The 45,591-nt window shown below is 70.9% G+C and carries 40 protein-coding genes (1 of these 40 cut by a window edge); 31 read left to right on the top strand and 9 right to left on the bottom strand.

Annotation, left to right across the window (positions count from 1 at the left end):
• The 6 genes from ACFYR3_RS34725 to ACFYR3_RS34750 form a co-directional block, all read left to right on the top strand.
• On the top strand, nucleotides 1-67 hold the final stretch of the coding sequence (locus ACFYR3_RS34725; protein ID WP_389285885.1) for an ABC transporter substrate-binding protein. The gene continues 1,706 nt to the left of window position 1, outside the view; 67 of the gene's 1,773 nt are visible here — the last part of the coding sequence; the start codon falls outside the window, past its left edge; its stop codon occupies nucleotides 65-67.
• Between the two features lie 72 nt (nucleotides 68-139).
• The gene (locus ACFYR3_RS34730; protein ID WP_355852351.1) at nucleotides 140-1,147 is read left to right on the top strand and encodes an ABC transporter permease; all 1,008 of its coding nucleotides are present in this window, start codon (nucleotides 140-142) and stop codon (nucleotides 1,145-1,147) included.
• The gene (locus tag ACFYR3_RS34735; RefSeq protein ID WP_355852348.1) at nucleotides 1,144-2,241 is read left to right on the top strand and encodes an ABC transporter ATP-binding protein; all 1,098 of its coding nucleotides are present in this window, start codon (nucleotides 1,144-1,146) and stop codon (nucleotides 2,239-2,241) included. The genes ACFYR3_RS34730 and ACFYR3_RS34735 overlap by 4 nt, the downstream gene beginning before the upstream one ends.
• Nucleotides 2,238-3,497, top strand: a complete 1,260-nt coding sequence (locus tag ACFYR3_RS34740) for an ABC transporter ATP-binding protein (RefSeq protein ID WP_389285887.1) — start codon at nucleotides 2,238-2,240, stop codon at nucleotides 3,495-3,497. The genes ACFYR3_RS34735 and ACFYR3_RS34740 overlap by 4 nt, the downstream gene beginning before the upstream one ends.
• A 106-nt stretch (nucleotides 3,498-3,603) precedes the next feature.
• Nucleotides 3,604-4,995 (top strand): M1 family metallopeptidase, encoded by a 1,392-nt coding sequence (locus ACFYR3_RS34745; RefSeq protein ID WP_355852345.1) that lies wholly within the window; start codon nucleotides 3,604-3,606, stop codon nucleotides 4,993-4,995.
• A gap of 47 nt (nucleotides 4,996-5,042) precedes the next feature.
• On the top strand, nucleotides 5,043-5,708 hold the full coding sequence (locus ACFYR3_RS34750) for a trimeric intracellular cation channel family protein (RefSeq protein ID WP_355852342.1): 666 nt from the start codon (nucleotides 5,043-5,045) through the stop codon (nucleotides 5,706-5,708).
• Here the strand turns inward: ACFYR3_RS34750 and ACFYR3_RS34755 are convergent.
• Nucleotides 5,608-6,948 (bottom strand): alpha/beta hydrolase-fold protein, encoded by a 1,341-nt coding sequence (locus tag ACFYR3_RS34755; protein ID WP_355852339.1) that lies wholly within the window; start codon nucleotides 6,946-6,948, stop codon nucleotides 5,608-5,610. The two genes, ACFYR3_RS34750 and ACFYR3_RS34755, sit on opposite strands and share 101 nt — an antisense overlap.
• Before the next feature lie 160 nt (nucleotides 6,949-7,108).
• Between ACFYR3_RS34755 and ACFYR3_RS34760 the strand changes: the two genes are divergently transcribed.
• The gene (locus ACFYR3_RS34760) at nucleotides 7,109-7,969 is read left to right on the top strand and encodes a thioesterase family protein (RefSeq protein ID WP_389285890.1); all 861 of its coding nucleotides are present in this window, start codon (nucleotides 7,109-7,111) and stop codon (nucleotides 7,967-7,969) included.
• A 353-nt stretch (nucleotides 7,970-8,322) separates the two neighbouring features.
• Here the strand turns inward: ACFYR3_RS34760 and ACFYR3_RS34765 are convergent, their stop codons facing one another.
• Nucleotides 8,323-8,913 carry a TIGR03086 family metal-binding protein gene (locus ACFYR3_RS34765; protein WP_355852333.1) on the bottom strand — a complete coding sequence of 197 codons (591 nt, stop codon included), beginning with the start codon at nucleotides 8,911-8,913 and terminating at the stop codon, nucleotides 8,323-8,325.
• A 103-nt stretch (nucleotides 8,914-9,016) separates the two neighbouring features.
• Here ACFYR3_RS34765 and ACFYR3_RS34770 point away from each other — a divergent pair, with 103 nt between their 5' ends.
• Both ACFYR3_RS34770 and ACFYR3_RS34775 read left to right on the top strand, forming a co-directional pair.
• Entirely contained in the window at nucleotides 9,017-9,979 is a 963-nt protein-coding gene (locus ACFYR3_RS34770; protein ID WP_355852330.1) for a YafY family protein, read from the top strand.
• Nucleotides 9,980-10,114: 135 nt separating this feature from the next.
• Entirely contained in the window at nucleotides 10,115-10,492 is a 378-nt protein-coding gene (locus ACFYR3_RS34775; RefSeq protein WP_389285892.1) for a hypothetical protein, read from the top strand.
• A gap of 94 nt (nucleotides 10,493-10,586) precedes the next feature.
• Here ACFYR3_RS34775 and ACFYR3_RS34780 read toward each other — a convergent pair whose 3' ends face one another.
• The gene (locus ACFYR3_RS34780) at nucleotides 10,587-11,213 is read right to left on the bottom strand and encodes a TetR family transcriptional regulator (protein WP_355852324.1); all 627 of its coding nucleotides are present in this window, start codon (nucleotides 11,211-11,213) and stop codon (nucleotides 10,587-10,589) included.
• A gap of 185 nt (nucleotides 11,214-11,398) precedes the next feature.
• On the opposite strand from ACFYR3_RS34780, the gene ACFYR3_RS34785 reads away from it, so the two are divergent.
• From ACFYR3_RS34785 to ACFYR3_RS34795, 3 genes are all read left to right on the top strand, one after another.
• On the top strand, nucleotides 11,399-11,566 hold the full coding sequence (locus ACFYR3_RS34785) for a hypothetical protein (RefSeq protein ID WP_355852321.1): 168 nt from the start codon (nucleotides 11,399-11,401) through the stop codon (nucleotides 11,564-11,566).
• A gap of 78 nt (nucleotides 11,567-11,644) precedes the next feature.
• Nucleotides 11,645-12,001 (top strand): DUF4190 domain-containing protein, encoded by a 357-nt coding sequence (locus ACFYR3_RS34790; RefSeq protein ID WP_389285894.1) that lies wholly within the window; start codon nucleotides 11,645-11,647, stop codon nucleotides 11,999-12,001.
• A gap of 182 nt (nucleotides 12,002-12,183) precedes the next feature.
• A complete protein-coding gene (locus tag ACFYR3_RS34795) occupies nucleotides 12,184-13,353 on the top strand; it encodes a cysteine desulfurase family protein (protein WP_356784197.1) in 1,170 nt (389 codons plus the stop codon).
• Between the two features lie 47 nt (nucleotides 13,354-13,400).
• Here the strand turns inward: ACFYR3_RS34795 and ACFYR3_RS34800 are convergent, their stop codons facing one another.
• Both ACFYR3_RS34800 and ACFYR3_RS34805 read right to left on the bottom strand, forming a co-directional pair.
• Nucleotides 13,401-14,918 carry a multicopper oxidase family protein gene (locus tag ACFYR3_RS34800; RefSeq protein ID WP_389285896.1) on the bottom strand — a complete coding sequence of 506 codons (1,518 nt, stop codon included), beginning with the start codon at nucleotides 14,916-14,918 and terminating at the stop codon, nucleotides 13,401-13,403.
• A gap of 261 nt (nucleotides 14,919-15,179) precedes the next feature.
• Nucleotides 15,180-15,884 (bottom strand): N-acetylmuramoyl-L-alanine amidase, encoded by a 705-nt coding sequence (locus ACFYR3_RS34805; RefSeq protein ID WP_389285898.1) that lies wholly within the window; start codon nucleotides 15,882-15,884, stop codon nucleotides 15,180-15,182.
• A 60-nt stretch (nucleotides 15,885-15,944) separates the two neighbouring features.
• On the opposite strand from ACFYR3_RS34805, the gene mnmA reads away from it, so the two are divergent.
• A complete protein-coding gene (gene mnmA / locus ACFYR3_RS34810) occupies nucleotides 15,945-17,066 on the top strand; it encodes a tRNA 2-thiouridine(34) synthase MnmA (RefSeq protein ID WP_356784192.1) in 1,122 nt (373 codons plus the stop codon).
• Nucleotides 17,067-17,217: 151 nt separating this feature from the next.
• Here the strand turns inward: mnmA and ACFYR3_RS34815 are convergent, their stop codons facing one another.
• Both ACFYR3_RS34815 and ACFYR3_RS34820 read right to left on the bottom strand, forming a co-directional pair.
• Nucleotides 17,218-18,003, bottom strand: a complete 786-nt coding sequence (locus ACFYR3_RS34815; protein ID WP_389285900.1) for an alpha/beta fold hydrolase — start codon at nucleotides 18,001-18,003, stop codon at nucleotides 17,218-17,220.
• 74 nt (nucleotides 18,004-18,077) lie between these two features.
• On the bottom strand, nucleotides 18,078-18,401 hold the full coding sequence (locus ACFYR3_RS34820; RefSeq protein ID WP_389285902.1) for a DUF427 domain-containing protein: 324 nt from the start codon (nucleotides 18,399-18,401) through the stop codon (nucleotides 18,078-18,080).
• 50 nt (nucleotides 18,402-18,451) lie between these two features.
• Between ACFYR3_RS34820 and ACFYR3_RS34825 the strand changes: the two genes are divergently transcribed.
• The 15 genes from ACFYR3_RS34825 to ACFYR3_RS34895 all read left to right on the top strand — a co-directional run bounded on the left by ACFYR3_RS34825 (nucleotide 18,452) and on the right by ACFYR3_RS34895 (nucleotide 37,477).
• A complete protein-coding gene (locus tag ACFYR3_RS34825; protein WP_356784187.1) occupies nucleotides 18,452-18,991 on the top strand; it encodes a TIGR00730 family Rossman fold protein in 540 nt (179 codons plus the stop codon).
• A gap of 78 nt (nucleotides 18,992-19,069) precedes the next feature.
• On the top strand, nucleotides 19,070-19,768 hold the full coding sequence (locus ACFYR3_RS34830; protein ID WP_355856831.1) for an SDR family oxidoreductase: 699 nt from the start codon (nucleotides 19,070-19,072) through the stop codon (nucleotides 19,766-19,768).
• Nucleotides 19,769-19,798: 30 nt separating this feature from the next.
• Entirely contained in the window at nucleotides 19,799-20,806 is a 1,008-nt protein-coding gene (locus tag ACFYR3_RS34835; protein WP_389285904.1) for a methionine synthase, read from the top strand.
• A gap of 15 nt (nucleotides 20,807-20,821) precedes the next feature.
• A complete protein-coding gene (gene ligA, locus ACFYR3_RS34840) occupies nucleotides 20,822-23,017 on the top strand; it encodes an NAD-dependent DNA ligase LigA (protein ID WP_389285906.1) in 2,196 nt (731 codons plus the stop codon).
• Between the two features lie 260 nt (nucleotides 23,018-23,277).
• Nucleotides 23,278-25,521 carry a bifunctional diguanylate cyclase/phosphodiesterase gene (locus ACFYR3_RS34845; RefSeq protein WP_355856840.1) on the top strand — a complete coding sequence of 748 codons (2,244 nt, stop codon included), beginning with the start codon at nucleotides 23,278-23,280 and terminating at the stop codon, nucleotides 25,519-25,521.
• Between the two features lie 475 nt (nucleotides 25,522-25,996).
• Nucleotides 25,997-26,293, top strand: coding sequence for an Asp-tRNA(Asn)/Glu-tRNA(Gln) amidotransferase subunit GatC (gatC, locus tag ACFYR3_RS34850; RefSeq protein ID WP_190154674.1), 297 nt, complete (start codon nucleotides 25,997-25,999; stop codon nucleotides 26,291-26,293).
• A gap of 5 nt (nucleotides 26,294-26,298) precedes the next feature.
• Nucleotides 26,299-27,804: an Asp-tRNA(Asn)/Glu-tRNA(Gln) amidotransferase subunit GatA gene (gatA, locus tag ACFYR3_RS34855; protein WP_355856844.1), complete on the top strand. Its 1,506-nt coding sequence runs from the start codon at nucleotides 26,299-26,301 to the stop codon at nucleotides 27,802-27,804.
• 8 nt (nucleotides 27,805-27,812) lie between these two features.
• The gene (locus ACFYR3_RS34860; RefSeq protein WP_355856882.1) at nucleotides 27,813-28,043 is read left to right on the top strand and encodes a hypothetical protein; all 231 of its coding nucleotides are present in this window, start codon (nucleotides 27,813-27,815) and stop codon (nucleotides 28,041-28,043) included.
• 16 nt (nucleotides 28,044-28,059) lie between these two features.
• Nucleotides 28,060-29,574, top strand: a complete 1,515-nt coding sequence (gene gatB, locus ACFYR3_RS34865) for an Asp-tRNA(Asn)/Glu-tRNA(Gln) amidotransferase subunit GatB (RefSeq protein ID WP_355856847.1) — start codon at nucleotides 28,060-28,062, stop codon at nucleotides 29,572-29,574.
• A gap of 99 nt (nucleotides 29,575-29,673) precedes the next feature.
• Nucleotides 29,674-30,192, top strand: coding sequence for a hypothetical protein (locus ACFYR3_RS34870; protein WP_389285909.1), 519 nt, complete (start codon nucleotides 29,674-29,676; stop codon nucleotides 30,190-30,192).
• A gap of 184 nt (nucleotides 30,193-30,376) precedes the next feature.
• On the top strand, nucleotides 30,377-32,674 hold the full coding sequence (locus ACFYR3_RS34875; protein WP_355856853.1) for an MMPL family transporter: 2,298 nt from the start codon (nucleotides 30,377-30,379) through the stop codon (nucleotides 32,672-32,674).
• Entirely contained in the window at nucleotides 32,652-33,227 is a 576-nt protein-coding gene (locus ACFYR3_RS34880) for a GNAT family protein (protein ID WP_355856856.1), read from the top strand. The genes ACFYR3_RS34875 and ACFYR3_RS34880 overlap by 23 nt, the downstream gene beginning before the upstream one ends.
• A gap of 35 nt (nucleotides 33,228-33,262) precedes the next feature.
• On the top strand, nucleotides 33,263-33,886 hold the full coding sequence (locus tag ACFYR3_RS34885; RefSeq protein ID WP_355856859.1) for a hypothetical protein: 624 nt from the start codon (nucleotides 33,263-33,265) through the stop codon (nucleotides 33,884-33,886).
• A gap of 175 nt (nucleotides 33,887-34,061) precedes the next feature.
• Complete coding sequence (locus tag ACFYR3_RS34890; RefSeq protein ID WP_355856862.1) at nucleotides 34,062-34,259, top strand: hypothetical protein; 198 nt, start codon at nucleotides 34,062-34,064, stop codon at nucleotides 34,257-34,259.
• A 164-nt stretch (nucleotides 34,260-34,423) separates the two neighbouring features.
• Nucleotides 34,424-37,477, top strand: a complete 3,054-nt coding sequence (locus ACFYR3_RS34895; protein WP_355856865.1) for an AAA family ATPase — start codon at nucleotides 34,424-34,426, stop codon at nucleotides 37,475-37,477.
• A gap of 121 nt (nucleotides 37,478-37,598) precedes the next feature.
• Here ACFYR3_RS34895 and ACFYR3_RS34900 read toward each other — a convergent pair whose 3' ends face one another.
• Nucleotides 37,599-38,771 carry a PQQ-dependent sugar dehydrogenase gene (locus tag ACFYR3_RS34900; protein ID WP_389285912.1) on the bottom strand — a complete coding sequence of 391 codons (1,173 nt, stop codon included), beginning with the start codon at nucleotides 38,769-38,771 and terminating at the stop codon, nucleotides 37,599-37,601.
• 104 nt (nucleotides 38,772-38,875) lie between these two features.
• The gene (locus ACFYR3_RS34905; RefSeq protein WP_355856871.1) at nucleotides 38,876-39,880 is read right to left on the bottom strand and encodes an aldo/keto reductase; all 1,005 of its coding nucleotides are present in this window, start codon (nucleotides 39,878-39,880) and stop codon (nucleotides 38,876-38,878) included.
• 76 nt (nucleotides 39,881-39,956) lie between these two features.
• On the opposite strand from ACFYR3_RS34905, the gene ACFYR3_RS34910 reads away from it, so the two are divergent.
• The 3 genes from ACFYR3_RS34910 to ACFYR3_RS34920 form a co-directional block, all read left to right on the top strand.
• Nucleotides 39,957-40,898, top strand: a complete 942-nt coding sequence (locus ACFYR3_RS34910) for a 2-hydroxyacid dehydrogenase (protein ID WP_389285914.1) — start codon at nucleotides 39,957-39,959, stop codon at nucleotides 40,896-40,898.
• 219 nt (nucleotides 40,899-41,117) lie between these two features.
• A complete protein-coding gene (locus ACFYR3_RS34915) occupies nucleotides 41,118-44,432 on the top strand; it encodes a putative bifunctional diguanylate cyclase/phosphodiesterase (RefSeq protein WP_389285916.1) in 3,315 nt (1,104 codons plus the stop codon).
• Nucleotides 44,433-44,659: 227 nt separating this feature from the next.
• Nucleotides 44,660-45,591, top strand: a 932-nt coding sequence (locus tag ACFYR3_RS34920; protein ID WP_389285918.1) for a thiamine pyrophosphate-binding protein, incomplete at its 3' end; no start/stop codon positions are given.

Raw genomic sequence — 45,591 nt, forward strand, 5'->3', positions numbered from 1 at the left:
CCTGGTCTCCACGGCGGCCTTCAGCGGTCAGTACGACTACCTCAACATCGGCACCACGAAGAAGTAGCAGCCCCGGAAGGCAGGTGAAGGCATTGGTGCCCGCGGGCTTAGCGGCCCGCGGGCACCAGCGCCGATCCCCGTGATCTCGTACATCCTCCGTCGGACGGCAGCGGCAGCGATCCTGCTCCTGGTCGTCTCCGCGGTCACCTTCGCCATCTTCTTCCTGCTGCCCAGACTGGCCGGCCAGACCGCCGACCAGCTCGCGCAGCAGTACATCGGGAAGAGCCCGTCGAAGGCCGACATCCTCGCGGTCAAGCACAACCTCGGTCTGGACCAGCCCGTCTACGTCCAGTACTGGCACTTCATCAAGGGGATCGTCAGCGGCGCTACCTATGACCTGGGCCCCACCACGGTGCACTGTGACGCGCCGTGCTTCGGGTACTCCTTCAAGACGCACCAGGCGATCTGGCCGGACCTCACGTCCCGCCTTCCGGTGACTCTCTCGCTCGCCGCGGGTGCCGCGGTGATGTGGCTCGTGTCCGGTGTGGCCATCGGCGTGGTCTCCGCGCTCAAGCCGCGCTCGTTCTTCGACCGCACGTTCATGGGCGTCGCGCTGGCCGGTGTCTCGCTGCCCATGTTCTTCACGGGCAACCTGGCGCTGCTGCTCTTCACCTACCAGTGGCCGATCTTCGGCCGCACTTACGTCCCGCTCACCGAGGACCCCGCGCAGTGGGCCAACACCCTCTTCCCCGCGTGGTGTTCTCTCGCGCTCCTGTACTCCGCCATCTACGCGCGGCTCACCCGCTCGGGCATGCTGGAGACGATGAACGAAGACTTCATCCGTACGGCCCGTGCCAAGGGCCTGCGCGAGAGCAAGGTCGTGGTCCGGCACGGACTGCGCGCCGCTCTCACCCCGATCATCACCGTCTTCGGCATGGACCTCGGTCTGCTGCTCGGCGGTGCCGTGATCACCGAGACCGTGTTCTCGCTGCACGGCATCGGGCAGTACGCGGTGCAGGGCATCACCGACAACGACCTGCCGAAAATCCTCGGCGTGACTCTTCTCGCCGCGTTCTTCGTCGTCGTGGCGAATCTTCTGGTGGACATGCTGTACGCGGCCGCCGACCCGCGGGTGAGGCTCTCATGACCGAACTTTCCAAGACCGGCGCCGCGCTCGGCGAGCCCGTCTCCTCACCCTCGAACGCTCCGCGTGCCTTCCTCGAAGTGCGTGACCTCAAGGTGCACTTCCCGACCGACGACGGTCTGGTCAAGTCCGTCGACGGGCTCACCTTCTCGGTGGAGAAGGGCAAGACCCTCTGCATCGTGGGCGAGTCGGGCTCCGGCAAGTCCGTCACCTCGCTGGCGGTCATGGGCCTGCACCGGCTCGGCGCGCGCGGCAAGAACGTCCAGATGTCGGGCGAGATCTGGCTGGACGGCAAGGAACTGGTGAACGCCGACCCGGACGAGGTGCGCAAGCTCCGCGGCCGCGAGATGGCGATGATCTTCCAGGACCCGCTGTCGGCGATGCACCCGTACTACACGATCGGCAACCAGATCGTGGAGGCGTACCGCACGCACCACAAGGTCAGCAAGAAGATCGCCCGCAAGCGGGCGATCGAGATGCTCGACCGCGTCGGCATCCCCGAGCCGGCCAAGCGCGTCGACAGCTACCCGCACGAGTTCTCGGGCGGTATGCGGCAGCGCGCGATGATCGCCATGGCGCTCGTCAACAACCCCGAGCTGCTCATCGCGGACGAGCCGACGACCGCCCTGGACGTCACCGTCCAGGCGCAGATCCTCGACCTCATCCGCGATCTGCAGAAGGAGTTCGGCTCCGCGGTCGTCCTCATCACCCACGACCTGGGTGTGGTGGCCGAGATCGCCGACGAGGTGCTGGTGATGTACGGCGGCCGGTGCGTCGAGCGCGGCTCCGTCGAGCGGGTCTTCGAGCAGCCGCAGCACCCCTACACCTGGGGTCTGCTCGGCTCGATGCCGCGTATCGACCGTGAGACGTCCGACCGGCTCATCCCGGTCAAGGGCCAGCCGCCGAGCCTCATCAACGTCCCCTCGGGCTGCGCCTTCCACCCGCGCTGCCCGTACGCGGACCTGCCCAAGGGCGATGTCACCCGTACCGTGCGTCCCGAACTGCAGCTGATCGGCAGCGGCCACTACACCGCCTGCCACCTCTCGCAGGAGGACCGCACGCGGATCTGGACCGAAGAGATTGCGCCGAAGCTGTGAGTGAGACGAACAAGACGGACGGCGGGGGCGCGGTGATCCCGCAGCAGGCGGCGGCTCCCGAGCACCGCGCGAAGTCCTCGGAGAACCGCGAGGTCCTGCTCCGGGTCCAGGGGCTGCAGAAGCACTTCCCCATCAGGAAGGGCGTTCTCCAGCGTCAGGTCGGCGCGGTCAAGGCGGTCGACGGCATCGACTTCGAGGTCCGCAAGGGCGAGACGCTCGGCGTCGTCGGCGAGTCCGGCTGCGGCAAGTCGACCATGGGCCGGGTCATCACCCGTCTCCAGGACCCGACCGGCGGCAGCATCGAGTTCGAGGGCCAGGACATCACCCGGCTCAGCGCCTCGAAGATGCGTCCGCTGCGCCGCGACATCCAGATGATCTTCCAGGACCCGTACGGGTCGCTGAACCCCCGTCACACCATCGGCTCGATCGTCTCGGCGCCGTTCCGGCTCCAGAACGTCGAGCCCGAGGGCGGTGTGAAGAAGGAGGTCCAGCGGCTCCTGGAGCTGGTGGGTCTGAGCCCCGAGCACTACAACCGCTACCCGCACGAATTCTCCGGCGGTCAGCGCCAGCGCATCGGCATCGCCCGCGCGCTCGCCCTGAAGCCGAAGCTGGTCGTGGCGGACGAGCCGGTCTCGGCGCTCGACGTGTCGATCCAGGCGCAGGTCGTGAACCTGATGGACGACCTGCAGTCCGAGCTCGGTCTCACGTACGTGATCATCGCCCACGACCTCTCGGTCGTGCGCCATGTCTCGGACCGCATCGCGGTGATGTACCTCGGCAAGATCGTCGAGCTCGCGGAGCGCACCGCGCTGTACGAGGCGCCGATGCACCCGTACACCAAGGCCCTGATGTCGGCCGTGCCGGTGCCGGACCCCAAGCGCCGGGGCGCCAAGAGCGAGCGCATCCTGCTCAAGGGTGACGTTCCCTCGCCGATCGCCCCGCCGAGCGGCTGCCGCTTCCACACCCGGTGCTGGAAGGCCACGCAGGTCTGCAAGACGACCGAGCCGCCGCTCATCGAGCTGAAGCCCGGCCAGCAGGTCGCCTGCCACCACCCGGAGAACGCCGCGGACCAGGCGCCGCAGGACGTCGTCCTGCTGTCGGCGGCACGCGAAGCGGTGCAGCTGGTCTCCGCCGTGGACTCCGCCGAGGTGTCGGACAAGGCTCCGGCCGAGGTCGCCGCCCCCGCCGAGGAGGCCGGCTCCGCGTCGGACTCCGGGGCCGCGGAAGCCGATCGTCAGGAGTCAACCGGCAAGTAGGCCGTGACGACTTGGCAAAGTCATGAACATGCTCGAACGGGAGAGTGCAGAGTCCTGCGTGTCCGTCTGATCGGAAACGATCGGCACACGTACGAAAGGGACGCTGATGGCACTCTCCCGTTCGGCACGTTCAGGGGCACTCGCGACCGCGATCGCCTCCTTACTTCTCGTCGCCGCCTCCTCCGCCCCCACCCCCGGCGCGGACGGCATCGGTGACACGTACTTCCCCCAACTGGGCAACGGCGGCTTCGACGCCCGCCACTACGCCCTCGACGTGGCGTACAACCCGGACACCGACCGTCTCGACGGTCGTACGACCCTCACCGCCCGCGCCACCCAGAACCTTTCCGCCTTCGACCTCGACCTCCAGAAGCTGGACGTCACGAGGGTCGAAGTGAACGGCAGAGCGGCCCACTTCACGCGGGAGGGCGACGAGATCCACATCACCCCGCGCGGCACGCTCCCCAAGGGCAAGAACTTCACGGTGACCGTCACCTACGGCGGAGTCCCCGAGCCGCTCAACGGCCCGATCGTGTTCGGCTCCGACTACGGGTGGATGAAGACCGCCGACGGCGTCTTCGTCGCCTGCGAGCCCAACGCCGCCTCCACCTGGTTCCCCTCCAGCGACCACCCGTCCGACAAGGCGACCTACGACATCCGCATCAAGGCGCCCAAGGACCTGACGGCGGTCTCCAACGGGCGCCTGATATCGACCCGCGACCAGGGCGCCGAGACGGTCACGCACTGGCGCGAGAGCAGGCCCATGGCCACGTATCTCGCGACGGCGACCATCGGGAAGTTCGACGTGAAGACGGGCAGGACCCCCGCCGGGACACCGATCTACGTCGCCATCGACCCGGTGCTCGCGAACAGCAACAGCGTCGACGTGTACGCCGTCACCGCCGAGGCCACCGACTACTGGTCGCAGGTCTTCGGTCCGTACCCGTTCGAGGAGACCGGCGCGATCGTCGACGACATGCCCGAGGCGGGCTTCTCGCTGGAGGTGCAGTCCAAGCCCGCGTACTCGGCCGTGCGCTCGGAGTCGACCATCGTGCACGAGCTGGCCCACCAGTGGTTCGGCGACTCCGTCTCGGTGGCGCACTGGAAGGACGTCTGGCTGAACGAGGGCTTCGCGACCTACGCCCAGTGGCTGTGGGCCGAGCACAAGGGCATCCGCTCGGCGCACGACTCGTTCGTCGCCGGGTACGGCCAGCGGCCCGCCGACTCCGCCTTCTGGCAGGTCACGGTCGCCGATCCGCAGCGGGACACGATGTTCGCCTCGGCGGTCTACCAGCGGGGCGCGATGACGCTCCAGATGCTGCGCGAACGCATCGGCGACACCGCCTTCTTCAAACTGCTGCCCGCGTGGACGAAGCTGCACCGGTACGGCAACGCCAGCACCGCCGACTTCATCGCCCTCGCGGAGCGGATCTCCGGCCGGCAGCTCGACGACCTCTTCCAGACGTGGCTGTTCACCACAGGCAAGCCCGCCGTCTAAGCCTTCCTTTGTAAGGTGCACTCCCCGCGACAGGTGAGAATGTGGGGGTGTTCCAGCATCTGTTCAACCCCTCCGTCCAGCACACGCTCGACCTGATCGGCATCTTCGTCTTCGCGATCTCCGGCGCTCTGCTGGCCGTCCGAAAGAACTTCGACGTCTTCGGCATCGCCGTCCTCGCGGAGATCACCGCGCTGGGCGGAGGGCTGCTGCGCGACATCATCATCGGCGCGGTACCCCCGGCGGCCTTCACCGACCTGGGGTACTTCACCACACCGCTCGTCGCCGCCCTGCTCGTGTTCTTCCTGCATCCCCAGGTGGAGCGCATCCAGGCCGGCGTGAACGTCTTCGACGCGGCCGGGCTCGGACTGTTCTCCGTCACCGGCACCGTGAAGGCGTACGACTACGGGCTCGGCCTGACCGCCTCCGCCGCCCTCGGCCTCGCGACCGCCGTGGGCGGCGGTGTGCTGCGAGACGTCCTCGCCAACGAGGTCCCCTCCCTGCTGCGCTGGGACCGTGACCTCTACGCCGTCCCGGCGATCGTCGGCGCCACGATGGTGGTGCTCTGCATCCGCTACGACGCGCTCACCCCGTTCACCAGCGGCCTCGCCATCGTCACGGCCTTCGTGCTGCGTCTTTTCGCGATGCGGTACCACTGGCGAGCTCCGCGCGCGTGGAACCGCCGCTCGACGGTGCGTGAGGAAGAGAACTCCTGACCCGGTCGGCGCCGACCGTGCCGCCGGCGCCCCTGGGGCTGCCCGTGCCGTCGGTCCCGGCACTGCCGCGGGAGCCGGGCGTGCCCGCAGCACCCGCTGTTCCTCCCGTGCCTCGCGTCCCGGAGTCGAGCTGCTCGGTCAGCCAGCGGAACACCTCCGGCAGCTGCGGCCGCCACAGCCCCATGTCGTGGCCGCCCGCGCTGCGCGGCAGCAGCACCACGTCCACGCTCGTCGGCGGCTTCGCGATCGCCTGGATCTCTGCGCCCGCCTGGTAGCCGTCACCGGACTCGCCGGAGAAGTAGAGCGCGATCCGGGGCGGGACGCGGTCGGCGCGCAGAATGAGATAGGGATTGTTCCGCCGGCGCAGTTCCGGGTTCTGCCCGGCGAGTGAACTGCGTTCGCCCTTGGGGTCGTTGTAGCCCGACATGCTCACCGCCGCCCGGTAGCGGTCGGGGTGGGCGACGGCCAGCTTGGTGGCGCAGTGCGCCCCGGCCGAGTATCCGGCGGTGGCCCAGCCGTTCGGGGCGGACTCGGCGCGGAAGTTGTCCATGACCATCCTCGGCACGTCGATGCTGAGCCAGCTGTCCGCGTTCACCGTTCCCGGGATGTTCGCGCAGCCGGTGTCCGCGCGGGCCAGCAGGTTGGTGCGGGGCGCGACCAGGATGAACGGCGCGATGCGTCCGTCGAGCATCATCGGCCGCAACTGCTCGTGCACCCTGGCCGATCCGAACCACGCCTTCGCGGAGCCCGGATATCCCGAGAACAGTTCCACGACAGGGAACTTCCGGTGCCGGTAGGCGGGTTCGTTGTACTGCGGCGGCAGCCAGACGTAGACCTCCGCGTTCACCCCCGACACCCGCCCCCTCAGGTCGGTGGCGAGCACCCCGCCGGCCTGCCGCATGCGATGCCCGTCGGCAGGCCGGAAGGTCTGCCGCATCCTGGGGAGGCTCTTCAGCGAGATCCCTCCGGTGCCGTCCACGCCGAGGTCGGCGGCCCGCTGGACATGGTTGCCGGTGCCGAGGAGGTCGGCCCAGTTGTCGTACAGGTTGTTGGCGTTGTTCACGAGGACGAACACCAGGCTGATCGCCGTCCCCTGGGCGAACAGCAGCATCAGGAGGCGTGCCGCGCCACGCACCGGCGCCGGTCCGGGCATCCGCGACCACAGGGCCAGGGGCAGCAGGAGGGCGACCGCGCACAGTACGAACGAGGTGAAAAGGAAGGGTGTCCCGGTGAGGCTCATGTCCCTTCAGAGGAGAACCCGGACCGATTGGTCACGGGTGATTGCGGACACTTAACAAGAAATTGCCGAATCCTCACCTGAATGGCTGGATGGCAGGGGGTTCATGCGCCCGAAACGGTCAAAGCTACCGCTTAGTAATTTCCTGTTGTACCGTTCACGTATGCCAGAAGCAGCTTCGGTACAGGCCGTACGGGCCACGATCGGCGACAGTGAGTTCGACCGGGACACGGCCGTCACCCCGCGCGAGGCCGGCGTCTACGACGTCGACCTCTCCGCCGGGTGGACGATCATCAACGCCGTCAACGGCGGCTACCTGCTGGCCGTCCTCGGCCGCGCGCTCGCCCACGCCCTCCCGCACTCCGACCCGTTCACGATCTCCGCGCACTATCTGACCGCGTCCCAGCCGGGCCCCGCGGTCATCCGCACGGACGTCGTACGCACCGGCCGGACGCTGTCGACCGGACAGGCGTCCCTCTTCCAGTACGACGGCGAGGGCCGCGAGACCGAGCGGATCCGTGTGCTCGCCTCGTACGGCGATCTCGACAGCCTGCCCGACGACGTCCGGACGACCGCGCAGCCGCCCGAGATCCCGCCCATGGACCAGTGCTTCGGTCCGCAGGACGCGCCCGCCCCCATCCCCGGCAGCTCGGCGATCACCGACCGGCTGTTCCTCAAGCTCGACCCCGCGACCCTGGGCTGGGCGCTCGGCGCGCCCTCCGGGAAGGGCGAGATGCGGGCGTGGTTCGGACTCGCCGACGGCCGGGACGCGGACCCGCTCTCCCTGCTCCTCGCGGTGGACGCGCTGCCGCCGACGGCCTTCGAGATCGGCCTGTCCGGCTGGGTGCTGACCGTCGAGCTGACCGTGCACGTGCGGTGCCGCCCGGCGCCCGGCCCGCTGCGGGTGTCGATCACCACCCGCAACCTCGCCGGCGGCTTCCTGGAGGAGGACGCGGAGGTCTGGGACAGCGCGGACCGCCTGGTCGCCCAGTCCCGGCAACTCGCCCGCGCACGGCTGCGCTGACCCGCCACCGGCGGCCCCCGCGGCGGCCCGTGACCCCGTCACACCTCCGTCGGGAAACCGACGGACCTGTCACCTGCGGACGACGGCCGGTCGGGGCCGCCGTCCGCAGGCAGGCACCGGCTCCTACGGGGATCGGCGCCGCCGTGTCCAAGGGGCGACTCGGGGCCCTCGTGCCCTGGTCCGGTCTTCGGCGGCATCGCCGGCCCGTGCCGGCGGCACGTCGTCGGTGGCACCCGTGGCCCGTGCCGCTGTCGCGGTGCCCGCGGTGCCCGCGGCCGGTGTCCCCGTCGCGTCCTCGGGGGCACCCCGCCGGGGTGCCCCCGCCCTGTCCTCCGTAGCGACATCTCGGGCCGTCAGGCGGTCACCAGGGGACGGCGGCCCATCCAGGCCGCCAGCCGCTCGTAGGCGTCGGCGCCCTCGGGGACCGGCACCACCGGGCCGAAGGGCAGCTCGGGGTACTCGCGCCCCTCGTCGGGCAGCACACGACCGGCGATCGCGAGCGCGAACTCGGCCAGTTCCGGATCGAGTTCGAGCGGCCGGCCGAGCGACTCGGAGAGGTCCCAGGTGTGCGTGACGGCCTCCATGACGTACCCGGCGAGGGCGATGCGGCCAGGAGCCTCGCCCCAGGGCACCCGCACCTGCGCGTCCAGCCGGGCGTCGTCCGCCCATCCCGCGCGGACCGCCGCCCGGACCTCGTCGTACGCGGCGCTCCAGCCGTCGTCCGGCACACCGTCGGCGAACGGCCGCACCGCGAGCCCGTCGCCGCCCGCCCCGATCACGGCGATCCGCCGGGTGCCGCCGACCATGTGCGACAGCAACAGACGTACGTCGAACTCGGCGCACGGAGTGGCGCCGCCCAACTGCTCCGGCCGGACGGTCCCGATCAGCGACGCGATCTGCTCCGCGGCGCGGGCGTACAGGGGGCGGGGGTCCATGGCGTTCATGACTACCTCTTCCGTGTGTCGGTGTGCCCCCACTGTCGGCGCATAACCTGACAGTTTCCGTCAACATTTGCGGACCGCCTCCGGCGGGCGCGATCCTGGGTCCGTGAAGTCCGACCGCCTGCTCTCGATCCTCTTGCTGCTCCAGACCCGCGGCCGCGTCCCGGCGCACGAACTCGCCGACCGGCTGGAGGTGTCGGTGCGCACCATCTACCGGGACATCGAGGCGTTGTCCGCCTCCGGCGTCCCGGTCTACGCCGAGCGCGGGCGGCACGGCGGCATCGAACTGCTCGCCGGATTCCGTACGGACGTCACGGGACTGACGGCGGACGAGTCCCGCTCCCTGTTCATCCTGGCCGCGCAGGGCGCCCACGCCGCCCTCGGCCTCGACGCGGCGCTCGGCTCCGCGCTGCGCAAGGTGATGGCCGCGCTGCCCGCACCCTTCCGGCCGGCCGCCGAGGTCACCAGCCGGCGCGTCCTCGTCGACGCCACCCGCTGGAAGGGCGGGCCCCAACGGGCCGTCGATCTGGACGTGTTGCAGGACGCCGTGTTCACCGACCGCCGGCTGCGGCTGCGCTACCGGCACGGCGGGGACACCGAACCGCGCACCTACACCGTCGACCCGTACGGGCTCGTCTCCAAGGCCGGTGTCTGGTACCTGGTCGCCGACCGGCGCGGCGGCCCACGCCTCTTCCGTGCCGACCGGGTCCGCGGGGCCACCCTCCTGCCGGACCCGGTGCGGCGCCGTCCGGGCGTCGAACTCGCCGACGTCTGGGAAGTGTTGCGCCGCCAGGTCGAGGAGCGGCCGGGGGCTGTCGATGTCACGGTTCGGGTACGGCGTTCGCGCCTCGACATGTTCGTACGCCTCAACGCCGCCTCCCTCGCGGAACTGCCCGAGGGTGACGGCACGAGCGAGTGGGTGACCGCGCGTCTCTCCCTCGGCTCGGTGCGGGAGACCCGCACGCTGCTGGCCTTCGGGGATGCGCTGGAGGTCCTCGCGCCGGCCGAGGCGCGGGAGGAGCTGGCCGCGACGGCCGCCGCCATCAGTGCGGTGTACGAGGGGGGTTGAGCCCCGGCGCCGGGCCCGCGCCGCACAGCAAGGCACAGCTCCGGCACAGCGCGGCCCTACGTGGATCTGGTGCTCTGGCTCCCGCTCGTCCGGCTTTCGTCAACCGGCCCACGTGACCTGACTGGGAGTTACCCCATGAACCGTCGTGCACGACTCGTTCCCTTCGTCGCACTCCTCGCGCTCTCGCCGCTGCTGGCGGCCTGCGGCTCCGGTGACACGTCGTCCTCGAACAGCAAGACCTCCGGCGGGCAGAACTGCACGCGCCCCTCCGGGATGCCGGGCGGCGCCTCAGGACGCCCCAGCGGTGCGCCCTCGGGGATGCCCTCGCGGTCGGGCGCCCCCTCGGGCGTGCCCACCGGGAAGGCCCCCTCAGGGAACCCCTCGGGCAACCCCTCCGGCATGCCGAGCGGCGCCCCCGGCGGCGGCATGGGCGGTGGCCAGGGCGGCTGCGGAGGCGGCCCCGGCGGTGGGATGGGTCAGGGCCAGGGGCAGTCGGCCGCCGCTCAGGGCTGACGGACCGGAAGACCCGCTTTCCTGCGGCGTACGACGTACGGCGGTGCCGCGCGCGGCGTGCTGCGCGCGGCCGTCCGCCGGCCGGCCGGGGCCGTCAGCCGAGCCAGTGGCGGCGGCCGATTCTGATCAGCCGCATCTGACGGCTCGCCACCCGGGCCACCCGCTCGCGCTCCGCCTCGGAGCCGTCCAGCGCCTCCAGGAACGCCGAGGCCGCCATCAGCATGTGGTCGACATACAGACCCGCGAGCATCAGCAGATCGTCGTCGCTCCATCCCGCGGACTCGGGGTGCTCGGCCAGCGCGTCCTTGACCTCCTCGGCGAACCGGGCCAGTTGCTCGCGGATCGCGTCCCGCACCGGCTGGACCCCGCCGTGCCGCTCGCGGGCGATGAAGCGGACGTGCGCCGGGTGCGTCCCGACGTGGTGGGCGATCAGTTCCACGGCGCGGGTGATGCGTTCGTCGCCGTCGCCGGCCGTCGACACGATGTCCTCGATCATCGGGTGCAGGCTGCCGAGCGCCTCCTCGACGAGCGCCACGCCGAGATCCGCCGTCGATCGGAAATGCCGGTAGAAGGCGGTCGGAGCGACTCCGACGGCCCGGGTGACCTCGCGCAGACCCAGGCTGCTCAGGCTCTGCTCCTCCAGGAGCCCCAACGCCGCGTCCAGCAGCGCCTGTCGGGTCTTCTGCTTCTGCGCCTGGCGGATGCCGAGAGTGTGACTCATGCCATGCAGTTAACAACTGTTCTCTGGAATTTTAAAGCCGTGGAGCGCGCTAGACTCAAGAGTCAGTGAACAACTGTTACTACAACCGTTCACTGAGCTGTCAAGTCCCGGAAACATCGGGGCCTCACCGTTGAGGTCCCGGACGTTCCGGGACAGGACTTCGAGACTTCTTCGAGAGGCATCTCATGCTGTTCCTCGTCGCCGCACTCCTGCTGCTCGGCGTCGTCATGGGCTCCGTGGCGCACGCCCCGCTGCCCGTCAGCCTCGTCGCCGCGGCCGTCATCGGCGTCTGGCTGGTCGTCTTCGCGCTGCGTGAGCGCAGCGCCCGCCGGCGCCACCCCTCCGCCAACTGACCGTTGGTCCCGCACCTTTGCCGACCGGCCGTTGGTCCCACACCTTCACCGACTGACCGTTGGGAGCTGACTCACGTCATGGAACTCAGCACGCGCACCACCGGCACGACCCGCACCTCCAGCGCTGCCCGTACGTCTGGCACGACCCGTACCTCCGGCGCCGATCGGGCAGCCGAGGCCGCCCGCGCCACGCGCCGGACCGTCGTCCAGGACGCGGACGGCATGGCCGTGGCCGCCTTCATCCTCGGCCTTCTCGGGCTCCTGGTGCTGAACGTCTTCCTCGGCCCCATCGCCATCGTCCTCGCCTCCGTCGCCCTCTGGCGCGGCACGGCCCGCCGGGGCCGCGCCTTCCTCGGCCTCGGTCTGGGCGTGGCCGACCTGGTCGTCCTGGTCGCCTTCATGCAGTTCGACAGCACGGTGTCCTGGAGCTTCTGAGGCGGTCTCGACGGCCGGGGCTCCGGTGCGGCCCGCGGCGCAGGACGCGCCGGACGCGCCGCACAAGGGTCCGGGCGCGGCTCCGGGGAGCGCGCCACGACTCCTCGCGCGAGCCGGGGCGGGCGGCCACGCCGGTGGGGGCAGAGGCGAGGGGAGAGCGGGCCCGTAGAATCGAGCCCACCATGGCTTACCTCGACCACGCCGCGACCACCCCCATGCTTCCCGAGGCAGTAGAGGCCCTGACCGCCCAACTGAGCGTCACGGGCAACGCCTCCTCCCTCCACGCCGCCGGCCGCCGTGCCCGGCGGACGGTCGAGGAGGCCCGCGAAACCCTGGCGGACGCCCTCGGCGCCCGCCCCAGCGAGGTGGTCTTCACCTCCGGCGGCACCGAGGCCGACAACCTCGCGGTGAAGGGCCTGTACTGGTCCCGCAGAGACGCCGATCCGGCCCGTACCCGCGTTCTCGCGAGCCCTGTCGAGCACCACGCCGTCCTCGACGCGGTCCACTGGCTCGGCGAGCACGAGGGCGCCACGGTCGAGTACCTGCCCGTCGACGCGTACGGCCGTGTCCACCCCGACGCCCTGCGCGACGCCATCGCCCGCAACCCCGACGATGTCGCCCTCGCCACGGTCATGTGGGCCAACAACGAGATCGGCACCGTCCTGCCGGTCCGTGAACTGGCTGACGTCGCGGCCGAGTTCGGTATCCCGATGCACGCCGACGCCGTCCAGGCCTTCGGTCAGATCCCCGTCGACTTCGCCGCCTCGGGCCTCGCGGCGATGACGGTGTCCGGCCACAAGATCGGCGGTCCCTACGGGATCGGCGCGCTGCTCCTCGGCCGCGAGTACAGCCCCGTACCCGTGCTGCACGGCGGCGGTCAGGAGCGCCATGTCCGCTCCGGCACGCTCGACGTGCCCGCGATCGCGTCCTTCGCGGTCGCCGGCCGGCTGGCCGCCGAGCGGCGCGAGTGGTTCGCCCGTGAGATCGGCGCGCTGCGCGACGACCTGACCGACGCCGTCATCAAGGCCGTGCCCGACGCGATCCTCGGCGGCGACCCGGCGCCCGGCGGCCGACTGCCCGCCAACGCGCACTTCACGTTCCCGGGCTGCGAGGGCGACTCGCTGCTCCTGCTTCTCGACGCGCAGGGCATCGAGTGCTCCACCGGCTCGGCGTGTACGGCGGGTGTGGCCCAGCCGAGCCATGTCCTCCTCGCCATCGGCACCGACCCGGACCTCGCCCGGGGCACCCTGCGCTTCTCGCTCGGCCACACCTCCACGGAGGCGGACGTCGCGGCGGTGACGCGGGTGATCGGCCCGGCGGTGGAGCGGGCCCGCATGGCGGGCCTCACCTGACACCGCCGCGCCGCCCCCTCGCCGTAGCGGTGAGGGGGCGGCGCGCTCTAGCTCTTCGTCACCATGAGGCCGGCCATCATGCCCTCGTCCTCGTGCTGGAGCAGATGGCAGTGGAGCATGTACATATAGGTGTCGTCCGTGAAGTCGGTGAACTTCATGGCGATCTTGATGGTGCCGCCGCCGACCACCTCGAACGTGTCGTACCAGCCCAACTGGACGCCCGTCGGATCCTCCCCGTTGATCGAGATCAGCTGGAACGGCACATCGTGCAGATGGAACGAGTGCTCGAGCTGCGTGCCGTTCTTGACCGTCCAGACCTCCTCGGCGCCCAGAGTGGTGCTGATCATCGCCATCGAGGACATGCTCGTCCCCGCGGAGCCGTTGATCGTCATCGAGGTGCCGCTCTGGCCGAGCGTGATCGTCCGGGCGGTGAAGCCGGTGGTGTCGTACCGGGTGATGGTGTTGAGGGCCGGCAGGTCCGCCGGGGTGTCCGAGGCGTCCGGGGTGACGGTCAGGAACTCGTAGGTGCCGCTGCCGCCGCGCACCCAGCCCGTCGTCACCACGGCCTCCAGGGTGACCGCGTCGCTGAGCTCCATCACGAACTCGGCGCGCGCGCCCGCCACCAGCCGGATCGACTTCACCTCGGTGGCCTCGGTCAGATACCCCTGGTCGGTGGCGATCTGGGTGAGAGTCCCGCCGTCGCCGCGCTGGACGGTGATGATGTCCGACGGTGAGGCGTTGAGCAGCCGGAAGCGGGTGCGCTTCTTGGTGGCGGTGAAGGTGAGCGTGGTGGCGTCGACGTTCGTGCCGTTGCACAGAAGGGGGAAGCTGAGGCCGTTGCTGAGGTAGCCGGTCAGGTTGTACTTGATCTCTCCGGCGGTGTCGGTGGCCAGACACTGCAGGATGATCGGGATGTCGTCGGTGCCGTAGGTGCTGGGCAGGGCCTCGGTCGCGGCGGAGTCGTCCTCGACGATGATCATGCCCGCCAGCCCGTGGGTGGCCTGTTCGGCCGTGGTGCCCAGGGCGTGCGGGTGGTACCAGAGCGTCTTGGCCTCGTCCTTGAGCGTGAAGGTGGGGGACCAGGTCTTCCCGGAGGCGAAGGCGTTCTGCGGGCCGCCGTCCATGCTCGGCGGAACGTGCGCGCCGTGGAAGTGGACCGTGGTGTCCTCGGTGAGGCTGTTGGTGATGTTCAGCAGGACGGTGTCGCCGGAGGTCCACTTCATGGTGGGGCCGAGGAACGACTGGTTGTAGCCCGCGGTCGTGCTGGTCACGCCGCTGAGCACCTCGCTGGTGCCCGCCTTCGCCTCCAGGGTGTACGTCGTGGTGCCGCCCGAGGTGGTCCCCTCCAGGAGGTCGGGGATGGTCAGGGTGGTGCCCGCCGCGTGCGCCTTGTTCTGCGTCGCGTTCGTCAGCAGAGCGACGGCGGTGCCGCCGGCGGTCACCGCCGCGAGGCCCGTCCCCGCCATCCTGCCGAGGAACGTGCGGCGGTGCATGCCCTTGGTCCTGGTCCTGGACCGGCCCTTGTCCTTGCCCGCGCCGGATGCGGGCTGCGTGGAGTGCGTCATGACGGTGGACTCTCGACCCGAGGGCTGTGTAATGAGTGGGGCCGAATTAGGAGAACGCCTTCTGCGCTGTGAAAATCGATGACTTAAATTCAGGATCAACTCCCCTGATGGCAAGGGGAGTTGATGGCTCACTGGTCACGGCGGTGGCACGGGACGCAACGGACATGCGCTTCCCGGACGCACCTCACAGCATCCCGACGCGGTGCCCCGAGCCCCCGGCGTCGCTGCCTGTGGCCACGCTGCGAAAGCGCTCTCCCGCCCCTACGCGCCGGTTGTGCGCGCCCGCCGTACGAGCCGTATGTACCGGTCCCAGTCCCAGTACCGGCCGGGATCCGTGTGGTCCGTGCCCGGGACCTCGACGTGCCCGATGATGTGTTCGCGGTCCACGGGTATGCCGTACCGCCCGCATATCCCGGCCGTCAGCCGTGCCGACGCCTCGTACATCGCGTCCGTGAACGACGAGGCGCGGTCGACGAAACCCTCGTGCTCGATGCCCACACTGCGTTCGTTGTACGCGCGGTTGCCCGCGTGGAACGCCACGTCCAGCTCGCGGATCATCTGGGTGACATGACCGTCCTTGCGGACGACGTAGTGCGCGGCCGCTCTGTGCCGCGGGTCCTGGAAGACCCTCACCGCGCTCGCGAAGCCGCCCTGGGTGACATGGATGACCACGAGGTCTATCGCGTAGTCGTCGGGACGGTCGGCCCGCCGCCAGTTCGCCGTCGAGGCCGCCACCCACTGCGCGCCCCGGAAATCCACCGCCCCCGCGACCCGCGCCTTCTCCACACCCGGCAGCCGCCACCACAGGTGCGACAGCTTCTCCCGGGCGAGCCCGGCCGCGCTCAGGGTGACCAGCGCGCCGCCGATGAGCAGCACCCGGCGCCCGACCGGCTGGTCCGCGTCCTTGGATCCCGCCCCGGCACCACGGCCCCGTGGCTTCCCCGGCTTCCCCTTTTTCGCCCCCATGCGATCTTCAACGGATACTCGCGGGCTCCGGTTCCCGCGGCCCCGTACTCTGGAGGGGTTATGACTGACACCTCGCAGCGCCCCCTCCGCGTCCTCGCCGCCATGTCGGGCGGAGTGGACTCCGCCGTAGCCGCCGCCCGTGCCGCCGAGGCCGGGCACGACGTGACGGGCGTGCATCTCGCCCTCTCCGCGAACCCGCAATCGTTCCGGACCGGCGCGCGCGGCTGCTGCACCATCGAGGACTCGCGCGACGCCCGCCGCGCGGCCGACGTCATCGGCATCCCCTTCTACGTCTGGGACCTCGCCGAGCGCTTCCGTGAGGACGTGGTCGAGGACTTCATCGCCGAGTACGAGGCCGGCCGCACCCCGAACCCGTGCCTGCGCTGCAACGAGAAGATCAAGTTCGCCGCCCTGCTCGACAAGGCGCTGGCGCTCGGCTTCGACGCGGTCGCCACCGGCCACTACGCGCAGGTGATCGTCCGCGAGGACGGCACGCGCGAGCTGCACCGCGCCTCCGACATGGCCAAGGACCAGTCGTACGTCCTCGGTGTCCTCGACGACCGTCAGCTCGCCCACGCGCTGTTCCCGCTCGGCGACACGGTCACCACCAAGGACGAGATCCGCGCCGAGGCCGAGCGCCGGGGCCTGGCCGTCGCCAAGAAGCCGGACTCGCACGACATCTGCTTCATCGCCGACGGCGACACCCAGGGCTTCCTCGCGGGCCGGCTCGGCAAGTCCGAGGGCGACATCGTGGACGAGTCGGGCGCCAGGCTCGGCACCCACGAAGGCGCGTTCGGCTTCACGATCGGCCAGCGCAAGGGGCTGCGCATCGGCACCCCCGCCGCCGACGGCAAGCCGCGCTACGTCCTCGACATCTCACCGGTGAACAACACGGTGACGGTCGGCCCGGCCGCCTCCCTGGACGTGTCCGCGCTGACCGCCGTCAAGCCCCGCTGGTGCGGCGCGGCCCCGACGGGCCCCGGCACCTACACCGCCCAGCTCCGCGCCCACGGCGGCGAGACCGAGGTGAGCGCCGAACTGGTCGACGGCTCCCTGGACGTCCGCTTCACCGAGCCGGTCCGCGGCGTGGCCCCCGGCCAGGCGATCGTCCTGTACGAGGGCACCCGTGTCGTGGGATCGGCGACGATCGCGACGACCACGCGCGCGACGGCGGACGTGTAGGACCGTCCGACCGGGCCGGACGGTCGGCGGGGCCGATCGGTCCGCGGTCCGCCTCTGTCCCGGCTCCGGCCCCCACCGAGGTCCGAGCCACGCCCGAGGTTTCGAGTCCCGTCCACCGTGCGGACCGGTCCGGTCCGACCCCGTCCCGCGTCTAACCGTTCGTCGTGAAGAACTCCGCCAGCACCGGCGCGAGCACCTGCGGATCCACCATGTGGGTCTGGCCCTCCAGCGTGCGGTACGACCCGTTCGACGCCGCCTCCGCGACGATCCGCGCCGCCTCGCGCATCCACGCGGGGCTCGCGTCGCCGGCGATCGACAGCAGCGGCACGGAAAGGGCGGCCAGCCGCTCGCGGGGCACCCCGCTGTCGCCCATCGCGGCGTTGTCGTACGCCAGGGTCGGCGCGATGGCCTCCATGCCGGGCCAGGCGTGCGACATGCGCACTCCGGCGATCATCTCCGGCGGCGTGCCGACCAGGGACAGGAACAGTTCGACCGCGTCCCCGCGCCGGTCCTGGGCGAGCAGCTCGGTCAGCCGCTCGGTGTACTCGGCCCGCTCCTTGCCGGCCCCCTCGGCGACGGCGAACGGCGTCTCGTAGACGGCGACTTCGCGGACGGGCAGCCCGCTCGCCGCCGCCTCCAGGGCCAGCGCGCCGCCCGACGAGATGGCGTAGAGCGCCGCGCTGCCCCCGGAGGCCTCGATCAGCGCCGCGATGTCCTCGACCTCCCGGGCCACCGCGAAGGGCGCGGTGTCGCCGCTGCCGCCGCGGCCGCGCCGGTCGTAGGTGACTGCACCGAAGCGGTCCGAGAGGGCCTCGGCGAGGGGCGCCAGCGTGGCACCCGTACACATGGCGCCGCCGACCAGGACGACCGTCGGGCCGTCACCGTGGCGTTCGTACGCGATGGGGGTCCCGTCGCGCGAGATCGTCTTCTTGTCCATGTCTGTAGAGACTGCCGGGCTACCGGGAACTCATCGCGTCACCACGCCCGCGTCGGCCCAGGTCCGCCCGGATCTCAGGACACGTCCACCTCGTAGAAGCAGAGGTGGTCCTTGATCTCGGAGACGTCGGGCTTGGGGTCGGGATAGGCCCATACGAGATCGGCCGCGTTGGGACGCGACCAGTAGGAAGCGGTGCCCTTGAAGGGGCAGTACGTGTGGGTGTCGGAGGGCGTCAGCAGGTCCAGGCGGACGTCCTCGGGAGGGAGGTAGTAACGCACCGGACAGCCGGTCTCGCGCAGCACCAGGGGGCGGTCGCTCTCCGCCAGGACCTGGCCGCCGTGCACGACGCGGACGTGCTGTGCGCTCTGCTCGATGGTGATCGTGTGTCCTTCAGCCATACCGGGAAAGCGCTCGCGAGCCCCGAATCGTTCCCGCGTACGGTGAAGGAATGAACATCTGCGTCTTCCTCTCCGCCGCCGACCTCGACGACCGCTACACGCGCCCCGCGCGGGAGTTCGCCGAACTCCTCGGCAAGGGCGGCCACACCCTGGTGTGGGGCGGCTCCGACGTCGGGCTCATGAAGGTGGTCGCCGACGGCGTGCAGGAGGCGGGCGGGCGGCTGGTGGGCGTCTCCGTGGACTTCCTGGCCGCCAAGGCCCGCACGGGCGCCGACGAGATGGTCATCGCCCGTGACCTGGCCGAGCGCAAGGCACTGCTCCTCGCGAAGGCCGACGCGGTGGTCGTCATGGTCGGCGGCACCGGGACCCTCGACGAGGCGACCGAGATCCTGGAGCTGAAGAAGCACGGGAAGACCGAGAAGCCGGTGGTCCTGCTCAACACGGCCGGCTTCTACGACGGCCTCAAGGAGCAGTTCCGCCGGATGGACGCCGAAGGCTTCCTGCCGCGTCCGCTCACCGACCTGGTGTTCTTCGCCGAGGAGCCGGTGGGGGCGCTGGCCTACCTGGAGGAGAGCGTCGGCACGCTGTGAGGCGTCGGCGCCCCGCGAGCGCCGGTGTCCGGTGACGCGTCGGCACCCGGTTCGAGGCCGGTACCCGGTGATGCGAGCATGGCCTCCATGGCTACACATGTGATCACCGGGGCCGGTTCCGGCATCGGCGCGGCCGTCGCCCGCCGTCTGCACGCGCGCGGGGACGAAGTCGTGCTCCACGCGCGCGACGCTGGCCGGGCGAAGGAACTGGCCGCCGCGTTTCCCGGGGCGAAGACCCTGGTCGGCGATCTGGCGGACCCCGACAAGCTCTCCTGGGCGTTCTCGCACCAGACGCTTCCCGGCCGCGTCGACTCCCTGCTGCACATCGCGGGCGTGGTCGACCTCGGCCCGGTCGGCGAGCTGACCCCGAAGTCCTGGCGCCATCAGCTCAACGTCAACCTGATCGCCCCCGCCGAGCTGACCCGCCACTTCCTGCCCCAGCTCCGCCTCGCCCAGGGGCACGTGATCTTCGTGAACTCCGGCGCCGGCCTGAGCGCCCACGCAGACTGGTCCGCCTACGCCGCCTCCAAGCACGGACTGAAGGCCCTCGCCGACTCCCTGCGCCACGAGGAGCACGCGGCCGGCGTCCGGGTGACCTCCGTCTACCCCGGCCGCACCGCCAGTCCCATGCAGGCCAAGGTCCACCAGCAGGAGGGCAAGGAGTACGACGCCGCCCGGTGGATCGACCCCGAGTCGGTGGCGACGACGATCCTGATGGCGCTCGACCTGCCCCGGGACGCCGAGGTCAACGACCTGACGGTGCGGCCGGGCGGCTGACCTCCCCCAGGGATTACGTACGCTTCCGGGGTGAGCGAAAACAGCGAGTTCAGGTTCGGTTCCGCCACCGGGGTCGGGTCCATGCCGGGCGGCGACGCGCGGGAGGCCGCGAAGACCGTCATCGGTTCCCTCGACGACTTCCCGTTCCTGGCCGAACTGCCCGCACGGGGGCCCGGGGCGGACATGATCGGCCGGACCGCGGGGATGCTCGTCGAGCTGTTCGCGCGCGTGGAGCCCAGCGGCTGGCGGTTCGGGGACCGGCCGGGCCGGGACACCAAGCGGGCCAGGTCGTGGCTGGGGGAGGACCTCGACGCCCTGGAGGAGTTCACCCAGGGGTACGAGGGCCCGCTGAAGGTGCAGGCCGTCGGTCCCTGGACCCTGGCCGCCGCACTGGAGCTGAGGAACGGCGAGTCCGCCCTCTCCGACCCGGGCGCCTGCCGCGACCTCGCGGGATCGCTCGCCGAGGGACTGCGCCTCCACCTCGAAGACGTACGCCGGCGGATTCCCGGCGCCCAGATCGTCCTGCAGCTCGACGAACCCTCCCTCGTCGCCGTGCTCCGCGGCCAGGTGCCGACCGCCAGCGGCTACCGCACCAACCGTGCCGTGGACCGTCAGGTCGCCGAGGCCAGGCTCCGGGACGTCGTCGGGGTACACGGCGGAGGGCCCGTCGTGGTCCACTCCTGCGCGCCCGACGTCCCTTTCGCCCTGCTGCGCCGGGCGGGCGTTTCGGCCATCTCCTTCGACTTCTCGCTCCTCACCGAGCGTGACGACGACGCGATCGGGGAAGCGGTCGAGGGCGGTACGCGTCTGTTCGCCGGTGTCGTCCCCGGCGTGGACGGTCCGTTGTCGGACCCTGCCGGTAGCGTCATGGGTGTCAGGACGCTGTGGCGCAGGCTGGGGCTGCGGCCGGGTCTTCTCGCGGAGGCGGTCACGCTCACTCCGTCGTGCGGACTCGCGGGGGCTTCCCCCGACTTCGCGCGCAAGGCGCTGGCCCACTGCGTCCGGGCGGCGAGATCCCTCGCTGACAACCCAGAGTAACGGGAGGACACAACGGTGGCCGGCGAAAAGCACGCAGAGCCCACATCGGTACCCGCCGAGGCACGGGAGAAGCACGCGCAACTCGCTGAGCAGATCGAGGAGCACCGCTTCCGGTACTACGTGAAGGACGCTCCGGTCGTCAGCGACGCGGAGTTCGACACGCTCCTGCGCTCCCTGGAGGCGCTGGAGGACGAGTACACCGAGCTGCGCACACCGGACTCGCCGACCCAGAAGGTCGCCGTCGAGTACGAGACGGACCTGGACGAGGTCGAGCACCGCGAGCGCATGCTCTCCCTCGACAACGTCTTCGACGACGCGGGGCTCGCCGCCTGGGCCGCCCGTGTGGCCAAGGACGTGGGCTCGTCCGGCTACCACTTCCTGTGCGAGCTCAAGGTCGACGGCCTCGCCGTGAACCTGACGTACGAGGACGGCAGGCTCACCCGCGCGGCCACCCGGGGCACCGGCCGGACCGGCGAGGACATCACGCCCAACGTCATGACGATCGCGGAGATCCCGCACCGGCTGAAGGGCGATCACGTCCCCGGGCTCGTCGAGATCCGCGGCGAGGTCTACTTCCCGATGGAGGCGTTCGAGGACCTCAACGCCCGTCGGGTGGCGGCCGGACAGAAGCCGTATTCCAACCCCCGGAACTCTGCCGCCGGTTCGCTGCGCCAGAAGGATCCCAAGGTCACCGCGACCCTGCCGCTCCACATGGTCGTCCACGGCATCGGCGCCCTGGAGGGCTTCGAGGGCCTCGGCCGGCTCTCCGAGGCCTACGGCCTGCTGCACACCTGGGGACTGCCGACCACGCGGTACGCCAAGGTGGTCGACGACCTGGACGGCGTACGGGAGTTCATCGCGTTCTACGGGGAGAACCGCCACTCCGTGGAGCACGAGATCGACGGCGTGGTCGTCAAGCTCGACGAGATCCCCCTCCAGGGCCGGCTCGGCTCCACCGCGCGCGCACCGCGCTGGGCGATCGCCTGGAAGTACGCGCCCGAGGAGGTCAACACCAAACTCGTCAACATCCGCGTCGGCGTGGGCCGTACGGGCCGGGTCACGCCCTACGCGCAGGTCGAGCCGGTCACGGTCGCGGGCTCCGAGGTCGAGTTCGCCACCCTGCACAACCAGGACGTGGTGAAGTCCAAGGGCGTCCTCATCGGGGACACGGTGGTGCTGCGCAAGGCCGGTGACGTGATCCCGGAGATCCTCGGACCGGTCGCCGACCTGCGGGACGGCAGCGAGCGGGAGTTCGTGATGCCGGCCGAGTGCCCCGAGTGCGGTACGGCGCTGCGGCCCATGAAGGAGGGCGACGTCGACCTGCGCTGCCCGAACGCGCGGGCCTGCCCTGCCCAGTTGCGCGAGCGGCTCTTCTATCTCGCAGGCCGCAGGGCGCTGGACATCGAGCACTTCGGGTACGTCGCCGCGGCGGCCCTCACCAAGCCGCTGGAGCCGTCCGAGCCGCCGCTGAAGGACGAGAGCGACCTTTTCGACCTCACCATCGAGCGGCTGCTGCCCATCAAGGCGTACGTCCTCGACCAGGACAGCGGGCTGCCCAAGCGCGACCCGAAGACCGGCGAGGAGAAGATCGCCACGGTCTTCGCCAACCAGCAGGGCGAGCCCAAGAAGAACGCGCTTGCCATGCTGGAGAACATCGCGGCCGCCAAGGAGCGCCCGCTCGCGCGCATCCTCACCGGTCTGTCGATCCGTCACGTCGGGCCGGTCGCGGCCGAGGCGCTGGCCCGGGAGTTCCGTTCCGTGGACCGGATCGAGGAGGCCACCGAGGAGGAGCTCGCCACCACCGAGGGCGTCGGGTCGATCATCGCCGCCTCGCTCAAGGAGTGGTTCGCCGAGGACTGGCACCGCGAGATCATCCGCAAGTGGAAGGCCGCCGGCGTCCGGATGGAGGACGAGGGCGCGGGCGAGGACGAAGGCCCCCGCCCGCTCGAAGGCCTCACCGTCGTGGTCACGGGCACGCTCGAACACCACACGCGGGACGGGGCGAAGGAGGAACTCCAGAGCCGTGGAGCAAAAGTGACCGGTTCTGTTTCGAAGAAGACATCCTTCGTAGTGGTGGGCGACAATCCTGGCTCGAAGTACGGCAAGGCGATGCAGTTGAAGGTTCCGGTCCTGAACGAGGAGGGCTTCGCCGTCCTGCTCGGACAAGGACCGGACGCGGCGGCGGAAGTCGCGCTTCCGGTGGAGGAATAGCGGTTGAAGACCACCCGTTCGGCGCATATCAGTTGCATACGGGTGGCTGGGTCGCATTCGGGCGACCGTCGACGACCGCTGCCCGTGGAAGCCTTCTGCGGCCTACTGTTGAGGTGTGCGCCTGCCGTGCCCGGCTGCGGCCGGCGCATCCCCTGCTCCGCACGAGCCAGGGGAAGGGTTTTCCGACGCGGCACCGTCGGCAGTTGTCGCCGGCAACGGACCGCGTGGCGTGGGCACCGCCGGCAGTGAGAGGGACGGGAATGGAACCGACCGAGAGCGCCGCTCCCGACTCGCGGCTGCGCCTGCGCCGGATGACCGGCGCGTGGCTGGCAGGCCTGCGGACGGGACGGCCTTCGGAGCGCCCCGCCCCGAGCGGGCTGCGCGCCGCACCGCTCGCCGCTCCCATGGGCCCCGGCGTCGGCCGTCTCACCGCGGAGCGCGGCGGCAGCGGCCTGCTCGGCCATGATCCCGAACGCCATGCGTCCTGGCCCGCACTGCCGTCGGCGGTCGTGGCCACCGCCGTGTTCGTCCTGGGCGCGGGCTTCTACCGGGCGTTCACCGGTCACCACGCGCTCTTCCCGTGCGGCGCCGTCGGCTGGTCGCTGGCGTTGCTGACCGGCATCATCGTCGGTCACCTGGTCGCCCTCGGCCGTGCCCGCTGGTGGGGCGGCACCGGCTCCGGCGCGGCACTCACCCTCGCGGTCCTGCTGCTCTACGGCTGGGTCCCCGCCGGCATGGTCAGCCTGACCGTCGTCGTCCTGGTCGGCACGGCCCGCCGAAACCGCTGGCGCCAGGGCGTCCTGCACGGCGCGGTCGACATCCTCGGCATCGGCGCCGGAGCCCTGGTCCTCGCGTCGTTCGGGCGGTTCCCGAGCGTCGAGACGCCCTGGGACCCTTTGGCCTGGACGTTCTACGCCGCCCCCCAGGTGGTGCTGGTGGCGGGCGCCTACCTCGCCGTCACCCGCGCCCTGCTCTGGTACCTGAACGCACCGCGCGGCGGCGGCCTGCCCACCGTCGCCCGTACGGCCCTGGTGAGACAGGGACTCGTCGCCGTGGCCCTGCTCGGCATCGCGCCGCTGATCTGTGTCGTCGCGGTGGCCCAGCCGATGCTGCTTCCACTGTTCTCGATCCCGCTGATCGCCCTCGACTCCACCCTGTGGATAGCCCGCGCACGGGCCGAGGAGCAACTGCGCGACCCGCTGACCGGCCTGCCCAACCGTCAGTGGCTGCTGGAGCGCACCTGGACGGCGCTGGACGACGCCGAGCGCATCGGCGCCCGCTCCGCCCTGATGCTGATCGACCTGGACCGCTTCCGTTCGGTGAACGACACGCTGGGGCATCTCGCCGGCGACCGGCTGCTCCTCCAGATAGCCGACAGGCTGCGGCTCGCACTGCCGCGCGGAGCGGAGGCCGCGCGCCTCGGCGGTGACGAGTTCGCCGTCTTACTGCCGGTCGCGGACTCCACCACTTCGGCCACGCGGGTCGCCCGCAATCTGGTCGCCGCCCTCGGCTCGCCGCTCGACCTCGACGGACTCACCCTCGTCCTGGAGGCCAGCGCCGGGCTCGCCGTCTTCCCCGACCACGCGCTCGACGCGGAGGGGCTGCTGCGCCGGGCGGACATCGCCATGTACCAGGCGAAGCGGGACCGCACGGGTGTGGAGGTGTACGAGTCCAAGCGGGACTCCAACACCCCCGACCGGCTGGGCCTGCTGGGCGACCTGCGCCGGGCGCTGGACACCGGTGACGTCGAACTGCACTACCAGCCCAAGGTCCGCTTCGACGGACAGGTGGCCGGACTCGAGGCACTGGTCCGCTGGGTGCATCCCGAGCGCGGCAAGGTGCCGCCGGACGAGTTCATCGCCATCGCCGAGTCGTCCGGGCTGATGCCCCACCTCACCGAGTACGTCCTGGAGACGGCCCTCGGACAGGTTGCGCGCTGGCGGGCCCAGGGGCTGTACGTGCCGGTCGCGGTGAACGTGTCGCCGCGTGACGTCCACACACCGGGGTTCGCGGGTGCCGTCGCCGCCCGCCTCGCGCGGCACGGAGTCCCCGCGGGAGCGCTCCAACTGGAGATAACGGAGCACGTGCTCCTGGAGGACCCGCAGCGTGCCGCCGACACTCTGGCGGCCCTCACCGGGCACGGCGTGAAGATGTCGCTGGACGACTTCGGTACCGGTTACTCCTCTCTGGTCCATCTGCGCCGGCTTCCGGTCAGCGAGCTGAAGATCGACCGTTCGTTCGTCGCACGGCTCGCCGTGGACACCGAGGACGCCGAGATCGTGCGCTGCACCGTCGATCTCGCGCATTCGCTGGGTCTCCTCGTCGTGGCGGAGGGCGTCGAGGACGACGAGACGTGGGAGCGGCTGCGGGACCTCGGCTGCGACGCCGTCCAGGGATGGCTGGTCGCCGCGGCGATGCCTCCGGAGGAGGCCACGGCGTGGCTGCTGGCCCGCGGTTCCCGCGGCTGGCAGCGCCCGCGAGCCGCCCTTCCCGCCGCCGAGTAGCTCCGGTTCGGGCCTGCGGCCGGACCTCTCCCACCCACGCACCACCCGTGACTGTCTCCGGACAGGTGCGCTCTCCCCCGGGGCCTTTCGCCGTCGGCGTCCGCCGCGTCGGGGGGCGCGGGAGGCCGCGTCTGCGGCCATGCCCCCTCCCCACCGCACGACGCCTGCGGCGGGAAGGCGCGCCACGAGGGGGCCGAGCCTGTTGGAAGACTGTCACGGGTGGTGCGTGGGTGGGAGACAACCGGCCGGAGGCCGGGGAGTCGGTCGGCCGATCGCCGCCGACGGCGGGACGGCCGAACAGCCGAACGGGAGAGTTCGGCTTGCCGGGGGACGGTGAACGGGTGGTGCGCGGGTGGGAGACGACCGGCCGGAGGCCTGGCCGCGGGCGTGCCCCGGCAAACCCGGGCGCGGGCATCGGCCCGAGCCCCATAGGATTGGGCCAAAACACACCGCACTCACCCCAGAGGATCGCTGCATGCCTGGCATCACGCGCGAGGAGGTCGCCCACCTCGCACGGCTGGCGCGTCTGGAGCTGAAGGGCGAAGAGCTCGACCACTTCGCAGGCCAGCTCGACGACATCATCGGCGCGGTCGCCCGCGTCAGCGAGGTCGCCGACCAAGACGTACCGCCGACCTCTCATCCGCTGCCGCTGACGAACGTCATGCGCGCGGACGAGGTCCGTCCGTCGCTCACCCCCGAGCAGGCGCTCTCCGGCGCCCCGGCCCAGGAGCAGCGGCGTTTCAAGGTGCCGCAGATCCTGGGGGAGGACTAATCACCATGACGGACACCAACGTCAACATCATCAAGCTCACCGCGGCCGAGATCGCCGGGAAGATCGCGGCCGGCGAACTGACCGCCGTCGAGGTCACCGAGGCCCACCTCGCCCGGATCGACGCCGTCGACGAGAAGGTGCACGCCTTCCTGCACGTCGACCGCGAGGGCGCCCTCGCCCAGGCGCGTGCCGTGGACGCGAAGCGCGCGGCCGGCGAGAAGCTCGGCCCGCTCGCCGGTGTACCCCTCGCGCTCAAGGACATCTTCACCACCGAGGGGATCCCGACCACTGTCGGCTCGAAGATCCTCGAAGGCTGGATCCCGCCGTACGACGCGACCCTCACCAAGCGGCTGAAGGCCGCCGACGTCGTCATCCTCGGCAAGACCAACATGGACGAGTTCGCCATGGGGTCCTCCACCGAGAACAGCGCCTACGGGCCGACCGGAAACCCCTGGGACCTCACCCGGATCCCCGGTGGCTCGGGCGGCGGCTCCTCCGCGGCCCTCGCCTCCTACCAGGCGCCCCTCGCCATCGGCACCGACACCGGCGGCTCCATCCGCCAGCCGGCCGCCGTCACCGGCACGGTCGGCGTCAAGCCGACGTACGGCGCGGTCTCCCGCTACGGCATGGTCGCCTTCTCGTCCTCCCTCGACCAGGGCGGCCCCTGCGCCCGTACGGTCCTCGACGCGGCCCTCCTGCACGAGGTCATCGCCGGGCACGACCCGCTCGACTCGACCTCCATCGACGCCCCGGTCCCGCCGGTCGTCGAGGCCGCCCGCAACGGCAGCGTGACGGGCATGCGCGTCGGTGTCGTCAAGCAGTTCCGCGGCGAGGGCTACCAGGCCGGTGTCGTGCAGCGCTTCGACGAGGCCGTCGCGATGCTCAAGGAACTGGGCGCCGAGATCGTCGAGCTGGACTGCCCGTCCTTCGACCTGGCGCTCTCCGCGTACTACCTGATCGCCCCGTCCGAGTGTTCGAGCAACCTCGCCCGCTTCGACGGCCTGCGCTACGGCCTCCGTACGGGCGACGACGGTACGCACTCCGCCGAGGAGGTCACCGCCCTCACCCGTGAGGCCGGCTTCGGCCCCGAGGTCAAGCGCCGCATCATGCTCGGCACATACGCGCTCAGCTCCGGCTACTACGACGCGTACTACGGCAGCGCCCAGAAGGTCCGTACGCTCATCACGCGCGACTTCGAGAAGGCGTTCGAGCAGGTGGACGTGATCGTCTCCCCGACCACGCCCACCACCGCCTTCCCGATCGGCGAGCGTGCCGACGACCCGATGGCGATGTACCTCGCGGACCTGTGCACCATCCCGACCAACCTGGCCGGCAACTCCGCCATGTCGCTGCCCTGCGGTCTCGCGCCGGAGGACAACCTCCCGGTCGGTCTGCAGATCATCGCCCCGGCGCTGAAGGACGACCGCCTTTACAAGGTCGGCGCCGCCGTCGAGGCCGCCTTCGTGGAAAAGTGGGGGCACCCGCTGCTTGAGGAGGCTCCGTCGCTGTGAGCAAGGCAATGTCCAAGGCCAAGGGCTTCAAGAAGTCCAAGTCCGGCACGTATCTGTCCATCGCCGGCACGGCGTTCGGTGCCTTCGGTGTCGCGAAGCAGGTCAAGAAGGCCCGCCAAGAAAACGACACGCTGCGCCTCATCGACGCGGCCGTGTCCGCCGCCGCCATCGTCACAGGCCTCGCCATCCTCTACCGGGAGCTCAAGCGCCTGGGCGACGACGACGTCCTGCTGGGCTGAGAGGGAAGTTTTCACCGTGACCACCACGATCGACCTGGTGTCGTACGAGGACGCACTCGCTACGTACGACCCCGTCATGGGCCTCGAAGTCCATGTCGAACTCGGCACCAAGACGAAGATGTTCTGCGGCTGTTCGACCGAGCTGGGCGCCGAGCCCAACTCGCAGACCTGCCCGACCTGCCTCGGCATGCCCGGCGCCCTCCCGGTCGTCAACGCGACCGGTGTCGAGTCCGCCATCAAGATCGGCCTCGCGCTGCACTGCGAGATCGCCGAGTGGTGCCGCTTCGCCCGGAAGAACTACTTCTATCCGGACATGCCGAAGAACTTCCAGACCTCCCAGTACGACGAGCCGATCGCCTTCAACGGCTATCTGGACGTCCAGCTGGAGGACGGCGAAATCTTCCGCGTGCAGATCGAGCGCGCGCACATGGAGGAGGACACCGGTAAGTCGCTGCACGTCGGCGGTGCCACCGGCCGTATCCACGGCGCGTCCCACTCGCTGCTCGACTACAACCGGGCAGGCATCCCCCTCATCGAGATCGTCACCAAGCCGATCGAGGGCGCGGGCGAGCGGGCCCCCGAGGTCGCCAAGGCGTACGTCGCCGAGCTGCGCGAACTCATCAAGGCGCTCGGCGTCTCCGAGGCCCGTATGGAGCAGGGCCAGATGCGCTGCGACGTGAACCTGTCGCTGCGCCCGCACGGCCGCGAGAAGTTCGGCACGCGCTCCGAGACGAAGAACGTCAACTCCCTGCGTTCCGTGGAGCGTGCCGCCCGCTTCGAGATCCAGCGCCACGCCGCGGTGCTGAACTCCGGCGGCACGATCATCCAGGAGACCCGCCACTTCCACGAGGACACCGGGTCCACGACCTCGGGCCGCGTGAAGGAGGAGGCCGAGGACTACCGGTACTTCCCGGAGCCCGACCTCGTCCCCGTCGCCCCGTCCCGTGACTGGGTCGAGGAGCTGCGCGCCACGCTGCCCGAGCAGCCGCTGGCCCGCCGCAACCGGCTGCGCGAGGAGTGGGGAGTGAACGCCCACGACATGCAGTCGATGCTCAACGCCGGTGCCATCGACTCGATCGTCGCGACGATCGAGGCCGGTGCCGACTCCGGCTCCGCCCGCAAGTGGTGGATGGGCGAGCTGGCGCGCAGCGCCAACGAGTCGGGCAAGGCCCTGGAGGACCTGCCGATCACCCCGGCGCAGGTCGCCCGGGTGGCCGAGCTGGTCACCTCCGGTGATCTGAACGACAAGCTCGCCCGCCAGGTCATCGAAGGCGTCCTCGCCGGCGAGGGCACCCCGGACGAGGTCGTCGACAAGCGCGGCCTGAAGGTCGTCTCGGACGAGGGCGCGCTGACCGCCGCCGTCGACGAGGCCATCGCCGGGAACCCGGGCATCGCCGACAAGATCCGTGGCGGCAAGGTCCAGGCCGTCGGCGCGCTCGTCGGCGCGGTCATGAAGGCCACCCGCGGCCAGGCCGACGCGGCCCGTGTCAAGGAGCTCATCCTGGAGAAGCTGGGCGTCAGCGAAGGCTGAGATCCGGGTTTTCCCACATCCCAGGGGGTGCATCGCAACCGATGCACCCCCTGGGGTCTGTGTCGGCGTGCTCAGGTCAACGCGCTACGCTCGCGCGCCATGAGTGGAAGCACCGACTCCGAGACGCACGAACACAAAACGCACGACCGCGAGACGCGTGACGGCAGGGTCCAGGACCCGGTGGTTCAGCCCCCGCAGGTTCAGGACAAAGAGGAGCAGGACAAAGAGGAGCAGGACCGCGAGACGCCCGCCCGCGAGACGTCCGACCGCGGGGATCATGACCAAGAGGTTCATGACCAAGAGGTGCAGGGCGAAGAGGTGCAGGACGGCGAGGTTCAGGGCCAGGAGGATCCCGACCACGAGGATCAGGACCAGGAGATGCGCCGGGCCCGCTGGACCGCCGTCGGGACAGGAGCCCTGCTGACCGTCGCAGGGCTCGCCGCGTCGGCGATGCGCTCCACCACCTCCACGAGGGCCCTCATACCCCTCTCCTACGCCTCGGGAGCCGTCCTGTGCGCCGGCGCGTCGGTGCTCGGGGCCAAGGGCCGCACCCGGCGGGCGCTGTGGCTGATGATCGTCGGTGTGATGGTCATGGCCGTGGGTGACCAGCTCGACTGAGCGATGTCGGGCGGGGTGACAGAGCCCACAGGAATGTCCTGTGACATGAGTCGCAGTCCTGTGAGTAAGCCCACGAACGCGACAAAGGATCATTTACGGCTGTAAGAGTGATGGCGCATTAGTCATGCGTTCTTTGCGGGCAGTTCCCGATAAAGATCCAAAAATCCCCCCTGGGAGCTCGCTCGTGGCAGCCCTCGCACGTTGGTGTGTCCAGCATCGCCTCGTCGCCGTTCTTCTCTGGCTTCTGGCCTTCGGCGGTGTGACTGCCGCCGCTGCCGTGACGGGTTCCGCGTACTCGAACGACTACGAGGTCCCCGGCACCGAATCGGGCCACGCCACGCAGCTCCTGAACACCGGTTTCCCGGGCCTCGGCGGCGACAGCGACACCGTGGTCTGGCACACCGGCTCGGGCACCGTGCGCTCCGCCGGCGTCGAACAGCCGATGACCCGCGCCCTCGACAAGATCGAGAAGCTCCCCGGAGTGGCCTCCGTCGACAGCCCGTACGCGCACCAGGGGTCGGGCCGGACCGACTCGGACGGCCGGATCAGCTCGGACGGCCGGACGGCGTACGCGACCATCACCTTCGCCGACCGTGCCGAGAACCTCGACAAGGGCGAGGTCCAGGCCGTCGTCGGCGCCGCGAAGGCCGCCGAGACCAAGGGACTCGACGTCGAGCTGGGCGGCACCGCCATCGCCCTCACCAAACCGTCCGGCGGGCACCTGGCCGAGATCGTCGGCGTGGCCGTCGCCGCAGTGGTCCTCTTCCTCGCCTTCGGTTCGCTCGCCGCCTCCATGCTGCCCATCGCCACCGCCCTGGTCGGCGTGGGCACGGCGTACTTCGGCATCGTGCTCCTCGGGCACGCCATGACCGTCGCCGACTTCGCCCCCATGCTCGGCATGCTGGTGGGCCTCGGCGTCGGTATCGACTACGCGCTGTTCATCGTGACCAGACACCGGCGCGGCCTCAAACGCGGGCTGCCGGTGGCGGAGGCGGCGCAGAACGCCGTCGCCACCACCGGACGCGCGGTCGTCTTCGCCGGCGCCACCGTCTGCATCGCCCTGCTCGGCATGCTCATCCTGAGGCTCAGCTTCCTCAACGGCGTCGCGATCGCCGCCTCCCTGACCGTCGTCCTCACCGTCGCGGCCTCCGTGACCCTGCTGCCCGCACTGCTCTCCTTCATCGGTCCACGCGCACTCAGCCGCCGTGAACGGCGACGACTGGAGGAGCACGGGCCCGAGCCGGAGATGGCCACCGGGTTCGCCGCCCGCTGGTCCGCCTTCGTGGAGCGCCACCCCAAGCTGCTCGGTGCCGTGGCCGTCGTAGTGATGGCCCTGCTCGCCCTGCCCACGCTCTCGCTCCACCTGGGCACCTCCGACCAGGGCAACGACCCGAGGACGACGACCACCCGGCAGGCGTACGACCTCATCGGGCACGGCTTCGGTCCCGGAGTGAACGGGCCCCTGACCCTCGTCACCAAGGTCGGCGGCGCCGAGGACAGGCTCGCCCTGGACAACCTGGACACCACGCTGCGGGCCACCGAGGGTGTCGCCTCGGCGACCCCGGTGACGTACAACACCGCCGGTGACACCGCCCTCCTCACCGTCGTCCCGACCTCCGCGCCGCAGTCCCAGAAGACCAGCGATCTCGTCGACAGGCTGCGCACCGACGTCCTGCCGCGCGCCGAGTCGGGCACCGCCCTCGATGTCCAGGTCGGCGGTGTGACGGCCAGCTACGACGACTTCGCGGACGTCATCGTCAGCAAGCTCCCGCTCTTCGTCGGCGTCGTGATCAGCCTCGGCTGTGTCCTGCTGCTGCTCGCGTTCCGTTCGATCGGCATCCCGCTCAAGGCCGCGGTCATGAACATCGCCGCCGTCGCCGCCGCCTTCGGAGTCGTCGTCACGATCTTCCAGTGGGGCTGGGGGAGCGAACTGCTCGGCCTCGGCGCCGCCGGTCCCATCGAGCCGTTCCTGCCCGTGATCATGGTGTCGGTGCTCTTCGGGCTCTCCATGGACTACCAGGTCTTCCTGGTCAGCCGGATGTACGAGGAGTGGCTGGAGACCGGTGACAACCGGCGCGCCGTCCGGGTCGGCCTCGCCGAGACCAGCCGGGTGATCAACTCCGCCGCCGTCATCATGATCTCGGTCTTCCTCGCCTTCGTGCTCAGCGGCGACCGTGTCATCGCGATGTTCGGCATCGCCCTCGCCGCCGCCGTCGCCCTGGACGCCTTCATCCTGCGGACGCTCCTCGTCCCCGCCCTCATGCACCTGCTCGGCGACGCCAACTGGTGGCTGCCCCGCTGGCTCGACCGGAGGCTGCCGCGCATCAGCATCGAGCCCCCCGAGTGCCGTGCCGCGCATGAGAGGCTGGCCGAGGCCACGGACGCCGAGGCGGCCGACGTACTGGGCCGCGCGGCGGACGCCGAGGTGACGGACGTACTGACGAAGGAGCGGGATCGGGATGTACGCGATATCCCTGGGTGACGACGGAGCGGAACTGCGGCCCCTGGAGCCGTGGCACGCCGAGGAGTTCCTGGCCCACCTGGACCGGGGGCGCGAGTTCATCGGGCAGTTCATCCCCTTCGGGTCCAAGTCCACGGACGTGCCGTCCGCGCGGGCGCACCTCCAGAGGTACGCCGACATGCGCGCCGCCGGTACCGGGTCCCTGCACGGTCTGTGGCTGGAGGGGAAGCTCGTGGGCGGGGTGCTCTTCCTGAACTTCGACGCGGAACAGGGCAACTGCGAGGTCGGCTGCTGGCTGGAACCCGCCGCCTCCGGGCGTGGTCTGGTCACCCGGGCGATGAGGATCCTCATCGACTGGGCGGTCGAGGAGCGCGGGATCCACCGCGTGGAGTGGGTCGCCGCGGCGGGCAACGTCCCGAGCCTGAACGTGGCCCGGCGGCTCGGCATGAGCAGGGACGGCGTGCTCCGGGAGAAGCACCCCCATCGCGGGGTCCGGCACGACCTCGAGGTGTGGTCCGTGCTCGCGCCCGCGTGGCGTGCCGCACGCTCGGACGCCGCTCACGGAGAGCATTAAGGAACTTCTCAGACAGCGTCCGTACGGTGCGCTTCATGGGAACCAAGACAGTTGACGAAGCCGGGGCCGAGACCGGCACCGAGGCGAAGCGCGACGAGCAGACGGTGGACGTCACCGAGACCGACAGGGCCGAGGCGTCCACGGACAACGGGAGCGAGGCCGCGGCCGCCGGGACCGCGGCCGACGTCGAGGAGCGGAACGAGGCCGAGGAGCCGGACGAGGCCGACGAGGACCTCGTGGACGACTCCGCCGACGCGGCAAAGGACGCCGGTGTCGGCCAGGGTGCCGCCGCCGTGGTGTCCGCCGGACTCGGCGTGGTCTCGCTGACCGGCAGCTGGGTCGCCACCGTGGCCGCCGCCCGTGAGACCCTGATCGGCCAGCTCGGGACCTCGTCGACCGCGAGCGTTGCCACGCAGGTCAAGGAGGTCTACGGCGATGCCTGGGCGACCACCGCGCTGATCGGCGGCCTCTTCGCGCTGGCCGCGCTGATCGTCGGCGTCGTCGTGCTGGTCCGGCCCGCGTTCGGTGCCCCCGGCAAGGCGCAGGCCGCCTGGATCAAGTCCGTCGCCTGGGCGGGCGTCTCGCTCGGCGTCGTCGGACTGGTGCTCGCGGTCGCCAAGTACTCCGACATCATCCTCGGGCTGCCCTCCGCCGGCTGAATCCCGACCGCTCTGAGGGGCCTTAGGGCCGGCGTAAGCATCTGACCGCCGCCCTAAGGCCCTTCGCGTGCCCAAGATGCGGAACTCTCCCGATGTGGCGCACCCCCCTGGGAGACGAGGGTTGAGGCATCGCCGACGAGCGAGGCCGAAACCGACTCTTCACCAGGGGTACGAGATGTTCGAGTACGAGCTCCAGCAGATCCGGTCCGCGGAACTGATCAGCAGGGCCCAGACCTACCGGCTCGCCAAGGAGGCCGTGAGCGGCCGCCGGGCCGCCCGCCGCGCGGCCGCCCACCGGTCCGCACAGGACGACATGGAGGGGCAGTCCCATAGCGACCGTCCCCGCCGGCACCGGTCCGCCCGCGTCGTATGAGCACCGGGGCGCCCGTGGATAGACACGGGGCACCCGGACGTCCACAGGGTGTGCGGGAAGGCGGCCGAACGGCGGCCGGCCGTCTCCCGCCGGGCGGCCGGCCGGCGGGCGGGGCACTGCTCGCCGTCCCGATAACCGCTGCCGCCCTGTCGGACCCCTGTGCCATGCTCGGGCCCGTGGAGACCAGGTCCGTCAGCCCGGTGTTCGTCGGAAGAGCCGACGAACTGGGGATGTTGAACGAAGCGCTCGCCCGCGCCGCCGCGGGCGAGCCGCAGGCGTTGCTGCTCGGCGGCGAGGCCGGCGTCGGGAAGACCCGTTTCCTGGAGGAGTTCGCCACCGTCGCCGCCCGCGAGGGTGCCGTCGTCGCCTGCGGAGGCTGTGTCGAGATCGGCGCGGACGGCCTTCCCTTCGCACCGTTCTCCACCGCCCTGCGCGCCCTGCGCCGCAACCTGCCCGACGAGTTCGCCGCCGCGGCCGCCGGACAGGAGGAGGAACTCGCCCGGCTGCTCCCCGAGCTCGCGCAGACGACCCGGGGACGGCAGTACGAGGAGGACGGCATGGCCCGCCTCTTCGAGCTCACCGCCCGCCTCCTGGAGCGGGTCGCCGCGGACCGCACGGTCGTCGTCGTCCTCGAAGACCTGCACTGGGCCGACGCCTCCACCCGCCATCTGCTCGCCTACCTCTTCCGCACGCTGCGCAGCGGCCGCCTCGTCGTGATCGCCACCTACCGCGCCGACGACATCCACCGCCGCCACCCGCTGCGCCCCCTGCTCGCCGAGCTCGACCGCCTCCGCACCGTCCGCCGCATCGAGCTGGGCCGCTTCAGCCGGGCCGAGGTCGGCCGTCAGATCGCCGGAATCCTCGCCCGCGAACCCGACACCGCCCAGGCCGACGAGATCTTCGCCCGCTCCGACGGCAACGCCTTCTTCGTCGAGGAACTCGCCGTGGCCGCCCACGAAGGCTGTCGTACGGGGCTCACGGACACCCTGCGCGACCTGCTCCTCGTCCGCGTCGAAGGACTGCCGGAGAGCGCGCAGCGGGTCGCCCGGATCGTCGCCGAGGGCGGCAGCACCGTCGAGTACCCCCTGCTCGCCGCCGTGGCACAGCTCGCCGAGGACGACCTCATCGAGGCCCTGCGCGCCTGCGTCGGCGCCAACATCCTGATCGCCTCGCCCGGCGGCGACGGCTACCGCTTCCGCCACTCCCTGGTCCGCGAGGCCGTCAGCGACGACCTGCTGCCCGGCGAGCGCTCCCGCTTCAACCGCCGCTACGCCGAGGCCCTGGAGGCCGACCCGGCACTCGTACCGGCCGACGAGCGCGTCACCCGCCTGGCCAGCTACTGGTACCACGCACATGACGCCGCCAAGGCCCTGCCCGCCGTCCTCGACGCCTCGGTCGAAGCCCGCCGCCGGCACGCCCACTCCGAGCAACTGCGGCTCCTGGAGCGGGCGATGGAGCTGTGGGAGGTGGTCCCCGACGCCGTACGGGCCGAACTGCGCCCCATCGACTACGTGGAGGCCTACCCTCCCTGCGGCTGCGACCCCGCGACCACACCCCTGCGCTACCTCGACCTGATGGCCGAGGCCGCCGTCGCCGGCCGGCTGTGCGGGGAGCGCGAGCGTGCCCTGAAGACGACCAAGCGGGCACTGCACCTCCTGGAGGACGAGGGCGACCCGCTGCGCGCCGCGTGGTTCTGGATCCAGCGCTCGCGGCTCGTCCAGGCACAGGTCCGCGGCGACGGCTGGAAGGAACTCGCCACCGCCCAGGACCTGGTGCGCGGTCTGCCGCCCTCCGAGGTGCACGCCGAGGTCCTGTCCATGGTCGCCGCCTGGTGCATGGTCCATCAACCGGGCCACGGCGCCCTCTCCGCGGCCGAACGCGCCGTGGAGTACGCGCACATGGTGGGTGCCCGCGACACGGAGCTGAACGCCCGGCTCACCCTCGGCGGCCTGATGGTCGACGCGGGGGACGTCGAGGCCGGGCTCGCGGAGATGTACCGGGTCAGGGAGCGGGCGAACCGGCAGGGCGCCGCCTATGTCGTGGGCCGTCTGCACATCAACCTGCCCTCCCATCTGGAATCGGTCGGCCGCTCCCGCGAGGCCGTCACGATCCTGAGCGAGGGCATCGAACTCGCCTGTCGGAACGGCCTGTTGGACACCCAGGCCTGGGTCTGGGGCAACCTCTCCGAATCGCTGTACGCACTCGGCCGGTGGGACGAGGCCGCCGAAGCCGCGCGCAGCGCCCTGGCCATCGGACTCGGCGGCAAGGCCTCCGGTGTGGGCGCCTCCCGCCTCGCGCCCGTCGCCCTGGCCCGCGGTGACCTCATCGAGGCGGGACGCCAACTGGCCGCTGCCCGCGGCCACTTCGGCACCCACGACCCGATGCCGCAGCATTCCCTGCCGCTGCTGTGCGCCACCATCGGCATCGCCGCCGGCGAGGGCCGCTTCCTCGACGCCCGCGCCGTCCTGGAGCAGGCCCTGGACGCGGGCTTCCCGCCCGGCACCCAGCGCTACGGCTGGCCGCTGCTGCTGGCCGCCGTCACCGCGGAGGCCGACGCCCGCGGCCTGCCCGTCGCCGAACCCGGCCGCGCACCGACCCTGGAACGCATCCGTACGGCCGCGAAGACCCTGGCCACCGGCGCCCCCGTCTGGCTCGCCCACGCCGAATGGGTCCGCGCCGAACTCCAGCGGGCCGACGGCGTGAGCACCCCGGACCAGTGGTCCGAGGTGGTCGGGGCCCTCGAACCCCTGGAGCGCCCCTACGACCTCGCCCGGGTCCGCCTCCGCCTCGCCGAGGCCCTGCTGCTCACGGGCGCGGACGACGACGAGCGCGCCCGCGCCACGGAACTCCTCCGGCTGGCCCGCGCCGCCGCCGACCATCTCGGCGCCCGCCCGCTCGCCGACGCCGTCGCCCTGCTCGCCCAGCGCGCCCGCCTCACCCTGGAGCACGCCCCCGAACGGTCCCGGACCGCTCCCGCCGACCCCGCGGCCGCACTCGGCCTCACCAGCCGCGAGCGCGACGTCCTGCGCCTTGTCGCGGTCGGCCGCAGCAACCGCCAGATCGCCCAGGAACTCTTCATCTCCCCGAAGACGGCCAGCGTCCACGTCTCGAACATCCTGGCCAAGCTGGACGTCTCAGGACGGGGGGAGGCGGCGGCACTGGCCCACAGACTGCGGCTGTTCCCCCCGGAGACCCCGGCTGCCCGAGCGGTCGGCTGAGGGCCGCGCTGCGAGGGATCCGGGCCGAGGGAGGCGCCGTGTTCAACACGGGCCCGAGGCCCGGCCCGAGAGCCGGCCGGATCCTGAATCGGACCCGGAGTCCACGCCCAGCCCCCGCTTCCTACTTCACCTCCAGCTCCAGGAGTCGGTCGTCGCCCTTCACGGGGGTGCCGCGGCCGTCGGTCTCGCTCGTGGTCAGCCAGAGTTTGTCGCCGCCGGCGGAGACGACCGTACGGAGGCGGCCGTATGCGCCCTTCAGGAAGGCCTCGGGTGCCGCGGACGCCTTGGTGCCGTTCAACGGGATGCGCCACAGGCGGTGGCCCTTGAGGGCCGCCATCCATATGGAACCCCCGGCGTAGGCGATCCCGCTCGGGGAGGCCTCGTCGGTGTGCCACTGGACGATCGGGTTGTGGTACTTGGTGTTGTCGCTGATGCCTTCCACCACCGGCCAGCCGTAGTTGTCGCCCGGCTTGATCTGGTTCAGCTCGTCCCAGGTGTCCTGGCCGAACTCCGAGGCCCACAGCCGCTGTTTGTCGTCCCAGGCGAGGCCCTGGACATTGCGGTGCCCGTACGAGTACACGACCGAGTCGGGGAACGGATTGCCCGGCGCGGGCTCGCCCTCCGGCGTCATCCGCAGGATCTTCCCGCCGAGCGACTTCTTGTCCTGGGCCAGGCCCCGGTCACCCGTCTCGCCCGCGCCCGCGTACAGCATCCTGTCCGGACCGAACGCGATCCGCCCGCCGTTGTGGATCACGCCCTTGGGTATGCCCTTGAAGATCGTGTCCGGTGCGCCCAGCTGTTCGCCGGACGGCTTCCGCTCGTCGTACAGCACGCGGACGATGCGGTTGTCGGAGGCCGTGGTCAGGTACGCGTAGATCATGTGGTCGGAGGCGTAGTCGGGGGAGAGCGCGATACCCAGGAGACCGCCCTCGCCGGCCGGGGCCACCCCGGGGATCTCGCCCAGCACGGTCTTCTTGCCGGTCTTCTCGTCGATCCGGGTGATCGTCCCCTTGTCCCGCGAGGACACCAGCAGACCGCCCCCGGGCAGCGGTGCGAGGCCCCAGGGAGTGTCGAGATCCTCGGTGACGGTGCGCAGGACCTTCACCGAGCCCTTCGCGGGCGGTGTCTCCTCGGGGGCGGCGCTCCGGGAGGACGACGAGGTCGGCGCCGTACTCCCGATGCCCGGGAGCCCGCTCGGACCGGCCGAGCCCCCGCCGCCGCCGGAGGAACAGCCGGCTGTCACCAGAAGCGCGGTCGTGGCCAACACGACTGTCACTGTTCGAACTTGCACCATCAGTGTCCCTTCGACGCGGCGGTCCTCCTGTTCATACACCGCTCGCGTTCCACGGGTTCCCGATCACGGACGGGCAATTCCGCGCCGGGATCCGGAAGCGCCGCTCAGTCCCAGGATCCCAGTGCCCCCGGAAGCCCCGCCACCTCGGCGAGATCCTCCGCGGTCAGCCGCAGCCCGGCCGCCCCCGCGTTCTCGGTCACCCAGCGCTCACGCTTGGCTCCCGGAACCGGGACCACGTGCGGACCCTGCGCCAGGACCCACGCCAGCGCCACCTGCGCGGGCGTGACGGGACGGCCGCCGCCGTGCCGCCGGGCGACGCGCCGCAGACCGACCACGATGGGCTGGTTCGCGGCCATCATCTCGGCGGTGAAGCGCGGATGGCGGGCCCGCAGGTCGTCGGGCTCGAAGCCCTCGCCGGGGGTCAGCGTGCCGGTCAGGAAGCCGTTGCCGAGGGGCATCGCGGCGAGGAACCCGACCCCGCGCGCCGCACACCACGGCAGCAGCGCGTCCAGCGCCTCCGTCGACCACACCGAGAGCTCGGCCTGCACGGTACTCACCGGGAAGACCTGCTGCACCCGTTCCAGCTGCCGGATCGTTCCGTCGTGCAAACGTGCCCCCGCTCGGCGGGCGGACCGGGCACCCACCGCGCACAGCCCGAGCGAGCGCACCTTTCCGGCCGAGACGAGCTCTGCCATCGCGCCCCAGGTCTCCTCGACCGGCACTTCCGGGTCCGCGCGGTGCAGCTGATAGAGATCGATCACGTCCGTCTGGAGGCGGCGCAGCGACGCGTCGCACGCCCGCTTCACATAGCCGGGGCGGCCGTTGGCGACGATGTGCTGATCGCCCACCAGCAGGCCGACCTTGGTCGACACGAAGGCCTCGGAACGCCGCTCCTTGAGCACCCGTCCGACGAGCAGTTCATTGGTGAAGGGGCCGTACATGTCGGCCGTGTCGAGCAGTGTCGAACCCTGGTCGAGCGCCGCGTTCACCGCGCGCAGCGATTCCTCGCCGCGCTGTTGCGACCCGGTGTAGGCCCAGCTCATCGGCATGCATCCGAGCCCGACCGCCCCCACATCGAGCGCCGCTGCCCCGATCGTTCTGCGCTCCACCTGGCCGTGATCCTCCCTCGGTTGGCCCCCCAACCTAACCTCTGCGCGCATGGGCGCCTGGCATAACCTCCTGACCATGACTTCCGATGTCTGGCTTCCCTTTCACGCCGACGAGATCGACGGACTCCCCGAGGGCCCCAACTACCGCTTCTGGGACGGCGACCAGGAGTTTCCCGCGGATCCGGCCGACTGCGCGTTCTATGTCGTGCCCTATATGAAGCCGCCCGCCGTCTCGCAGCGGCCGATGTCCGAAATGACGTCGGTCCGGGCCGTGCAGACACTCTCCGCCGGCATCGACCACGTCCTGCCGAGTCTCAAGTCCCTTCCGCCCGGCGTGGTGCTCTGCAACGCCCGGGGGGTGCACGAGGCGAGCACGGCCGAGCTCACCCTCGCCCTGATCCTCGCCTCGCTGCGCGGCATCCCCGACTTCGTGCGGGGCCAGGACATGGAGGAGTGGCGCTCGGGCTTCCGCTCCTCGCTGGCCGACAAGTCCGTCCTCATCGTGGGGTACGGGTCGATCGGGTCCGCCATCGAGGACAGGCTCGTGCCGTTCGAGCTCGCGCGGGTCGCGCGCGTCGCACGCTCCTCCCGTGCCACGGCGCGCGGTCCCGTGCGCCCCCTCACCGAACTGCCCTCCCTGCTCCCCGAATCCGACATCGTGGTGCTGTCCACGCCCCTCACGGACGCCACCCGCGGCCTGGTGAACGCCGACTTCCTGTCCCGGATGAAGGACGGCGCACTCCTGGTGAACGTGGCCCGCGGCCCCGTCGTCGACACCTCGGCGCTGCTCACCGAGCTGGAGCGCGGGCGCATCACCGCGGCCCTCGACGTCACCGACCCGGAACCGCTGCCCCCGGGGCACCCGTTGTGGCATGCGCCCGGTGTGCTCATCAGCCCCCATGTCGGCGGGCCCACCTCGGCGTTCTGGCCGCGCGCCAAGCGGCTGCTGGCGGATCAGCTGACCCTTTTCGTGAACCGGGAGCCGCTGCGCAACGTGGTCCTTACCACCGGCACCTGAGCAACGTCCCGTTCGCTCCGAGTCCGCTTCGGGCACCCTCCGCAGTTCTCCGAATGCGGGCAGTGCCGACATAGCCCCTGGTCGTTACGGAGCGTAGAGGAACTATGTCCCTGAGTGACGAGGCTGGTGTATCGTCCCGACAGGGGCTGCGCCGCGCACCGTTCGGCGCCGGGGACGGACATTGAGACTGCGAGGGGGGCGACGGGCGATGTACGGCCTATGGACCAACGATCCGACGCGGCGGGGCCGCCGCCGACGACCCTGGCGCGCGGCCGCGCACAGCCGCGGCCACGGCGGCCATCACCACCGCAGGCCCGGCGGCCGCCGGAGGCACGCGCACCCGGCACACCGGGACCAGCGGGACCCCGGGGCACGGACCGGGTGGGCCCGGTGAGCTCCCCAGGGGTGCTGCTGACCCGTCGGACGGTCTTCGACGGCGGGACGGGCCTGTTCTCGCAACTCGTGCTGGCCCTGGTGTGCGCGGGATACGCCGTCGGTTCCGCGCTCGGCTGGGGTTCCACGAGTCTCGCGTTGGTCATGGGCGACTTCGGGCTGAGCGTCGCGGCGGCCACCGCGGCGGTCTCCTGCTTCCTCTACGCCCGCAGTCGCCGCAGCCGTTTCCGACCCGCTTGGCTGCTGTTCGCGCTCTCCTCGGCGATGGCCTCGCTCGGAAACCTGGTCTGGGGGTGGTACGAGGTCGTCCTCGACCGCCCCGTTCCCACCCCGAGCTACGCCGACCTCTTCTTCCTCTGCTTCGCGCCCCCCGCGATCGTCGGGCTGCTGGTGCTGGCCAAGCGGCCCGTCACCAAGGCGGGCTGGGTGTGTCTCGCGCTGGACGCCTGGCTCATCGGCGGATCGCTGCTCACCCTCTCCTGGAGCCTGGCGCTCGCCCAGGCCGCGAAGTTCGACGGGCCGAGCGTCGCGCACACCGCGCTGTCGCTCGCGTACCCGCTGCTGGACATCGCGCTGGTCAGCATGGTTCTCGCGCTGCACTTCAGGCGTTCGTCGGTGAACAGGTCGGCGGTGAACACCGCGATCGGGGCGCTCGCCCTGACCGTGATGTGCGACGCCCTGTTCACCTCGCCCCTCCTGCACAACAGCTACCACTCGGGTCAGCTCCTCGACGCGGGCTGGTTCGCCGGCTCGCTGCTCCTCGCGTACGCCCCCTGGGTCGTCACCCGGCACGGGCACGACACCGACGGGCAGGACATCGACGAGCACGACCTCGACGAGTACGGCCCGGACCGGCACGGCATGGATCCGCACGGCTCGTACGAGCAGGGCTCGGAGGACCACGCGCGCGTGGTGCACGAGCGCATCCCGGGACAGCGCCGGGAAGGACAGCACGGGCCTCCGGGAAGCCACGCGCCGTACGGATCACCGGGAGCCTCGCCGGAGGGCCCCGGGTCCGGCGAACCCCAAGGACAGCACGGCGAGCCGGAGCGCCGGTACGAGCGACAGCAGGGCGGACACGCGCACGCGAATCCCCAGGGCCCCGGACAGGGCCGCTACCCGGCGACGCGACCGATCACCGGATCGCTGGCCGCGCTGACGCCCTATCTGGCCGCCGCCGTCTGCACGTTGGGGATCCTCTACAACATTCTGAACGGACGCAATGTGGACCGCGTGGTGCTCGTCACCGCCGGCCTCGTCGTGCTCGCCCTCGTGGTGCGCCAGGGCATCATGCTGCTCGACAACATCACCCTCACCCAGGAGCTGGCCCAGAAGGAGAACCACTTCCGCTCCCTGGTGCAGGGTTCGAGCGACGTCATCATGATCGCCGCACCGAACGGCATCCTGAGATACGTCAGCCCGGCCGCGGCAGGGGTGTACGGCCGCGACGCCGAGGAACTCGTCGGCTCCGAGCTCGCCTCGCTCATCCACCCCGAGGACCTCGGCTGCGTGGTCCACGAAGTGCGGCGCTTCCTCGCGGCCAGTCATGCCGAGGAACCCACGACTCGCATCGAGTGCCGGTTCCGGTCCGGCGACGGCGGCTGGCTCAACGTGGAGTCCACCGTCAACCGGCACCACGGCGGCCTGATCTTCAACAGCCGTGATGTCACCGAACGCGTCCGGCTCCAGGCGCAGTTGCAGCACAACGCCGAGCACGACCCGCTCACCGACCTGCCCAACCGCGCGCTGTTCACCCGGCGCGTCCAGCAGGCCCTGTCCGGGCGCCGCTCCTCCGACCGGGGCACCGCAGTCCTCTTCATCGACCTCGACGGCTTCAAGGCCGTCAACGACACGATCGGACACCAGGCCGGCGACGAGCTGCTCGTCCAGGCCGCCCGCAGGCTCCAGGACTCCGTCCGGCACGGCGACACCGCCGCCCGGCTGGGCGGGGACGAGTTCGCGGCCCTCATCGTCGGCGACGGAGGCCGCGACCGCACCGCCCGTGAGCAGCAGATACTGGAACTCGCCGACCGTCTGCGGATCAGGCTCTCCCAGCCCTACTGCATCGACGGCAACGATGTCCGGGTCGCAGCCTCCATCGGCGTCGGCTTCGCCGAACCCGGCCTGGGCGCCGGGGAGCTGCTGCGCAACGCCGACCTCGCCATGTACCGCGCGAAGGCGGCCGGAAAGGGCCGCGTCGAGCTGTACGCGCCGCAGATGCAGCAGGACGTGGTCCGCAAGGCGGAGCTGGCGACCCGGCTGCGCTCCGCCCTCCAGGACGGCGAGTTCGCCCTGCTGCACCAGCCCGTGGTGTCGCTGGAGAACGGCCGGATCGCGTCGGTCACCGCACAGGCGCGCTGGCGTTCCTCCCAAGGGGTGCTCTTCACGCCCGCCGAGTTCCTGCGCGTCGCCGAGGACAGCGAAAGGACCGCCGAGCTGGGCCGCTGGATGCTCGACGAGGCCGTCGAGCAGGCCGCCGAGCGCACCGCCGCGGGCATCGCGGTGCCGGTCGCGGTCCGGATGACGGCCCGACGCCTGCTGGACCGCTCGATGCCGCTGGGCTCCGTGGAGTCCCTGCTCACCCGGCACGGGCTCGCCTCGGGCGGCCTGATCGTCGAGCTGTCCGACGCCGATCCGCGGGTCCCCCTGGACGAGCTGGAGCGCCGGCTGAACGCGCTCAGGCGTCTGGGGGTGCGGATCGCCCTGGACGGCTTCGGCAGCGGCTACGCGGCGATCACGGCGCTGAGGCGGCTCCCCGTCGACGTGCTGCGACTCGACAGGAGTCTGGTCGAGGGAGTCGTCGAGTCCGCCCGGCTGCACAAGATCACCAGTGGGCTGCTGCGGATCGCCACCGATCTGGGGCTGCAGTCCGTGGCCGACGGGGTGGATCTTCCGGAGCAGGTCGTCGCCCTGCGCGCGATGGGGTGCACCCATGGGCAGGGCATGGCGTTCTCCGGGCCGCTGGACGAGTACCGGCTGCGCAGAGCGCTTTCTTCCGGCCATTATCCGGTGCCCAACGGACCGGCCGAGCCGGTGTTCGCTGGTGGCGGCGCCGGGGTGTATACGAGTGGAGTGCCCGTTGTTCTGGGGGGTGGAACGGCCCTCCGCTCACATAATGAGACTCCCGTCCCACCCACTTGACAGTCGGTGTGTGCCGGGGGGAGGGTCAATGCCATGCGCACCCGAATTCTCGTACTTGGAAAGCGCGTCGGCTGAAGCTAGGTGGTCACCGGAAATGTCCGGAACACCCAGCGACCGCACCCGGCGCGCTCCCCTCGCTTGCCTCACGGCACGAGGGGTTTTTTGTTGCACAGGCACCAGTCGTACATCGCACAAAAGACGCAAAAACCCTCAGCATCGAGAAGAGAATGCCGATGACCGAGCAGGCCACCGGGGCCCACCATCCGCAGCCGCGGCCCCGTTCCGGAGGACAGCAGTCCGCCCCCGAGCACGTCACGGGTGCGCAGTCCCTCATTCGCTCGCTCGAGGAGGTCGGGGCCGAGACTGTATTCGGCATTCCCGGTGGTGCGATCCTTCCGGCCTACGATCCGCTGATGGATTCCCGCCGGGTGCGGCATGTGCTCGTGCGCCATGAGCAGGGTGCGGGCCATGCGGCCACCGGTTACGCGCAGGCCACCGGCAAGGTCGGTGTCTGTATGGCGACCAGTGGCCCGGGTGCGACCAATCTGGTCACGCCGATCGCGGACGCGCACATGGACTCGGTGCCGCTCGTGGCGATCACCGGGCAGGTCGCGTCCAAGGCGATCGGCACGGACGCGTTCCAGGAGGCGGACATCGTCGGCATCACCATGCCGATCACCAAGCACAATTTCCTGGTCACCAAGGCCGAGGACATCCCGCGGACGATCGCGGAGGCCTTCCACATCGCCTCCACCGGCCGGCCGGGTCCGGTCCTTGTCGACATCGCCAAGGACGCCCTCCAGGCGCGGACCGTCTTCCAGTGGCCGCCGGCCCAGGACCTGCCCGGTTACCGTCCGGTGACCAAGCCGCACGCCAAGCAGATCCGTGAGGCCGCCAAACTGCTGACCCAGGCCAGGCGGCCCGTTTTGTATGTCGGCGGCGGTGTCCTGAAGGCGAACGCGACCGCCGAGCTGAAGGTCCTCGCGGAACTCACCGGAGCGCCCGTCACCACCACCCTGATGGCGCTCGGCGCATTCCCCGACAGCCACCCGCTGCATGTGGGAATGCCGGGCATGCACGGTTCGGTCACCGCCGTCACCGCGTTGCAGAAGGCCGACCTGATCGTCGCCCTCGGGGCCCGCTTCGACGACCGGGTCAC

The sequence above is a fragment of the Streptomyces sp. NPDC005784 genome, from assembly GCF_042871525.1.
In the GTDB taxonomy this organism is placed as follows: domain Bacteria; phylum Actinomycetota; class Actinomycetes; order Streptomycetales; family Streptomycetaceae; genus Streptomyces.

Bases quoted from the DNA above. Each gene is read 5' to 3' on its own strand.
- ACFYR3_RS34765 (WP_355852333.1), bottom strand. From the start codon at position 8,913: ATGAACGCCATGGACCCCCGCCCCCTGTACGCCCGCGCCGCGGAGCAG.
- ACFYR3_RS34825 (WP_356784187.1), top strand. From the start codon at position 18,452: ATGAACATCTGCGTCTTCCTCTCCGCCGCCGACCTCGACGACCGCTAC.
- ACFYR3_RS34830 (WP_355856831.1), top strand. From the start codon at position 19,070: ATGGCCTCCATGGCTACACATGTGATCACCGGGGCCGGTTCCGGCATC.
- ACFYR3_RS34775 (WP_389285892.1), top strand. From the start codon at position 10,115: ATGAACCGTCGTGCACGACTCGTTCCCTTCGTCGCACTCCTCGCGCTC.
- ACFYR3_RS34800 (WP_389285896.1), bottom strand. From the start codon at position 14,918: ATGACGCACTCCACGCAGCCCGCATCCGGCGCGGGCAAGGACAAGGGC.
- mnmA (WP_356784192.1), top strand. From the start codon at position 15,945: ATGACTGACACCTCGCAGCGCCCCCTCCGCGTCCTCGCCGCCATGTCG.
- ACFYR3_RS34755 (WP_355852339.1), bottom strand. From the start codon at position 6,948: ATGAGCCTCACCGGGACACCCTTCCTTTTCACCTCGTTCGTACTGTGC.
- ACFYR3_RS34910 (WP_389285914.1), top strand. From the start codon at position 39,957: ATGACTTCCGATGTCTGGCTTCCCTTTCACGCCGACGAGATCGACGGA.
- ACFYR3_RS34890 (WP_355856862.1), top strand. From the start codon at position 34,062: ATGTTCGAGTACGAGCTCCAGCAGATCCGGTCCGCGGAACTGATCAGC.
- ACFYR3_RS34790 (WP_389285894.1), top strand. From the start codon at position 11,645: ATGGAACTCAGCACGCGCACCACCGGCACGACCCGCACCTCCAGCGCT.
- ACFYR3_RS34895 (WP_355856865.1), top strand. From the start codon at position 34,424: ATGCTCGGGCCCGTGGAGACCAGGTCCGTCAGCCCGGTGTTCGTCGGA.
- ACFYR3_RS34785 (WP_355852321.1), top strand. From the start codon at position 11,399: ATGCTGTTCCTCGTCGCCGCACTCCTGCTGCTCGGCGTCGTCATGGGC.
- ACFYR3_RS34870 (WP_389285909.1), top strand. From the start codon at position 29,674: ATGAGTGGAAGCACCGACTCCGAGACGCACGAACACAAAACGCACGAC.
- ACFYR3_RS34795 (WP_356784197.1), top strand. From the start codon at position 12,184: ATGGCTTACCTCGACCACGCCGCGACCACCCCCATGCTTCCCGAGGCA.
- ACFYR3_RS34900 (WP_389285912.1), bottom strand. From the start codon at position 38,771: ATGGTGCAAGTTCGAACAGTGACAGTCGTGTTGGCCACGACCGCGCTT.
- ACFYR3_RS34845 (WP_355856840.1), top strand. From the start codon at position 23,278: ATGGAACCGACCGAGAGCGCCGCTCCCGACTCGCGGCTGCGCCTGCGC.
- ACFYR3_RS34860 (WP_355856882.1), top strand. From the start codon at position 27,813: ATGTCCAAGGCCAAGGGCTTCAAGAAGTCCAAGTCCGGCACGTATCTG.
- ACFYR3_RS34915 (WP_389285916.1), top strand. From the start codon at position 41,118: ATGGACCAACGATCCGACGCGGCGGGGCCGCCGCCGACGACCCTGGCG.
- ACFYR3_RS34745 (WP_355852345.1), top strand. From the start codon at position 3,604: ATGGCACTCTCCCGTTCGGCACGTTCAGGGGCACTCGCGACCGCGATC.
- ACFYR3_RS34885 (WP_355856859.1), top strand. From the start codon at position 33,263: ATGGGAACCAAGACAGTTGACGAAGCCGGGGCCGAGACCGGCACCGAG.
- ACFYR3_RS34805 (WP_389285898.1), bottom strand. From the start codon at position 15,884: ATGGGGGCGAAAAAGGGGAAGCCGGGGAAGCCACGGGGCCGTGGTGCC.
- ACFYR3_RS34780 (WP_355852324.1), bottom strand. From the start codon at position 11,213: ATGAGTCACACTCTCGGCATCCGCCAGGCGCAGAAGCAGAAGACCCGA.
- gatC (WP_190154674.1), top strand. From the start codon at position 25,997: ATGCCTGGCATCACGCGCGAGGAGGTCGCCCACCTCGCACGGCTGGCG.
- ACFYR3_RS34760 (WP_389285890.1), top strand. From the start codon at position 7,109: ATGCCAGAAGCAGCTTCGGTACAGGCCGTACGGGCCACGATCGGCGAC.
- gatA (WP_355856844.1), top strand. From the start codon at position 26,299: ATGACGGACACCAACGTCAACATCATCAAGCTCACCGCGGCCGAGATC.
- ACFYR3_RS34880 (WP_355856856.1), top strand. From the start codon at position 32,652: ATGTACGCGATATCCCTGGGTGACGACGGAGCGGAACTGCGGCCCCTG.
- ACFYR3_RS34735 (WP_355852348.1), top strand. From the start codon at position 1,144: ATGACCGAACTTTCCAAGACCGGCGCCGCGCTCGGCGAGCCCGTCTCC.
- ACFYR3_RS34815 (WP_389285900.1), bottom strand. From the start codon at position 18,003: ATGGACAAGAAGACGATCTCGCGCGACGGGACCCCCATCGCGTACGAA.
- ACFYR3_RS34820 (WP_389285902.1), bottom strand. From the start codon at position 18,401: ATGGCTGAAGGACACACGATCACCATCGAGCAGAGCGCACAGCACGTC.